Here is a 57,671-nt window from a genome sequence, read left to right as displayed (position 1 = left end):
TAAAGTATCAAAACGTTAAGGATTGTTCATGGCAGATGAAGAAAAAGATAAAGAATTAGAATTAGACAATTCTGGCAAAAAGAAAAAACTAATCATTATTGGTGCCGTAGTCGCGTTATTAGCCATAGGTGGTGGGGCCTTTTTATTTTTAGGCGGAGAACCTGAAGTTAGCCAAGCAGAGTTAGATGCAGCCTTAAATTCCGGCAGTGAAGCTTCAGCGGATGGTGCTGCTTCTGCGCCGTCTGGAGCAAGTATAGGTACAGCGTTATATGTACCAATGCCAAGACCTTTTAGGTTTAATGTTCCGGGATCAGCGCGAGATAGATTTGTCGAAATTAGAGTTCAATTGTTAGTTCGTGGCGCAGATAATGAAGAAGCTGCGAAAAAGCATGTGCCACTGATAGAAAGTACGTTGCTTGCTGTTTTTTCACAATCAAACGCTGATGATCTAGCTACCAGTGCAGGTAAAACATCATTAAAGCAAAAGTCTTTAGCAGAAGTTCATAAGATTATGACTGACGTTGAAGGAAGTAACATCGTTGAGAAAGTATTGTTTACTGGCTTTGTTATGCAATAGCAAACCAGCAGCCAATACGCATTTATAACGTTGAACATTTAATCATTTAAACGAGTTAATAAAGAGAAATCGAGTGAGTGACTTATTATCGCAAGACGAAATTGACGCGCTACTGCATGGCGTTGATGAAGTTGAAGAGGAAGAAATAGTAGAGGACTTTGCTGAAGAGCAAGGTACCAGTGACTATGACTTTTCTTCACAAGATCGTATTGTGCGTGGTCGTATGCCTACGCTTGAAATGGTTAATGAACGTTTTGCTCGTCATATGCGAATTAGCTTGTTTAACATGATGCGCAGAACGGCAGAAGTATCTATCAATGGTATTCAAATGATCAAATTCGGTGAGTATGTTCACACCTTATTTGTACCTACAAGTTTGAATATGGTGCGATTTAGACCATTAAAAGGTACGGGGCTTATTACTATGGAAGCCCGTTTAGTGTTTATTTTAGTGGATAACTTTTTTGGTGGGGATGGTCGTTATCACGCTAAAATTGAAGGCCGTGAATTTACTCCTACTGAACGTCGTATTATTCAAATGTTATTAAAACTCATTTTTGAGGATTATAAAGAAGCATGGTCGCCGGTAATGGATGTGTCTTTTGAATACCTTGATTCTGAAGTTAACCCTTCGATGGCGAATATTGTCAGTCCAACAGAAGTTGTCGTGATCAGTTCTTTTCATATTGAACTCGATGGTGGTGGCGGAGATTTCCATGTTGCCTTGCCATATTCTATGTTAGAGCCTATTCGTGAATTGCTTGATGCTGGTGTACAAAGTGATAAAGAAGACACAGATATGCGTTGGTCTAAGGCGCTACGTGATGAAATTTTAGATGTACCGGTTGAGTTGTCGACAAAATTCTTAGAAGTCGATATTCCGTTAACGAAAGTCATGAGCTTAGAAGCTGGTGATATTATCCCCATAGAAATGCCGGAACATATCACGGTATTAATTGAAGACTTGCCGAGCTTTAGAGCGAAACTTGGTCGAAGTCGTGACCATGTGGCATTACAAATTCAAGAAAAAATTAAACGTCCTGAGTCTGTTAAAAACGAACTTACTATCTTAACGAAAGGTGGTAAACGATTAGACAGTGACGCAGAGTTACATCTTTTAGAAGATGATTTAGAGTATTAGAGAGGCAAAAGCATGAGTGATGAAGAAAACGAAGATCTAAGCATGTGGGATGAAGCGATGGATGAACAGGCTGATGCTGAAGCAGAAACTGTTGAACTTGACGAACTTCAAGATGAAGATGTTCCTATTACAGGCGATGAAAAACGTAAATTAGATGCGATACTCGATATTCCTGTCACTATCTCAATGGAAGTGGGCCGAAGTCATATTAGTATTCGTAATTTATTACAATTAAACCAAGGTTCTGTGGTTGAGCTTGACAGAGTCGCGGGTGAAGCATTAGATGTAATGGTTAACGGCACGTTAATCGCCCATGGCGAAGTGGTTGTTGTGAACGATAAGTTTGGTATTCGATTAACTGACGTGATCAGTCAAATTGAACGCATTAAAAAGCTTAAGTAAACGTGTTAAATTCAGCTAATAGCATCAATAATTATGAAGGGGCTGGCGATTAAACGTACTCAATTTAAAATAACCTTGTTTACTCTTTTGGCCGCTTCTATGAATGTTTTTGCGCAAGAAGAAACGGTTGAGGTTGGTAAACACGCGAACCCTAATTTGGATGCTATGAGTATGGTGCTTTCTTTACTTATGGTATTAGCGTTAATTGTCATAAGTGCGTGGGTATTGAAAAAGTTTAATCTCGCGAATAAATCGGTATCAGGCATGCAAGTGATCTCAAGTTTGCCTTTAGGACATAAAGAAAAGTTAGTCGTTGTTCAAATTGCAGAAGAACAATTATTGTTAGGCGTTAGTAGCCAGCAAATTAATTTAATAAAAACGTTAGATAAACCGTTGGCAATCAACACTCCGATTACTTCTGATTTAAGTCAAACATTGAATCGGTTTATGGCCAAAAAAGCAGGTAGTCAAACAACAGAACAACCTTCCCAGCAAAAAAATACTGCCAATAAACAAACAGAAAATAATACTTCATCGAGTGTCTAGTAACTAGGGCTAATCATCACTATGTTAAATAAAGTATTCCCAAAAAGCGTTAACAGCAAAAATTTTACGCCAATTCATTTGGTTTACTTTATTGTCATTGTAAGCTTTTTATTTTTGTCTTCAGCGCATGCTGCGGATGATTTATCCATGTCAGCTTTAAAGCTCACTACAAACCCTGATGGCTCACAAGAATACTCAGTTACCTTACAAATATTGATCTTTATGACCGCGTTGGGCTTTATACCTGCAGCGGTCATTATGATGACTTCGTTCACTCGAATTGTCGTGGTAATGTCCATATTACGACAAGCGTTCGGCTTGCAACAAACGCCGTCAAACCAAGTGATTATTGGCCTTACTTTGTTCATGACACTTTTTATTATGACACCGGTATATAATAAAATTAATGAAACCGCCATTCAGCCGTATTTGGCGGATCAAATGACGTCTGTTCAAGCAATCGACTCAGCTAAAGTACCACTGCGGGCTTTTATGCTAGAGCAAACCCGGTTAAAAGATTTAGATACTTTGGCGCAAATGGCAGGTATTACTAGTGTGGATAAACCAACAGATTTACCCATGACAGTGATCATTCCTGCCTTTGTCATCAGTGAATTAAAGACGGCATTTCAAATTGGCTTTATGTTATTTATTCCTTTTTTGATTATTGATCTGGTGGTCGCGAGTATTTTGATGGCGATGGGGATGATGATGTTATCCCCAATGATAGTTTCTTTGCCGTTTAAATTGATGCTATTTGTGTTAATTGACGGTTGGAACCTCGTGATTGGCACAATTGCAACCAGTTACGGTATGGGAGTCACGTAATGAGCCCAGAGGTCTTTGTTGATATTCTACGGGATGCACTTTTCTTAGTCATAGTATTAGTTAGTGCCGTGATAGTGCCGAGTTTAATTGTTGGTTTAATTGTTGCCGTCTTTCAAGCTGCCACTTCAATTAACGAGCAAACCTTAAGTTTTTTACCTCGTTTAATCGTTACCTTATTAGCCTTAATACTAGGAGGACATTGGTTAGTTCAAAAGTTGATGGATTATGCCATACGATTAATCTCGAGCATTCCTAGTGTTGTAAGTTGAGAAGTGAACTTAGCTGATGGAATTTTCAGAAGCCGTTATCAACCAATATCTCGCTGATTTTTTACTGCCGTTATCGCGTGTTTCAGCATTAATTATGTCGATGATGGGCTTTGGTGCGAAAGCAATCCCTCGTAATATCAAAATTTATCTGTCGATTGCGATCACTGTCGCTATTATGCCAGCTATTCCGCCAACCAATATTGAAGCCTTATTTTCTTTTCAGACGGTGCTCTTAGTTGCTGAACAAACCATTATTGGTGTCATGTTGGGGTTAATGACCATTATGGTGGTGAATACATTTACCATGGCTGGCCAAATTATCGCCATGCAAACTGGTTTAGGTTTTGCGTCTTTGGTCGATCCTGCCAGTGGTATGAATGTTCCCGCTGTTGGCCAATTTTTTCTGATCCTTTCAACCTTACTTTTTTGGGTGATGGATGGTCATCTTGCTTACTTGCATTTTGTTGTTGCTAGTTTTGAAACCATGCCTATTCCCATGGAAAGTTTTAACTCGATGAAGTTTAAAGAGTTGGTTGAATGGGGTGGCTGGATGTTTGCCACCGCACTTTCTTTATCTATGGCACCACTGACGGCCATGTTATTGATTAACTTTTCATTTGGTATTATGACAAGAGCCGCACCACAACTGAATATTTTTGCTATTGGTTTTCCCATCACTATGTGTTCAGGCTTATTAATCATGTGGTTGACTATGGGGAATTTTCTGACCCATTTTGAAGCTCAGTGGCAGCGAGCGCTTGATTTTAGCTGTTACCTTATTGATTGTGAGGCACCGTAATGGCTGAGTCTGATAGTGGTGAAAAAACAGAAGAACCCACCGCGAAAAAAATGGCCGATGCGAGGAAAAAAGGCCAGATAGCTCGCTCTAAAGATCTCGGTACTATGTTTGTGTTAGTTGGCAGCGCCATTTCTTTGATGCTAATGGGGGATTCGCTGGTTGAAAGCCTTTCACATGTCATGAAAAATCAATTTAGTTTGACCCGTGAAGAAATCATGGATGTCAATGCGTTATTTGGCGAAGTGAGAAAAAATGTTTCTTTAATTTTTACCCCGTTGGCGTGGATTTTTGCCATTGTAATGCTGGCGGGTTTTATTGGAAATACTATGCTAGGTGGTATTAGTTGGTCATGGGAAGCCATGTCACCAAAAGCCAGTCGAATGTCTCCCATTGCTGGTTTTAAAAGGATGTTTGGCCTAAAAGCCTATGTTGAATTATTTAAATCATTATTGAAATTTTTTGTTGTTTTTTTCTCGGCCTATTTGCTGTTAACGAGTTTATTTGAACAAATATTATCTTTAAGTATTGAGGCTATTCCATTTAATTTCGCACATGCAGTCGATTTATTACTTTGGATGTTTTTAGCGCTTGCATTGTCATTGGTTATAATCGTCATTGTTGATGCGCCATATCAAACTTGGTCTCATAATAAAGAGCTAAAAATGTCTAAACAAGAAGTGAAAGACGAACATAAAAGCTCGGAAGGTAGCCCAGAAAACAAAGGTAGGATCAAGCGTACTCAGTATGAATTGTCGCAACGTCGTATGATGGCTGAAGTCCCTAATTCTGATGTTGTGATCACTAACCCTACGCATTTTTCCGTAGCTTTAAAATATGATGCTGAACAAGGAGGGGCGCCGCAGTTAGTGGCGAAAGGTGTGGATGAAATGGCAATTCATATTCGTACCATTGCCAAAGAGCATGGCGTTGAAATTATAGCATCGCCAGCACTTGCTCGTTCCTTGTATTATACCGCTGAGGTGAATGAGGACATTCCTGAAGAATTGTTTGGCGCAGTTGCTCAAGTACTTGCTTTTATTTTTCAATTAAATGCGCATAAAAGAGGCAAAGCGAATAGACCCATTCCGCTTGCTAAAAACCTACCGATCCCAGACGATTTCAAATATTAATTTCTTACTACGATAAGCTTTTAACTCTTCCCGTTACTTTTGGTATAACTATTGCTCTGCCAAGGTATGTGTCAAAAATTTATCATGTAATTAAATGCAACTAGTCGCTCATTTAAATCAAATAAAACAAAAAAAGTTTAGCTTTCTGTCAGGGCTGGGAACACCGTTGTTAGTCATGGCGACCTTAGGTATGGTGATTTTACCTATGCCGGCTTTTTTACTCGATATTCTTTTTTCTTTTAATATCGCGTTATCTTTAGTGGTGTTATTAATCACGGTTTACACGCTTAAACCTTTAGAGTTTGGCTCATTTCCAGCGGTATTATTGATCGCGACTATCTTACGACTGGCTTTAAATGTTGCTAGTACCCGTGTTGTTTTATTAGAAGGGCATGAAGGTCCCGATGCCGCAGGTAAAGTTATCGAGGCGTTTGGCTCAGTGGTTATCGGTGGTAACTACGCGGTTGGTTTAGTGGTGTTTATTATCCTGATCATTATCAACTTTGTTGTTGTGACAAAAGGGGCTGGCAGAATTGCAGAAGTAACAGCCCGTTTTACGTTAGATGCAATGCCTGGCAAACAAATGGCGATTGATGCTGACTTAAACGCAGGATTTATTAATGCGGATCAAGCGCGAGAGCGTCGTATTGAAATCACCAATGAAGCGGACTTTTATGGCTCGATGGATGGTGCAAGTAAATTTGTTAAAGGGGATGCAATAGCTGGCATTTTAATTCTTTTTATCAATATTGTTGGTGGGTTAGTCATTGGCATGATCCAACATGATTTGAATTTTGATAGTGCGGTGGAAATTTATACGTTACTGACCATAGGTGATGGCTTAGTCGCCCAAATTCCGGGATTATTGTTGTCTGTTGGTACTGCGATTGTTGTGACTCGACAAAATACGAGTGAAGACATGGGCTCGCAAGTGAGTGGACAACTAGGTCAAGAAAAGTCTTTATATATAGCAGCTAGTGTGATGTTTATCATGGGAATAGTGCCTGGTATGCCACATGTTGCCTTTTTGTTGTTTGCAGTTCTGATTGCCGGCGGTGCTTTTTTCAGTAGTAAATTTAAAGCAGCAAAAGCTATAGATCTGGAAAAACAAAAAGAAGCGGCTCAAATAGAAACGAAGCAACAAGAAGCGGAAGTAAAAGACTTAGGTTGGGATGATGTTAACCATGTTGATATTGTTGGCTTGGAAATCGGATATCGCTTAATCCCATTAGTAGATAAATCACAAGGTGGTGAGTTGCTTAATCGCATCAAAGGGGTGAGGAAAAAACTGTCTCAAGAATTTGGTTTCCTCGTTCCCGCGGTGCATATTCGTGATAATTTAGATTTAGATCCTAACACCTATCAAATCTCCTTAATGGGCGTCACTGTTGGGGAAGCGGAAATAAGACATGATCATGATTTAGCGATTAATCCTGGTCAGGTTTATGGAAAATTAGAGGGAATTGCGACGAAAGATCCCGCCTTTGGTTTAGACGCAGTGTGGATCACGCAATCACAACGTGAACAAGCACAAGCGCTAGGTTATACCGTGGTTGATTCTGCAACTGTCTTAGCGACACATTTAAGTCAAATCCTCACTAATAATGCTTCACAATTATTAGGGCATGAAGAAGTACAAAATATTTTAGATATTTTAGGGAAAAATTACCCTAAATTAGTCGAAGGATTAATTCCGGATATCTTAAGTTTAGGCACTATAGTTAAAGTGTTACAAAACTTAATGAATGAAGGTGTTGCAATTCGTGATATGAGAAGCATTATTCAAACCCTTGTTGAATACGGAGGTAAGAGTCAAGATCCAGAAGTATTAACCGCTGCCGTGCGAATTACTTTACGTAAATTTATCGTTCAAGAGTTGGTGGGTCCTGATGTTGAAGTGCCTGTCATAACTTTGTCACCAGAGTTGGAACAAATGTTGCACCAGTCAATGCAAATGGCAGGTGATGATGGCGCCGGTATTGAACCAGGCTTAGCTGAACGATTACAAACCTCTTTAACTGACGGAGCACAACAACAAGAATTGGCAGGAAATACCCCAATATTGTTGACCTCAGGAATTTTAAGAACGGTCTTAGCTAAGTTTGTTAAATATACTATTCCTAGTTTAAGAGTTATCTCTTATCAGGAAATACCAGATGACAAGCAAATCAAGATTGTTAGTTCGATTGGCCAGTAATCACCTGTAAAGCAAAAGTATTGGTAAATGACTATAGCCGTTAAGTATTCGGTAAGGGGTTTTTCGTGAAAATTAGACGTTTTGTAGCAAAAGATATGAGAACGGCATTAGAACAAATCAAACACGAATTAGGTGTTGATGCCGTCATTATGTCAAATAAAAAAATTCCTGAAGGTGTCGAATTAATGGCGGCAGTTGATTACAGTCAGCAAACCCCAGCACCTACAAGCGAAAAGGCTAACAATCAAGAAAGTACTTCTGCTCAGGCATCCATGGAATCAAGAGATGTTGAAAATGACGTGGTGTCACTGTCGTCTAGTAAAAATTTAAAACAGCCTATGCCTAACGAACAAAACTCTGCAGGGGGTGTTGATAGTTTATCGGCATTGCTTCAACGTAAAGTACAACGTGAACAAGCTAGTCAACAAGCAAAGACTCAATCTAACCTCGCGCAACAAGACATAGAACAACAGCTAAAAAGTTTCACTGATAGATTGGAACAAGGTTCGCTTTATACATCAAATAATTCAGAAAAACAGACCACTAGCGAACCTGTAAACAATCAACATAATTTTAGCCAAAATGAACATCAGGCTAATGAACCCTTAGAAAATCATCAAGCGTCAGGGATCAGTCCAGCAAGTAAAAATAATCGTGTAGATATTGGCGCGTCGGAAGAAGTTGAAAAGATGCGTAAAGAAATGGCGTCTATCAGAGAATTACTTGAGCACCAAGTATCAGGGTTAATGTGGCAAGATATGGCGAAAAAAGATCCTTGCAAAGCCTTGATGGTCAACCGTTTATTAAATATTGGCATTAATGATCAAGTTGCGGATCAAATCTCAAGCGCAATTCCTGTTCACAATAATGAAGAACAAGCTTGGGAGACGGCGAAAGAATTATTAGCTCAACAATTAAACACCACTAACAATGATATTATTCATCGTGGTGGCGTGGTTTCATTAGTGGGACCTACCGGGGTGGGTAAAACCACCACTATCGCTAAATTAGCGGCAAGATTTGCTCAAATTCATGGCGCGGACAAAGTGGCTATGATCTCAACAGACAGTTATCGAATTGCCGGTTTTGAACAACTTTCTACTTACGGACGTATTATTGGTTGCCAAGTAAAGCTAGCTAAAGATGCAAAAGCGTTAGATACTCTATTAGAGCAATATGCTGATAAAAAACTAGTTTTAATTGATACTGCAGGAATGGGGCAACGAGATATGCGTCTTTCTGAACATTTAACCGCATTAATGGCAAATTCTCGTGTTAGAATTCGTAATTATTTAGTGCTGGCTGCGAATACGCAACAGCGTGTAATGCAAGAAAATGTGGAACGATTTAAAAAAGTACCATTAGCGGGTGCTATTTATACTAAACTTGATGAAAGTCTAAGTATTGGCGAAATCATTGCAACTTCTATTCAAAATGGATTAGCAATAGGTTATCTTACTGATGGACAAAGAGTTCCTGAAGATATTAAAGTTGCAAATGCTGAAAAGTTAGTTACGCTTGCAGATAGATTAGCAACAAAAGTAAATTGCCAAAATTCATGGCGGCCAATGCCAACAAGTCATGCAGTGAGTATGTAAACAATATCGACGCAGATATTGAGCAAAATAGAGAAAAAATTAATGATAGATCAGGCGAGTGGCTTACGAAAAATGCAAGAAAATCATCAAATAAAAGTCATAGCAGTTTCTGGTGGTAAAGGTGGGGTAGGCAAAACCAATGTTTCATTAAATACGTCAATTGCCATGGCGCAATTGGGGAAAAGGGTTTTAGTCTTAGATGCTGATTTAGGCCTCGCCAATGTCGATGTAATGCTAGGTTTAAGAGTTCAACGTAATCTCTCACATGTATTATCAGGTGAATGTGAGCTTGATGATATTATTTTAAAAGGCCCTGCTGGAATCAATATTATTCCTGCTACCTCGGGCACTCAATCTATGGTGGATTTAACCCCGTCAGAACACGCTGGTTTAATTCGTGCTTTTAGTGATATGCGAACGCAATTTGACGTGTTAGTTGTTGATACCGCAGCAGGTATATCAGATATGGTGCTAAGTTTTACTCGTGCCGCACAAGATGTATTATTGGTGGTGTGTGATGAACCAACGTCAATCACTGACTGTTACGCATTAATGAAACTACTTAGTCGTGATCACGATGTCTTTAAATTTAAAGTTGTGGCAAATATGGTGAGAAGTCCAAAAGAAGGCCAACAACTTTTTGCTAAACTTTCCAAGGTATCTGACCGATTTTTAGATGTCGCTTTGGATTTAGTTGGCGTAATCCCTTTCGATGAAAATATTAGAAAATCAGTAAGAAAGCAGCAAGCAATTGTTGAGGCGTTTCCAGACTCACCTGCCGCTAAAGCCTTTAAAGCATTAGCGAGTAAAATTACTAAATGGCCAATTCCCCATCATCCATCTGGCCATCTTGAATTTTTCATTGAGCAGTTATTAGAAAACTAGTCAAAAGAGTAGACTACTTTGGTAAAAGCTAATACTTATAATGTTCACATTGATAAAAGCGCATTGCTTGAACAGCATACCGTTTTAGTCAAACGTATTGCCTATCACTTATTGGCAAGACTCCCCTCTAGTGTCATCGTTGATGACCTTATTCAGTCAGGCATGATTGGCTTACTTGAAGCGGCAAATAATTTCGATTCTAGCAAAGGCGCAAGCTTTGAAACTTTCGCTGGTATACGGATCCGCGGTGCCATGTTAGATGAAATACGCCGCGGTGACTGGACTCCTCGTTCGGTTCATAAAAATAGCCGAATGGTGAGTGAAGCGATAAAAGCATTAGAAGCACAACTTGGTCGTGATGTAACAGATATTGAAGTTGCTGAAAAACTTGATATTTCGCTCAATGAGTACCATCATATTCTTAGTGAGGTAAGTTCGGGTAAAATAATAGGAATTGATGACCTCGGCGTGAGTGAAGATGTCATTCAATCATTTGAAGATAAAAACAATCATGACCCCTATGAGGACATAGAACAAATTATCTTTAAAAAAGCGCTTTCTGAATGCATTACTACTTTACCCGAGAGAGAAGCTTTAGTACTGTCACTATACTATGATGAAGAATTGAATTTACGCGAAATTGGCCAAGTTCTCGATGTGAGTGAATCAAGAGTTAGTCAAATTCATAGTCAAGCATTACATAGATTAAAAGCTCGTATGCAATCTTGGCAAAGTTAAGTACAATATATACCAGTAGTTTTTTAGATTTAAAAATTTTGAATGATCTCCCTGGAGGGTGCCTTGGATAAAAATATGAAAGTGCTTGTTGTTGATGATTTTTCAACAATGAGACGTATAGTTAAAAATTTATTGCGTGATTTAGGGTTCACTAACATTCAAGAAGCTGATGATGGTAGTACTGCATTACCTATGCTTAAAGAAGGTGAATTTGATTTTGTAGTAACTGATTGGAACATGCCTGGAATGCAAGGTATAGACCTTCTCAAAGCGATTCGCGCTGATGAAAAGTTACTTCATATACCTGTATTGATGGTAACCGCTGAAGCGAAAAAAGAGCAGATTGTTATGGCAGCCCAAGCGGGTGTTAATGGCTATATTGTTAAACCATTTACCGCAGCAACGTTAAAAACTAAGCTTGATAAAATTTTTGAACGCTTAGGATAATTGGCACTCTCTGTCAGGTAAGGATGTTGCATGAGTAAAGATAATGGTGTGCATGTTTCTTTGGAACAAGCGAAAATGCTTGTTGAATACATAGAAACAGGGCAGCAAGATAAAGCGGACGACTTAATCGCTGAAATTCAGAATCCTATCAACACTGAATTATTTGCTGAAATAGGCAAGTTAACGCGACAACTTCATGATTCTCTTATGAATTTTCAAGTTGATTCTCGCTTGAACGATCTTGCTAATGCTGATATTCCAGATGCTAAAGAGCGACTAAATTACGTTATTACTCGCACAGAAGAAGCGGCTAATAAAACGATGGATGCCGTAGAATCAATCTTTCCGGTCGTTGATAATATTCAAGCGCAAGTTAAAGCAGTGAACCCGCTCTGGGATAAATTAATGAACAATGATTTATCGGTGACCGAGTTTAAAGTGCTATGTAAAGACATAGATGCGTTATTGAAAACGACAGACCGCGATACTGCACATATGCATGCATTGATGACCGATGTATTAATGGCGCAAGATTTCCAAGATCTTACCGGACAAGTGATTCGTAAGGTTATCGACTTAGTAAGAGAAGTTGAAGATAGTTTAATTAATATGTTAACAGCCTTTGGTATTTCTTCTGGTGAGGCTGATGAATCAGCTAAACCTAAAGTAGGTGAGAACCTAGTTGAAGGTCCAATTGTTAATGCAAAAGAAAGAGATGACGTGGTCGCTGACCAAGATGACGTTGATGATCTTTTATCTAGTTTAGGTTTTTAATAGGAGTTGCTGGATGTCTTATGAAGCGGATGAAGAAATTCTTCAGGATTTTTTAATCGAAGCTGGTGAAATACTTGAAAGTTTATCTGAGCAACTTGTAGAACTAGAAAATGATCCTGACAATGCTGATTTACTCAATGCGATTTTTAGGGGATTTCATACCGTTAAAGGTGGCGCGGGATTTTTAGCCTTAACTGAACTTGTCGATGTTTGTCATGGTGCTGAAAATATTTTCGATTTGCTTCGAAATGGTCAACGTTCAGTTTCTTCGGATTTAATGGATGTTATTTTACAAGCATTAGATACGATTAATGAGATGTTTGCTTTGGTGCAAGCAAGAGAAGAATTAGTTGCCGCAGATGCTGAATTACTTGCAGAATTGCATCGATTAAGTACACCTGAAGGTGCAGAGCCAGAAGCTGCAAGTGAGCCAGAACCTGTGGCAGAAGTTGAAACACCAGCAGTTGCCGACTCTTCCTCAAATGATGAAATGAGCGAAGATGAATTTGAACGTCTTTTAGATGAATTACATGGCGGCTCTCCGACTGCTTCTGCTGCAAAACCTACACCAGTTTCAAGCGATAGTAATGAAATTTCAGACGATGAGTTTGAAAATTTACTTGATGAATTACATGGCCAAGGCGCATTTTCTCCTGATATTGAGAGTAAAAACACGCCGGCAAAGTCTTCTAATGAAATTGATGATGATGAGTTTGAAAGCTTACTTGATGAATTGCATGGTCAAGGTAAAGCTCCGCAAAATACGACAAAACCATCTGCCCCTAAGCCAGTTGAAAAACCTGTAGCAGCAAAACCAACCCCAGCAGCAAAACCAGCTCCGGCAGCTAAACCAGCTCCGGCAAAAGCGCCAGCTAAAAAAGCCGCAGATAAAAAAGCTGCTCCAGCTGCACCACAGGGCGAAACAACGGTTCGTGTTGATACTCAACGTCTAGACCAAATTATGAATATGGTAGGTGAACTGGTGTTAGTGAGAAATCGCTTAACTAGTTTAGGAATGACCAAAGAAGACGAAGACTTAACTAAAGCGGTTTCAAATTTAGATGCTGTTACTACAGACCTTCAAGGGGCTGTAATGAAAACTCGTATGCAACCGATTAAAAAGGTCTTTGGACGTTTTCCGCGCGTTGTACGTGATTTAGCGAGAAGTTTAAATAAAGAAATTAAATTAATTCTCGAAGGTGAAGAAACCGATTTAGATAAAAACTTAGTGGAGGCTTTAGCGGATCCATTAGTGCATTTAGTTAGAAACTCTGTTGATCATGGTATTGAAGAGCCCGATCGAAGAGAAGCTACTGGTAAACCTCGAGAAGGGACAGTTGTGTTATCAGCATCGCAGGAAGGTGATCATATCTTATTAACCATAAGAGATGACGGTGCCGGCATGAATGCTGAGAAATTAAAAGAAATTGCTATTGAAAGGGGCGTTTTAGATGCCGATGCTGCCAATAGAATGTCAGACTCAGATGCGTTTAATCTAATTTTTGCCCCTGGCTTTTCAACGAAAACAGAAATTTCAGAAGTTTCTGGTCGTGGCGTTGGTATGGATGTGGTTAAAACAAAAATCACCCAATTAAACGGTACTGTAAATATTGACTCTGAAATGGGTGTAGGTACGGTTTTAGAGATTAAAGTTCCATTAACGTTAGCGATTTTACCTACTTTGATGGTGGTTGTTGGCGAGCAAACTTTTGCTTTACCGCTCGCTGGAGTGAATGAAATATTCCATTTAGATTTAACCAATACTAATTTAGTTGATGGTCAATTAACCATTATTGTTCGAGAAAAAGCTATTCCATTGTTTTATTTAGATCAATGGTTAGTGAAAGGCTGTGATGATAAACCTAAAGATAAAGGGCATGTTGTTATTGTTCAGTTAGGCGCACAACAAATCGGTTTTGTTGTTGATAGCTTAATTGGTCAAGAAGAAGTTGTGATTAAACCTTTAGATAGACTTTTACATGGCACTCCTGGCATGGCTGGTGCAACAATTACAAGTGATGGTGGTATTGCGCTTATTATTGATGTGCCTAGTATGCTGAAGTATTACGCAAAAAAATCCATCGTAAATAAAAAATTGCGTTCATAATTGCTGATAAAGCAAGTTTAAAGAGATGATAAATGGCCTATAAGGTTTTGGTTGTTGACGACTCAAGTTTTTTCCGTCGTAGAGTCAGTGATATCCTTAATAGTGATAGAAACTTAACGGTAATAGATGTTGCTGTAAATGGTGTCGAAGCAGTAAAAAAAGCAAAAGAATTAAAACCTGATGTCATCACTATGGACATCGAAATGCCGCTGCTTAATGGTATTGAAGCTGTTAAGCAGATTATGGCGAATTCACCCACGTCTATTTTAATGTTTTCTTCATTAACTCACCAAGGGGCAAAAGCAACGCTAGAAGCTTTAGATGCAGGGGCATTAGATTTTTTACCTAAAAAATTTAATGAGATAGCAAAAACGTCAGGCGATGCTGGTAGTGTATTAAAGCAACGAGTATTAGAGTTAGCCAATAAAAAAGTTGGTAGGATTACGCGAACTAGTTTTAATAAAGAATCGTCCGCGTTAAAAACGTCTAGAAGCACTCAAAGTGTGAAAGAAAAGGTACCACTTGATGCTAACAAAACGACACCAAGGTCAACTAGTTTCAATAAAGCGTCAGGAAATACCTATAAACTCTTAGCCATAGGAACTTCAACCGGCGGGCCAGTTGCCTTACAAAAAATATTAACTCAATTACCGAGTGATTTCCCACTACCTATTATTATGGTACAGCATATGCCGGCAGCGTTTACTAAAGCGTTTGCAACTCGGCTGAATTCCTTATGTAAAATAACCGTCAAAGAAGCGGAAGATGGTGATTCACTTAAACCCGGTTGTGCATATTTAGCGCCCGGCGGTAAACAAATGGTGTTAGAAGGGAAGGAAAGTAACCCTAGAATTAAAATTTTAGATGATGATTCTGCACGAATAGCATTTAAACCAAGTGTTGATATAACTTTTGGTTCTACTTCAAAAATATTTTCTAATAATGTTTTAGCTATAATATTAACAGGGATGGGATCTGACGGACGTGATGGCTCAAGAATGTTAAAAAGCAAAGGGTCCGTGATATGGTCTCAAAATGAGGAAACATGTGTCGTTTATGGTATGCCGCAAGCTGTGGCCAATGCTGGAATTTCATCGCTTGAATTACCCTTACTTGATTTTTCTAAAGCTATCTTGAAAGAGATTAATTATAAATAGCTTTCATTTTTTGATTAATTTAATAACACAATAGGTGAACTTTTGGTTGTTTGGACAATAGCAAATCAAAAAGGTGGTGTAGGTAAGACTACTTCAACTATCTCGTTAGGTGGATTATTAGCCGAACGTGGCAAAAGAGTTTTATTAGTGGATACTGACCCCCATGCATCTCTTAGTTATTATTTTGGTATAGAATCAGAAGATCTTGAGCTAAGTGTTTATGATCTATTCGTTCAAGTTTCTACCAAAGAACAAATCATGCAAACACTTTGTCCTACCGCCTATAAAAATATTGATATTTTGCCCGCGACAATGGGCTTAGCTACATTAGATAGATCTTTAGGTGCTAAAGGAGGCATGGGGCTAGTTCTTAAAAAAGCCATCCAAAAGCTTTCAGATGAATACGATTATGTCTTAATGGATTGTCCACCCGTTCTTGGCGTATTAATGGTAAATGCGCTAGTTGCATCTGATAGGATCATTGTTCCGGTGCAAACAGAATTTCTTGCGCTAAAAGGCTTAGATAGAATGATGAAAACAATGGAAATAATGCAAGGTGAACAACAAAAGCCTTTTATTTATACCATCATTCCGACCATGTTTGATAAACGAACTAAAGCTTCTTTATTAGCATACAAAAAATTACAAGACTTATACGGTGATGCTGTTTGGAATGGCGTTGTGCCGATTGACACCAATTTTAGAAATGCTAGTAATATTCAACGTGTGCCATCTGACTATTCTCCTTCTAGTCGAGGGGTTTTAGCTTATAAAAAACTGCTAGACTATTTAATTAAACTTCATAAGAAAAAGAGCTAATTATTTATGAAAAAGTCTTTAGCTGCGAGCCAAAAATTAATGCAAAACTATCTGTCAGAGTTAATGACAGAAGAAGAGAACAGTCCAAATTTGGAAGCTGAAGCACTATCTAAAACTGCTGAGAAAGAAAAGCTCGATAAATTATTACAACAAGCAAGTGTTGCTAACAACATTGAAAAATCAACGCTTGAAGCGGTCACCTCTGCTAAATCAGCAAATAAAATAATGGAACCTGCTAAGGTTAAAGTTGAAAGTAAAACACCGCCTGAAGTTGAAGTCATTCCTGAAGTTGAGATCGAAACAGAGCCGCAAATTCAAACGAAAAAAAGCTTAGCTGAGTTTAAAATTGACGCCGATAAAAATTATCGAAAGGGTAGTTTTCAAGCCATGTTTTTTGAAGTGGCAGGCTTAACCGTTGCTGTACCTCTGATTGAATTAGGTGGTATTCATAACGTAGATAAAATTAATAGTTTAGTCGGTAAACCTGAGTGGTTTACAGGCGTGATGCTTCATCGAGAAGAAAAAATCAATGTTGTTGATACTGCCGTTTGGGTCATGCCAGAAAAATGTAACCAAACGCTAAAAGATTCGCTAAACTATCAATATATCATCATGTTAAATAATAGTCCTTGGGGATTGATGGCTGAAAATTTAATTGATACGGTTACTTTAGAGCACGAAGATGTGAAATGGTTAGAAGATTCTCAGAAAAGGCCTTGGTTAGCAGGATTAGTCAAAGAGCGAATGTGCGCTTTATTAGATGTTGATGCATTAATCCATATGCTTGAAGAAGGTGCGAATGTAAATCAGTCAACACATTAATATTTATAGAATTAATATTAAAAACTTGAACGATAGACTATATTAATAATATTCTAGTGGAAAAGTGAATAACTTTAAGAGGCAAGCGGTATGTCTGAAGAAAGACGCAGTGCAAATGATAATGTTGATACCAATGATGAAGTTCTACAATGGGTAACATTTAAATTAGATAGTGAAACATATGGTATTAATGTTATGCAAGTTCAAGAAGTCTTGCGTTATACCGAAATAGCACCCGTTCCAGGTGCACCTTTGTATGTTTTAGGGATTATTAATTTACGTGGTAATGTTGTCACCGTAATTGATACTCGTTCTAGATTTGGTCTCGAATCATCAGAAGTCACTGATAATACTCGCATCGTTATTATTGAAGCTGAAAAGCAAGTAATAGGCATTTTAGTGGATAGTGTCGCCGAAGTTGTTTACTTAAGAGCTTCTGAAATCGATATTGCGCCAAATGTTGGTAATGATGAAAGTGCTAAATTCATTCAAGGTGTCTCAAATAGAGATGGTGAATTACTTATTTTAGTCGACTTGAATAAATTACTTTCTGATGATGAATGGGATGAATTGAAACAATTCTAACTGATCAGGCACTAAACGGTATTGAGTGCCTTTTGAAATGAGTATGGAAAAGAAACGACTGCTATGGATGTATTGATGGTTTATAGTCTTGCTGCTTTAGCACTAGTGTTATTTTTATTTGTACTCATTTTCTTTCAAAACAAAAAAAATCAAATTCGTTTCAGTGCGTTAGAAGTACAAATTGAAAGTTACGAGTTTATAATTAATGAATTAAAACTTGCTAATCAACAACAACAAAGTGAGTTAACGGCGAAAGAAAATTCCCTGCAAGCCTGGCAGTTAGAGCACCGACAAATTAGTCAACAACTTGAACATCGAATAAAAGTTTTGCAAGAAAAACTCACACAAACCCATGAAACTATAGAACAAATTCAACAGCAGCAACCCGAAGATAAGTTGTATAGTCGCGCCCAAAAAATGGTGAAGTTAGGGGCAGATGTTGAAGAACTCGTTCGAGAATGTGATCTACCTCATGCGGAAGCAGAAATACTTATCGCTATGCATAAACAGAAAAACACCTAATTTTACAATTTTTATTAATATTTCCATCATTTTTAAACATCAAAAAGTACCGTGTAGCGGTCTTGCATGTTAAACTCCTCAGCAATTTACAGACGTACAATATTGAACCAAGGAAAGATTGTTTTGTCTTTTGCTTTTATAAAAAACTTTTCTACAAATAGTAAACTTTTAGCGAGTGTATTTTTATTCGTTCTTGCTGGTTGCTCGTCAACACCCAAAGTTGAACAAAATGCGAATGCACCGTTAGATCCGTTAGAGTCTATTAATCGACCTTTTTGGGATTTTACTTGGAATTATGCCGATAAATATGTCTTAAAACCCACGTCGCAAGCCTATGTTGAATATGTTAATGAAGATGTGCGTACAGGCTTATTTAATATGGCGATGAATTTGAATGAGCCATCGTCAATTATTAATCATTTATTGCAAGGTAAGTTTTCAGCGGCGGCTAAAAATACTGGCCGGTTTGTTTTAAACTCGACCATAGGCTTATTCGGGATCTTTGATCCTGCCAGTGATTTTGGTTGGACACGAGAGCAAGAAGAATTTGGTGAAGTGCTCGGCGTTTATGGAGTAGGTGATGGGCCTTATCTAGTTGTACCTGCAATGGGTCCAACGTCTGTTAGAGAAGAAGTTGGCGACTATGTTGATCGATATTATTGGCCTCTTGCGATTATAGATTTTTGGCCAAATTTATTAAGAGTTGGCGTGATCGGATTAGAGAAACGAGCCGCACTTGCTGATCAGGAGCAATTAATCAACGATTCAGTAGACTCTTATGAATTTGTTAAAAACGCATACTTTCAAAATATTAACTATAAAGTGTATGATGGTAACCCTCCAATCGAGGTAGATGAAAGTGAAGCAGATTTAGAAGCTTTTATGGATGAATTTGAAGAAATTGATTAACAACTAATTAATTTTGAAGATAAAAATAATTAAACCCTTGTTTGAATTAAGTAACTTTTGGCGTGATAAATGATTAAAGTAAGTAAAATTTTCAGTATGTTTATAGCTCTTTTTTTGAGTGTGATGTTTGTTGGTGAATTATCTGCGGCGCAAATGCCAAGTAATATTACTCCACAGCAACTTGCGCAATTTAAAAAGTTATCGCCTGCCCAACAAAAATCGTTGGCACAAAGCATGGGAATCAATTTTTCTGCGCTTCAAAGTCAAATGTCGACTAGCCAAAGTAACACCACTGAAAATGCAGAAACACTACAACAGTATTACCCAAGAGGCACTCAGTTCGATGAATTTGGTAATCCAATTTTCGATAACCAACCTACAACAGATACCGAGGAAGAAGAAAAAGGCCCTCAACCTTTTGGCTATGATGTTTTTGCTAACGCACCTTTAACCTTTGCACCCAACATTGATATCGCAGTGCCAGAGTCTTATTTAATTGGTCCTGGAGATGTTTTAACCGTTCAAATTTTTGGTAAAGAAAATAATCAGTACGACGTAGAAGTTACACGAGAAGGACAAATTATTCTGCCAGAGCTCGGAGCATTTTCAGTGATTGGCATGTCCTTTTTAGAGGTCAAAAAATATTTAGCAAATCAAATTAGCAGTAAAATTTTAGGTGTAGAAGCCATTATAACGTTAAGTGACTTGCGTTCTATTAGAGTATTTGTTTTGGGCGAAGCTTTTAAACCTGGTCCTTATGTGATGAATTCATTATCAAGTATTACCCATGCTTTATTTGCCGCTGGTGGTATCAATGATATTGGCTCATTACGAAATATCCAATTAAAAAGAGCCGGTAAATTAATTACAACGTTAGATTTATACGACTTATTAATTAAAGGTGATTCTTCTAACGATGTAATGCTCAAATCTGGTGATGTCGTCTTTATCAATCCTGTTGGCGATAAAATAACCGTTGATGGTGAAGTTACTCGTCCTGCAATTTATGAACTTTCCAAGCAAGATACATTTGCATCGGCATTATCTATGGCTGGTGGGTTATTACCTTCAGCTTACCCAGCATCTACGATTGTAGAACGTTTCAATGACGAAAATCTTAGGATTGTTCAAAGTGTTGATTTAACAGATAAAGAATCATTAAAACATTCGGTTAAATCAGGTGATGTTATCCGTGTGATGAAAACTTCTGATTTATATGAGGATGCCGTAACCATTATTGGTGCTGTCGCTCGTCCAGGTCGTTACCAGTGGAAAGAACATCAAAAAGTGACGGATCTAATCCCTGATATTCATGCGTATTTAGAAGATGATGCAGATCTAACTTATAGTTTAATTATTCGTGAAAAAGACATTGGAAGAAATATTGAAGTACTGCAATTTAGTTTATTCGATGCTTTAAGCGACACTTCTTCAACAGATAATTTAACATTACAACCACGTGATAAAATTGTTGTTTTCTCAAATATTGAAACTATTGCTTCAAATATTGATTCGCTAGATGATTTTGCCCTAACAAAAACTGAACTGTTTGATCTTGAAAAAGAAAATGCAGAAAAAAAATATGAATCTCGAAAGTTTTGGGATCATTACGGCGATGAAGATTCCAGTACAGCAATAAAAGAGATTAATGAAGTTGATCAGGCAAAAGAAACGCTAAAACAAACATACCAGTCAATTGAAGAGCTTGCGGGTGAAACAAATAAAGAACTTGAAATTCGAGAGCTAGGTTTTTTCTCTCGTAAACGATTATTAGCGCCAATTATAGAACAACTTAAACGACAAGCCGCTTCTGGACAACCTATTCAAATGGTTGAAGTTGATGGCGCGGTAAAATATCCGGGTCTGTATCCTTTACCGAAAAATGGCAGAGTCAACGATTTAATTAAAGCTTCTGGTGGCTTACTAGAGTCAGCCTATTTAATGAAGTCTGAAATTACACGAAACGTTATCGTAAATGAGAAAGCCGATAAAACGTCGATTAATTTTAAATTATCAGCCGCTTTAAATGGTAGTGAGCAAGATAACCATTTATTGGAAAGTAAAGATCGTATCAATGTACACCATATTCCTTCTTGGCAAGAAAACCATAATGTAGAGCTAAAAGGCGAGTTTAAATTCCCAGGAAAATACACCATTAAACGCGGTGAAACATTGGGGCAATTAATCGAACGCGTTGGTGGCTTTACTGAGTTTGCTTATATTGAAGCGTCGTTATTTACACGTGAAAAATTAAAGCAACTTGAATTGAAAAATCTGGTTAAAGTGTCTGAAAGTTTAAGAATGGAGATAGCTTCTAAAAACTTATCACAACGTGAAGGCTCTGCTAATTTTGATTATAAACAAACCAGTCAGTTACTTGCGGATCTAACTAACATAAAACCGATTGGTCGCTTAGTTATTGATATACCAAAAATCACTGCAAATACTGACGTTGATGTTATCTTGGAAGATGGCGATGTGCTTTATATTCCATCGAAACAAAACTCCATCAATGTTGTTGGTCAGGTACAAGTGGCTTCTTCACATATCTATCAGGAAGGCTTAACCGCATATGATTATGTGGATTTAAGTGGGGGTAGTAAAAAACAAGCAGATAATGATCGAATTTATGTTATTAAAGCCAATGGTGCGGTTGAAATACCAAATAACAGTAACTGGTTTGAATCAACCGATGAAAGCTTAAAACCGGGCGATACAGTGGTAGTACCTTTAGACTCATATTTTATGGAAGATTTATCTTTATGGCAGGCAGCTACACAAATCGTTTATCAGGCAGCGGTTGCTGTAGCGGCAATTTCAGGTTTATAAAAATAATTAAATTGAATACCAGTAAATATCACTCTTCAATAATGGCATTTACTGGTAAAAAGCAAATTTATTTACATTTATGTTAATTTTACGAGTAATATTTTTGTCAAAGCCTAGATTAGCGGCTAATTGAATACTATAATTAGCGCGCTTTTTATTTGTAACATTTAAATATAAAAAATTAGCTAAAAAAGGAATTTTAAGGCTAATAAACAGGGTTATCTAATGCTATTTACTATAAGTGCACTTTTAGTCGCTTTTGTTGTTTCTATTTCTACTATTAAAATTTTATTACCGCTAGCGCCGCAGATTGGCTTAGTTGATTTACCTAATGCAAGAAAAAAGCATGATGGTGCAATTCCTTTAATCGGCGGGATCTCGATTTATACTGGGGTACTAATTGCCTCGACTCTTTTTATTGATCAAAGTAAATTACTTAATTTATATTTTATTTCATCAGCCCTGTTAGTGTTTATCGGCACGATGGATGATATTTACGACTTAAAAGTTGCACCTAGGATGATATTCCAAGGCATAGTTGCCACAATCATGGTGTTTGGCGCAGGTATCTATATTCATGATTTTGGTAACCTTTTTGCGACTGGGCCCGTTGAGTTAGGAAATTTCGGCATGATATTTACTATGCTAGCCTGTGTAGCTGCTATCAATGCTTTTAATATGATAGATGGGATAGATGGTTTAGCAGGCTCCATGAGTATTGTGACTATCTCTTCAGTGGCAATACTTACCGTATTAAATGATAACTCAGCCGATATTTTGCTACCGCTTATTTTAGTCGTAGCTATCATTCCTTATTTATTTTATAACGTTAGTACTCGTAATCCTCGAGGTAAAAAAATATTTATGGGAGATGCCGGTAGCATGTTTATGGGACTCACCGTTATTTGGCTATTAGCGCTTAGTACCCAAACTACTGAGTTATCAGAAGCTGCTTTTAGACCAGTTACTGCCTTATGGATCATTGCTATTCCTCTGATGGATATGTTCGCTATTATGATCCGTCGTATTCGTAAAGGAGATTCACCCTTTAAAGCTGATAATGGGCATCTTCATCATATTTGCATGCGTTTAGGTTTATCATCTCGCCAATCATTATGGGCAATTAGTGCTTTAGCGATTTCTTTTGCATTAGTAGGTATTCTTGGTGAAATTTTTATGGTGGCTGAGTGGATTTTATTATCGCTTTATCTAGTTGCCTTTATTACATATTCATATGCGATTCAACACGCTTGGAAATTTATTCGAGCGTTAAAATAACCTCTTTTAATTAATGCATTTGATTAGTTCAGGTAATAATATTCTTCAATAAAATCTCTAATATAAATTCTATATTACATGTCATTAATATTTAGGTAATATAGAATTTTGTTTCAAAACATTAGCTAATACTTTTAATATTCGACAGCTGAATATAGTACTGATAAACTTTTACAAATTTCCGGAATTGAATAAATATGAAAAAACATCAAGGCTTTACAATGATTGAATTACTTATAGTCATTGTCATTCTAGGGTTACTTGCATCTCTTGTTGCACCAAAGTTTTTCAGTCAGTTAGGCACTGCAGAGAGAGGTATTGCGTCCGCTCAAATGAATGCGTTTGAAACTGCACTTGATACCTACCGTTTAGATATGGGCAGTTATCCTTCTTCATTAGAAGAGTTGAGAAAAAGTGATAAGCCGCGCTGGGATGGCCCATATTTACCAAAGGCTATACCTCTTGATCCTTGGGGAAATCCTTATGTGTACTCTGTACCTGGTGAAGATGGTAACCCATATAAAATAATGTCGTATGGCGCTGATGGTCAACCTGGCGGTGCGGATGGTAATGCAGATATAGTGCACAAATAATGCAAAAAATGCAGTTAGCTGAACTTCTTGTTCAAGACTTTATGGTTTCACGTGTTGATTTAACGCGCGCAGAAAATTATCAAAAAAAATACGGCGGTCGTTTAGAGCAAATTCTCGTTAATATGGGCAGTTTGCCTGATGATCAAGTGCCATTACTTTATAGTAAATATTTACAACTTCCCTTAGTTAATATCAATGAATGGTTAGATGCTTCGACACCATCAATAACAGAGAAAGAGCTTCACTTTTTAATTGAAAATGATTGGATACCCTTAGCAAAAAATGATGACAGCTGGACGTTTGCTTGCCGTTTCCCGTTAGAGTTAACAGTCAATGAATGGCTCAATCAAAGTAACATTGATGCGACACTACTTTTAGCTTCAGAAAGTGATATTCAAGTACTATCGTCAAAGTATGACATTCTTAACCAGCAAGAAGATAACCATGAAATATTGGGTGATGAAGAAGCTAAGCTAAGAGAGCTTGCAACTGAAGCTCCGACGGTTAACTTATTAAATTCGCTTATCTCTAGAGCATTACGACAAGGTGCTTCAGATATGCATCTTGAACCATTTAATGGTCGTTATCGCGCGCGTTTTCGTGTTGATGGTGTATTACATGAAGCAGAACTGTTAGCGCCTCGTATGCAATTGCCTATCGTCACACGTTTGAAAATTCTATCAGGTATGGATATCGCAGAAAAGCGGCGACCTCAAGATGGTAAAATAGAAATGAAAATAGCCAATCAAGAATTGGATATTCGTGTTTCCGCATTACCATTAAATGATGGCGAATCCATGGTGTTACGTTTCTTACGTAAAGATAACGTCCGGTATGATATGTCTGTTTTAGGTTTATCTACCGATATTGAAACTTTGATACGTGAAGATATCAAAACGACGGCTGGGGTTGTATTATTAACTGGCCCCACTGGATCAGGTAAAACTACAACGCTTTATACTTTTTTAAATGCGCTCAATAATGATGATGTCAAAATAATTACCCTTGAAGACCCTGTAGAATACCAGCTAGAAGGTATTAATCAGGTGCAAGTGAATAGTGACATTGGCTTTGATTTTGCGGCCGGTCTACGCTCAATTGTTCGTCAAGATCCTGACATTATTATGCTTGGTGAAATTCGAGATAAAGAAACTGCACAAATTGCACTCCAATCAGCACTTACTGGTCATTTAGTCTTTTCTACTGTTCATACTAATGATGCAGCAAGTGCATACACCCGATTATTAGATCTTGGTGTTGAAGAATTTTTGCTTAATGCTGCGTTAGTATCAATTGTCGCACAACGACTAGCTAGAAAAGTATGTGAAAATTGTAGTGAAACTCACCCTGAAGCTGCTCAATTAATTGAAAAATATAATCTAGACTCAATTGCAGCTAAATTTAATATTAAAACTATTAGTTTGATGCAAGGAAAAGGTTGTGAGCATTGTGCAAATACTGGTTATAAGGGCAGAATGGCTGTTACAGAGTATTTGCGTTGTGATGATGAAATAAAATCAATGCCAAAAGATTCTAACTTTATTCCTAAAGCTAAAAAGCATAACGAAAAATTACAACGTAGAACTTTGTTGGAAGACGGCTTTTATAAAGCAATACTAGGGTTTACAACGATTGAAGAAGTTGTTCGAGTTGCAGGTTAATTATGACAACATTTTCCTATAAAGCTTATGACCAGTCAGGGGCAAAAGTTGATGGACAAATAGAAGCATCTAATAAAACTGTGGCTTTAGCTGAACTTAAAAAACAGCAGTTATTACCAACAGAAGTTAAAGTACTTAATGACGAAAAAAAATCAGTGCTTAAATTTGGCAATAAAGTGTCACTGGCTGATTTAGAGTTTTTAACGTCGGAGTTGAGTTTATTACTTGAATCAGGTGTGCGTATCGATAGAGGTATCGATATTATTCGTAAAACTAAGGCAAAACCGGCACTAGCTAAATTATTAGCAAATATTAGTAGTAACCTGAAAAAAGGTAAGAGCCTATCTGAATCGGTGAAAGAGCATGATGACATATTCGATCCTTTATATTGTAACCTCATCGAATTAGGGGAAGCGTCAGGAAATTTGAGCGAAATTTTTGCTGGTCTTGCTGAAGACCTGAAGTTTAAACGAGATTTACAACGTAAAATTATTAGCTCGCTTGCTTATCCAACCGTTATTTTCTTTGTTTGCATTTTGAGTGTGTTTTTTATTTTTAATTTTATCATTCCTAAAATGTCGGCAATGTTTACTGATGTAAAAGAACTACCATGGTATACACAAGTAATGTTGTCTACCAGTGAATGGATGGTTAATTATCAAGGTTTTTTAGTTATTGGTGTTATTGCATCTGGATTTTTACTCGTTTTAGCTACTAAGCAGGCAGGCTTTATCAAATGGTGGCAGGAATTTAGTTTGAAACTTCCTGTTGTCAAAAAAGCCATTATTACTGTTGAACGCATTCGTTTTAATAGTGGCCTAGCGATGATGGTAAAAGCGGGGGTACAAATTGACCGTGCTATTGGTTTATCTGCAGGTAATATCAAAAACAAAGTACTTCAACGTGAAATGGAAATCGCTAAAAATAAAGTCAAAGGCGGTAGCGCTTTAACGCCAGCACTTAAACAAACGTCACTCTACCCTGATTTTTTTGTTTCACTGTTAGAAGTGGGTGAAGAGTCAGGTAATTTAGAGCGTGTATTTAACGAAATAGCGAATCGTTCTCGGCAAGAATTTGAAAGCTGGACCGAACGTATGACTACTTTACTAGAGCCATTAATGATCCTTTTTATGGGCGGATTTGTTGGTGGTGTAGTTGTGGTAATGTTAATGAGCATGGTGTCTATTAACGAACTCGGGATATAACTCTTTTATGTTAGGCCATACTCAAACAAATAGAGGTTTTACGTTAATTGAGTTAATGATTGTTATGTCAATTGTGGCGTTATTAATGGGTATGGTAGGACCGTTAGCAATTAATAGTTTAGAAAAAGCACAAGCTAAACAAGAAATGCTAAGTTTAAAAAACTGGTTTCGTAAAATCTCTGCACGAGCTTTTCATACTGGGCAAGCGCATATTGTTGAGCTGACCGGCAAAAAAGTTACTTTGTTCGTTGAAGGAATTGATAACCCAATTGAAACAACTTCATTCGAGTCATTATTTTTTCAACCCCAGAAACTTTATTACAATAAAAAAGGATTTATTAGTGAAAACAAAGTTACTGGTACATACCGAGGTAAGCCTCTGATGCTAGAATTGGCAACATGGGTTAACGGTGAACAATTAAGCAACGAAAATTTATAGAGCATAAATTACGTGATGATAGATAAATACATTGTTCAACGCTCGTCAATAAAATGTCCGATAGGGCAAAGTTACCCAATAAAAAAATTTAGTAAGAATGGTTTTACTTTGATTGAAGTATTAGTTGCTGCGGTTATTTTATTTGCTTCAATCGCCACGGTTTCTATGGTATACCGTGGGGCTTTTCTCAGCAGTGAAAAAGCGGAACAACATGTAACCCTATCAGGTATGATGCCGATTATATTAGCTAATATAAAGAAAGATATTCGCTCATTAGGTGACTCTCAAGAAAATGAGCTAGCCAAACAAGGACAAGTCTGGGAGGTGAGTTACCAATGGAAAGCGCAACAGGTAGACTTTAAGTCGGCACCGACAAAACTCGATGTTGATACAGGTGATTACGTAACTCCGCCTTTAAAATATAAGTTGTGGTTAGTTGAGCTAGCGGTACAATATCGATCTACCAATCAACAGTTTCAGTTTCATGAGTTGAGTTGGACGAATGATTAAAAGAGCTAACCATAAAGCGATAAAAGGATTTACTTTAATTGAATTGATGATAGCTATTTCAATTTTATCATTACTTTTACTGACGGGTAGCTATACCTACAGTTTAATGTCATCGCGGTGGAGTAAAGAATTGGGTAACTTCGCTATAGCTGAAAAAAATGCCAAGCATATAGAGTTAACACAGCGTTTACTTGAAGGTATCCAAAGTTTTATTGTAGTTAACCCTCAGAAAAAACCTTTCTTCTTCTTTATAGGGCACAACACGAGCTTACTTGCAGTTTCTCAAAGCGGTTTTTTTGCTAATGAAGTGAGTGAAATATTCCGACTATCGGCAGTAGAAAAATCATCGGGGTTATTTGATCTTGTTTACCAATCGAAATCAACGCAAAACCTATTATTAAAAGGTACTGAACAAATCATAGAGTTTGATCAGTCATTGGTGTTGTTTTCCGACCTCACACAAATATCATTTGAATATTTTGGTTGGCGAAATATTGACGAAAAAACGAATGACGAACAAAATAACTTCGCACCATTTTGGCAACAAAGTTATTCAGGAATAGATAAGCAATACATGCCTGAAAAATTGACATTAACCTTAGTAAAAAATAACAAAATTCTTGTTATGCCAATAATGTTGCAAACTAATGTGCAGAGTTGGCTATCCCCTTATATTAACAGTGATACTTAATGATGAATAAATTCAGTTATTATAAAGGTATCGCTCTGATCCAAGTGTTACTAATTACCGCAATATTGTCGGTATTGGCCTTATATTTAACACAAACAGCTAAAACACAATTAAAGCAAGCGCAATGGGCTAATGATAAAACTCAAGCATTAGTGGGTGTGAATAATGCTGAATCATTGTTAATGTTTCACTTGTTAACAAATAAGCGGAAGATGGAGGCAATAAATACGACTAATCCATATAATGGTGATTTTTCACATCCCACTTTTGCAGGAATTAATTATTATAATACGCCTTTCTATCTAGCTGATGTTGAAATAGCTATTCAAGATCAAAGTGGCTTAATACAGCTTCATTACCCTAAAGTGGAGATATTAAAGCAACTGCTGGCAACAAAGGTCGATGCACCACTTGTGATAGAAGGTATTGTTGATAGCTTGTTAGATTGGCAAGATATTGATAGTATCCAGCGTCCAAATGGTAATGAAACTTCAGTCAACGGATATGTTATTCGTAATGGGGCGATGCCTTCGGTCACTGATATCCTTAATATTAATAATATTGAAAAGAGCATAAAACAATTAATCATTAAAAATAGTACAATATATCAAGCTGGGGCGTTTAGTCCTTATAACACAACACCTGATATATTAAGTGCACTCGTTGGAGAGGCAACCATGCAAGAAGTTGTGTCACTGCGTGGAACTAATCAGATGACATTAGCACGCTTTAAAGAGCTTACAGGGATTGTAGAAACAGATAACCAATATTTTTATGTCTCGAATTATTTAAAGATTGAATTTACAGCAAAAATTGGTGAATCTAATATATCTAAACAGTTATTTTTACATTTAAATCCGTATGCCGAAGGGCAAGATAAACCATTTAACATCTTTATTAGCCGTGGTTAACGAGTGAACACTAATCAATCAACAACGAGTAAATCTATAATCATACCAACAGCATTGAAAACGTTGCTATGTCGCTTTGCCTATTATTTTGATGGAAACTTAAATAGGTTTTGTTTAGGGCAAAATAACGAATTAACGTTTGAAAAATCTGACGTAACAAATTCAACACTACCCTTGGTAATTGTCGCTCGAAGTCATTATCAAGAACTCGCTAAAACCTACCCCATTGAAAACAAAACTGAATTAAAAAAGCTATTAGCATTAGAACTAACTGAAAATGAGTTGTCATTTTCAAAAATCGCTGATAGTAAAGAGGGGCAGACCAGCGCTAATATTTGGCATTTTCATCAATCCGTACCTAAGGCATTTATCACCCTACCAGAATCACTATTATTATCGTTAATTAACCAACCCGGTCAAATTGCGCAAGTTGAAGGTAATCAGACATTATTTGTTGGACAAAATAACGGTGTTGTTCATTCAGCTATTGCAAATAGTATGATCAACTCAGTGCCTCGTTTTGCAATGTCTACAGGTGTGGTAAACAACGATGAACTAAACGTGTTTACCGCTAGTAACTTAGCCATGGCATTGGCAAGTGGTATTAAAGCATCGTCTTTTTCACTGTTTTCGTCGTTTGTTAAACTAAAGAGTACCTTTGATAAAGAAATTTTTTTAAAACAGGCTGTGGTGCCTTTTGCTGTAATATTTTCAAGCTATTTAATACTCAGTAGTAGCTACTTATTAGGTAAACAATATTGGCTTGAACAACAGTTAACGAGTCAATCATCAGAGGTTAATGCGGTATTGGCTGAACAACAACTATTTGATAATAACCAACAACGTTTCGAGCAGTTAACGGCGTTTTATCAAGATAAAAAAAATTCGGCACAATTATGGTTGGTACTTGCCGAATTATTTGAGCATGCTAATTTTTCTAATTTTCGCATAGATAATCAGCGTTTTGTACTGCGGGGCTCTACAGAACAAGCAACCGATTTACTTGCTCGTGTGAGTAACATTGCCAAAGTAAAAGACGCAAAATTTGATTACCCTACACGTAATAGCCGTGGTAAAGATGTGTTTGTTATTAGCTTTATTATTGAAGGAGAAAGCTGATGACCGAATTAAAACAACATACAGGCCTATTAATACTGCTGGCATTGCTTTTTGCATTAAAATTTATCGTGGTGCCTATTTTTGATTGGCAAGACAATCAGTTATTGAATATCGTCAATCAAGAAAAAAAACTAGCTAAAGTCTCGCACGTATTAGCTAAAGAAGGGCTATTTGACGATAAAAATAAGGTTCTCGCAGAAAAGTTGCAATCGGCAGAACGATTAGTGTTTGCCTACCAACCCGAAGCTGAGTTTAAATTAAACAGGCAACAGCAAATAGAGCAATTGCTAGATAAACATAATATAAGCTCGTTAAATATAGGTTGGCAAACAGCCACACCATTAAGCGAATTCAATATGATAAAATACCAATTGCAAGTCTCGTTTAATGGTAGTTTTATTAATATTGTTAAAATGTTCACTGAATTAGAAAGCAGCGAACCTTGGTTACAAATAGACGATTTTAATATATCTACGCGAAGTAATCAGCTTGGTATCCCTGGAAGTAGTAAGAATGCGCGTTTAAAAATCAATGTCTATATGAACATGGCAGGCACTAATGATTAAAAATAAAATACCATTCATTGTGCTAGTGTTAACCAGTCTGTGGATTATTAGTGATATTAGTAGCCGATTAATGGTTACAACAGAGCTAGTGAATAAAGATAACAACAATACCATTATTACAGATTTAACATTACCAATGGTGACTTCACAAACGAGAGATGCCATAGAGCTAAAATATTTACAATGGCAAAAAGAACCAGAGAGTGATGTTGAAACCAGCACACCCAATAAAATGACACTTGAACAGCAGGCGTTACAAAATGGTGAGTTGTCATCTGTCTATGCGGGTACTAATAATCTTGTACTAAAGGCAATTGTGATACCAACAGCTGAAAATAATGAAACATCGTTACCTATTGCTCTGATTCAAGTTGAAGATTTAACCAGTGGTGTAAAAAAAATTGAAGAATTTTCAACAAATAGCGAAGTCTACGGTTACCAATTAACCATTGTGAATAATACCCAGATTTTATTATCAAACGCTGCAGTTGATCCAACGCAGAAGATTCAATTGACGCTGTATAAAAATGTAGCGAAAAATTAAAATGTAAAACCTAACGAATAAGTAAATAAATGAAAAAATTAAATGTTTTTTGTATAAGTTGTTTAACCGTACTGATACTTAGTGCCTGTACAAGTGCACCAAAACAACCTATGGCGATAAAAGAGTCATATTTAAAAAATACCACAACTGCACTAGAGGTAAGTAATGCTGAATTGTTAGCCAATAACAGAACAGCACAGGAACCTGTATCGCCAGAGTTTCGCTTTGTCGCGCCTATGAAACTCGGTACTAAACAAGCTACAACGGCGACGGATATATTAAAACGATTTAGTGAAAGTGCTGAGTTAACCATTGCCGCTGATTCTTTAGCGCTAACTGATTATTTGCATTATGTGTTTGGTGAGCAACTAAAAGTGAGTTATATAGTAGCTGATGAGCTTAAAAATGATAATCAATCAGTGACGTTAAATTTACAGACGCCAATCTCAGCACGCAAGCTTTTTACCTTAACCGAAGAATTACTTATTGAACGAAACTATACCTTGCGCGTTGATGATAATATTTTTTATATTCACAAAAATAGCGGAACAGCGGGCAAAGGTGATTTTGCATATGGTTACGGGAAAAACCCTAATGATGTGCCACAAACGTCATTAGAGATAATACAAATGGTGCCGTTTGAATATGGAATGCAAATATCATTAGCTAATACATTACGACAATTGTTAGGGGTTACAGCTATTCCTGATCAGCAACGAAACAGCTTAACTATTCGCGGTAAACGTAAAGAAGTGGTAAAAGCATTAGAGCTTGTTCAGATAATGGATCAGCCTGCATTGCAAAATAGACAAATTGGTATTTATCAAGGTGTGTTTTTACCTACCAAAGATTTAATAAGTAAAATAACTGAATTATTGGGGCAAGAAGGCTTATCGGTAGGTAGTTCACCAAAACTTGCTTTATCGGTGGTAGAATTAGATAAACAAGGTAAATTGATCTTTTTTGCCAATAATCAGCAAGTGATTGAGCGCGCGGTATATTGGTTGAAACAAATCGATAAGCCAATATTGAGTGCCGACAAACAATATTTTATCTATCAACCTCAATACTCTAGAGCTGTCGATATGGGGGAAAGTTTAGAAGCATTGATCGGTGGTGGTTTTAATGAAGTGTCTAACTCTACTTCTGCAAGTAACCAAAATACGACAAATGAAAGACGTCGTGTTAGAAGTGCTAGCTCGGCAGATATAAAAATGGTAGTAGATGAGCGAGCTAACTCTATTATATTTTTCACTTCAGGAGAGGAATATCAACAATTATTGCCTTTGATAAATCGCTTAGATGTACTGCCAAAACAAGTCGTATTAGAAGTTATGATTGCAGAAGTTGTCTTATCTGATGAGTTTAAGTCAGGTGTCGAATTTAGTTTAAGTAATTTAGGCGCGGCGAAAGTAGGTGGTTTTAATTTAACCTCAGGTACATCAGGGTTAAGTTATGTACTGTCTGGCACTCGGGGTCAAGTATCTTTAGAGCTATTTCAATCCAACTCAAATGTAAATGTGTTGTCGAGGCCATCCCTTCTAGTCAGAGATGGTGTAACTGCTTCTATTAATGTGGGTGACTCTATTCCAACGGTTGGTGAAACTATTTTCGATGCTAACGGCACGAGTAGAACCAGCGTTGTATATAGAGATACGGGGATTTCTCTTAGCGTTACTCCAACAGTAAACGCAAGAGGTGTCATTATTATGGAGATTGATCAACAGACAACTGGACAGGCCGATGGTGGTGTTTCTGTCGCAGGCTCACCAGTTATCTCTGAGCGTAACATTCAAACTGAAGTCATCGCTGAGAGTGGACAAACCATTGTGCTAGGAGGGCTGATTAAAGAGAATAAAACTAAATCAGACTCAAGTGTGCCATTTTTCTCCAGTATTCCTCTGGTCGGTAAGTTGTTTGATTCACAAAAAGATTCTACAACTAAAACAGAGCTTGTAGTGCTTGTTACACCAAGGATTATAGAGTCAGTAAACGAGTGGGAAGACATCAAAACACAATTTATGCAATCGTTTAAATCTTTGCAGCTTGAAAATTAATTTTAATTAATAATATTTGAATTATGTCGCTATCATGTAAGATAGCTTACCTATTTTTAATAAATCTCAAAAAAAGCGCATTTAAGTGAAGTTTTTTAAGGTATTACGCTTGAAATGTATTAAAATGTGGGGTACGGTTTGCATAAGTGAGTATTATGTACTTTGATGTTCGAATAATGTACAAGTGATTGTTTTGAGCATGTTTAGTTTGTTATTTATGATTATTATTAGTGAAAATATTTGACAAGCTAAATTGACTGCGTAAACTTACTGGCGTTAGAAGTCGCTTTAGGCGACGGCCTAAGTGTTATTATTTTTAACGTAAATAAAAATTTGAGAAAATAAAAATGATTTTATTAACTCAGTTTCATGAAACAAAGGAAAACAAAAAATGTTTAAAAAAACTCTTTTAGCATTAAGTATCGCTGGTATTGCTGGCTTTGCTAATGCAGGTACTGTTGTAACATCTGTAACTGAAGTGGCTAATGGCGCAGCTGTTGCCTGTAATGGTGATGCGGTAGTTGATGATACAGCGTCAAATGTTGACGGTGTATATGAAGCCACAGGTACAACTAATACTACTCCTGCTGTTGGTGCAACATGTGTAATAGCTGAAACTTTAGTTACAACTCCAACTTCAAGTAGTATTGAAGCAGCTCAAAATGTAGCCGTTCCTGCTAATGCATCTTTAGTTGCTGGTATTGGTGGTTATGAAGCCGGTGATACAATCACAATTAATATTTCTGGTGCACAGATTGATACTGCAACTTCTTTATCTCCTACTCTTACTGATGCGTCTGGTGTATTAACCATTAATGTATTAGATATAACTGCTACAGCGGTTCGTTTTACCGTTACTGCAGGTACTAGTGCTGGTTATGTTATTTTAAATCTTACTGGTATCAACTTAGATGCAACTGGCTTATCGGCGTCTACTGAAGTTACTTACGATGCGTTTGCAACAAATACTTCAGGAACTGACTTTGATGTGTCATCAGGTGTTGTTGTTGCTGACTTAGTGCCACAGTATTCTGCTACAGTAGTAGATTCAATGGATGGTATTATCGATGTTTCTGCTGACAGAAAATCTTTAGCATTAAATGCTGATGATGCGCATACTGGTGAAGTTCTTAACCAAGATACTTTAGCTATTGCAGTTAGTTTAGATGCTACAGGTACAATAATCACACCAGCTACTGTTGAATATGTATTTTCTGGTGATTTCTCATGGTTAGAAACTGCTGCTAATACATCAGATGATGGTAAAGCTGCTACAGCTGCAGAAGTACAAACGTACTTAGGCGGTGGATTCTACACTGGTACTGGTGATGATACTCTAACAAGCACTACTTTAAATGCAGATATGGATACATTAACAGTAATTACTGCTGCTGTTTCTGGTGATGTTGATACTGCTGGTGAGTTTTTATTCCCTGTACAAGGTAACGTTACAGGCGCAGCAGTGTTAAATGAAACTCCTTACTCAGTTTCTATTACTGCTAAAGATGCAACAGCTGCTCCTAATACAATTAGCATGTCAACGGGTTCTAAATCTGCAGGTGAATGGAACTTAAATGGTTCTGTTGTAACAGTACCTTACATGCCATTTGATGATAACACTGCTGTTATTATGCGTCATACTAACACTGGTGTACAAACAGGTGATATTTCTGTTCGCTACATGTTAGAAGGTGTATCTACTGCATGGTCTGAATCAATTGTTGTTGGTTCTTCTTCACGTGGTGTGATGAATATTCGTGATGCTGTTATTAATGCAATTAAAGCTGACGCTGGTGTAACTTCTGGTAAGGTTGCGATTGAAATTACAACTAACGTTCCTGCTGCTGACGTAACAGTATACGCTGCTTACAAAGTGAAAGATGAGCAAGACCGTGGTTTTGTTGGTACTTTCGGTCAACACGGTTCAGCTAACTAATCATTGATTAATAAGCTGTCTATAAAGACTGAATAAAAAAAGCGAGCTTAGGCTCGCTTTTTTATTTTTACCATTACGTTCCTAAACATGATTGTTTTCTTATTGAAATACCATACAAATGAAAGTAGCCATCTTCGTTGACCAATTCCCAGTGCGTTCTCAAACATTCGTTTTGAATCAAATTATTGGATTAATTGATTTAGGGTGCGATATAACAATTATCTCTTTACATAAAGGCGACGGTACACTTTTAGCAGACATCGCTCAATATAACCTTGATGAAAAAACACATTACCTGTTAGATGAACCTAAAACTAAATATAAGCAATTTTTTTATAGAATAGGGTGTTTGTGTAAATGCATAATAACTCCGTCACGTTTTCCGGTGATTTTCGCATCGCTTGATAAAAACTATGGTCGACAAGGAAAAAGTTTGTTACTTGCTGCAATTGCGGCTAAGTTGCCAAACGTACTAAATTTTGATGTAGCAGTATGTCATTTTGGCTATAACGGTATACTCGCGAATAAGTTAAAAAGGCTGGGGTTAATACAGAGCAAAATAGCCACTATATTCCATGGCCATGAAATTTCTGACACTAAATCCTTATCACGCTACTCAAACGACTACCACAAACTTTTTAAAGAAACGGAGTTATTGCTACCTATTAGCGAATTATGGAAAGATAAGCTGGTTAAACTGGGTTGCCCATTAAATAAAATTTACGTCCAGAGAATGGGGATCAACTTAGAAAAGTTTTCGTACAAAGGAAATATTGACCGAAAACGACTAACACATGAAACACACGAAAGTTGTTCACCAGCACTATTAAAAATTTATACCGTTGCACGTTTTACCGATAAAAAGGGTCTAAAATATGCGATACAGAGCTTAACGCATTTACCTAAAGGGATTAAAGTACACTACGATTTAGCAGGTTATGGAGAACTAGAAACGGAGCTAAAACTGCTGGTGAGACAGTTAGGCTTAGCAGATGTTGTTCATTTTGTTGGCGCTTGCTCTTCAACGCAAGTTGCGGACTTTATGCGAAAGGCTGATGTGTATCTTCAGCCAAGCATTACTGCGTCTGATGGTGATATGGAAGGAGTTCCTGTTACATTAATGGAAGCAATGGCTATTGGTGTCCCGGTTGTGTCAACATTCCACAGTGGTATACCTGAACTTATTGAAAATGAAGTACATGGCTTGTTGGTTCCAGAGAAAGATCCCCAGGCGATAGCGGAAAAATTAACCTTAATCTACAACAATAAAGAGAATGTAGTCGAACAGCTGGTTAGAAACGCGAGAGACAGGGTTGAATTTATGGCTGACAATCACACACTTAATCAAAATTTACGTGATATTCTTTACCAGTTATCATGTTAAAATTGTTAATAATTCATTTATAGCTGTGAATGTTCAACTCGAACTATATTCACTCGTCTGAGCTTTATTTTATGCATAACTCTGAACCATGGCTTGCGCCGAACGATACCGATTTACCTGACTTTATAATTGCTGGTGCAATGAAGTCAGGCACGACAACTCTTCATGCTATATTAAACCAGCACCCAGATGTTTATATGCCAGAAAAAGAACTTCATTTTTTTGATATGGACAACTTAATTCAGCATCCTGAATTTAATACTTTTGATAAACAGTTCTGGCATTGTCAAAATTTAAATAATGAACCTGAAGTATATTGGCAATGGTATAAGCAGCAATTTTCAGGAGCGAGTAATAATCAGTTGATAGGCGAAGACTCTACCACCTATATTAATTCAGAATTAGCCCTACAACGTTTAAGTAAACAAAATAAAAAAATCAAACTTATTATCATGCTAAGGCAACCAACGGCCCGCACTTATTCTCATTATTGGCATATGGTTAAAGCTGGCCGAGCTATGTTTAGTTTTGAAGACATGTTGCAATACCAACCTCAACTTTTATTGGAACGAAGCGCCTATGTAAAGCAATTAAAGGTATTGTTTAGTTATTTTGCCGAAGAGCAAGTAAAAGTAGTTTTGTTTGAAGACTTTTTAACGAATAAAGTAAAAGTACTTGATGAAATTTGTCAGTTTTTGAATATAGATGTAGAAAAGTTACCTAAAAGTGCTTTGGAGTTACATCAAAATAAAGCAAGAATTCCGAAGTACATCAAATTACATTTATTAAAAACGCGGTTATTTCGAAGTAATAATGACAATAACTACATTAATTACTTTAGTTCTACGGAGAAGGAAGATAATAATAAACAAGTTTACTCGCCTCACTTTTTCGGTAGGCTAGCAAATAAGGTGTATAGTACTATTAATCCGTTAATTGAAAAGCAACCCGCGCGGATACATCCTAGTACTAAAGTGTTTCTTGATGGTTATTTTTTGGAAGAAATGAAAGAAATAAATGAGTTACTTAAACAAGATATCTTAGCTAAATGGTTTTAGCGCTTATTAATCCTATTGCTTGGTGTAAATTTCCTAAATGCTTTTTTGGGTTAGATAATGACAGATAATACGCTTTCACTACGATATTTATTTGGTAAAGGTAGTGTTTTATTAGTACTAAAACTTTTCTCAGCGTTTATTGGGTTTTGTTTTCATGTATACATCGCCAGAAAACTCTCACTGACAGAGTTTGGTTTACTTAATTTAGCTCTGACTTGTATTTTATTTATTGTCGCTATCGCAAAGCAAGGTTTAGAGCCGGCTATTGTTAAAGGTTTTGCTCAGGTAGGTTTAAGACAAATTGCTCCGCTATATCAACATATTATTGTTTATACCCTCATAAATTTAGTAATGGTATGTGTTATATTTTGGGGCTTTGCAAATGTTATTTTTACTTCGTTATTAGCGACGCCTCAACTAATAGATATGTTGCCATTAATCATTGTGCTAACTGCGTTTCAAACATGGTTAGGAGTAAACAGTAGTGTTTTGAAAGGCCAACAATATCCACTTTTAAGTTTACTTTTTACAGGCATTGTTACTTATTGCATAGCGCTGGGGATTTGTTTGCATATTGAGTCTTTATCAGCATTTACTGTGCTAACCATTTTGGCTTATTCAACATTGATAGCGGTTATAATTAGTTTCATTTTAATAAAAATAAAATTAAGGGTTGGCACTGCTTTTTTTAAGTTTTCCTCATTGGAGTCGTCTGGTTTTGTTAATGTTTTATCTGTGAGTAGGGTATTATTTGTAAGTTCAATTGCATCGTTAATTGCTCAACAGCTAGGAGTATTGGTTTTGGCTAAATATGCTAGTTTAGACGATGTTGGTTTGTATAGTGTTGCGTTAAAAATATCATTATTATTATCTTATCCTTTGGTGGTTATCAATATGATCACTGCACCTCGATATGCAAAATTATATGGTGATAACCAGTTAAAAGAGTTTAAAGTACTAGCCAAGTTAACTACCAAGCTACTTATTTTACTTGCTTCACTCATGCTCTTATTTGTGGCTTTTTTTGCGGAAAATTTAGTTGTGCTATTTGGGGAGAAATACTATGAAGCAGCACCGTTTTTAATAGTTTTGGCCGTTGGGCAGTGGTTTAATTTATCGACAGGATCAGTTGTTTCTATGTTAGTGATGACGGGGCATGAAATAATACATCGTAGAAATATGATTTTTATTGCGTTGTTTACTTCTGTTGCTTTATTTTTATTTGTACCTATTTATGGTGTAATAGCGTCGGCATGGGTAACATCAATATCGATGATTTCGCTTAATTTAGTAAGTTTATATTTTGTTAATAAACACATATATAAATTACGCTAGCTTTTTTCATTTAGTTTATTCATTAGGACACAAGTAGGGTGTTGAGTATCTTGAAAAGGTATATTAAACGGCAGCTAAAAAAATGTCAGCGTTATGCTGATCCTAACACTATTTTTATTTACCAAATGGGAAAAGTTGGTTCAACAACTTTAGAAAATGCTATTGCTGGTAGCTTACATATTCATGCTTTTTACTCGAAAAATAGTACTTGTGTTATTCGGCAAAAAGGACTTAATAAGTTTGGGTTTAGAGCTATTTTTTATACTTTAGAGCGAGAAATATCGGACTTCATTCACCGTATAATTTTCAAACGCAGAGCTCATACAAAAATTATTACTTTGGTTCGTGAGCCTATAGCGCGAAACCAGTCGATGTTTTTTCATGATATAGACGCTTATTTGTTTTCCGTTCACACGAATTGTTTAAATACCAGAAGAACTCCTTTGCCTACTCGTAGCCAACCTAAACTACTTTTAGAAAAAGTGTTTAATGAAGAATTTGATCATTTTTATCCGTTAAATTGGTTTGATAAAGAGTTTAAACCAATGACAGGCGTTGATATTTATTCAAAGGCATTTAATAAGGAATTAGGTTATAGCTTAATCGATAATAAAGGGGTATCTGTACTTTGCATTAGTATCGATAAACTTGATGATTTAACTTCAGTTATAGAAGAATTTATTGGACATAAACTAGTCCTTCTTAAGGACAATAATAGCGAAAATAAGTGGTATTCTGAGCTTTATAAGCAGTTTAGACAGCATTATCAATTGCCTTCTAATATCGAAAAAACTATTAAAATAAGTAAATTTTATCAACATTTTTTTTAACTTCTCCACTATCTATTCAAAATTAAAGGTAAAAGATGCCGAAAAAAGTAAAGATTAAAGGTGAAAATCTCAAAGCGATAGCGATAGTTAGAGAACTGCTTGATGAATTATTGCTCGCAGGTACAATCATTAGTGATCAGTTAAGCTTTATTGTAGATCATGGACATTTGTCAATCCGTTGTGAAAAAAGCAATGTTGCTAAAGAAACCTTATTATCGATTCCATTAAAGTGTATGCCATTGTTAGCGGATTTTGACTTTTCTGTTACGGATGAAATTCAAATAATCGCCCAACCAAAGCAGACTGTTTTAAATAAACAGGGACTTAGGTTTATGCAATTGATGATTGATTTATATAATGAAACTGAAAAGTTAAAATATTGGTCAGGTGTTTTTCCTATTATTGCTTTGAAAGATCATCCTAAACTAATTTCAGTCTTATTAAATGCTAAGGCATTAAATAAAAAAGCCAATAACTTTAAAAATTTATATAACAATCAACAATGGGATGAACTGTTATTAGTGAGTTTTTTTGGTTCTAGAGAGTTTATCTACAAGGCTGATAAATTAAGTCAATCGGGTATTAATACAAGCAATAAATCTGAAAAAGGTCTTTTGAATGTTATTGATTTCCTAAATCACCAAACAGGAGCTAATGGCTATTCATTTAATGCTGATAACTCTTTAATAATCAATAGCTCTGCTGAAATAACTACAGGGGAAGTATATGTTGAATATAATTACTTAGATCCTTTAATGGCTTACCTTTTTTACGGTTTTGTCGATTTGTCTTCATCTTGGATTTTTAGTGTAATGTTAGAGCTATTTACTCTCCAAGGTAACTCATTATTGGTAATGAATAATCCTGTTTTAAACAAAGCCAATCTCACCCAAGAGCTTGAGTCTCTAAACAAGTATATTCCCGGAGATATTCAAACAAACGGCGTTAATATTGCTGTTTCTCATATTGTAATTCCTAACAACGAAAATCATGCAGCACTTCGAAAAGTAATTCGTTATATACTTTTGACGACCGATAAAGTAGGGAGATACAAGGATGCTAGTTACCTTCAACAAGAAATATTACACATCGAAAAACAATTAATTGAAAAAAATTATGGTTATTGGAAGACACTTGAAGGTGAAACTGAATTAGCGTTATTGAAAACTAGCAATAATGAAATAGTTCGAGCAGCTCTAACTCAGTTAAATAATTTAACTAAGATTAACTTACAGTACATTAAAAATTATGTTGAACACAAATAAAAGCATTTAGTTCTGAAGATTAGACACCACGGAACGGTGTAAAAGACTCATGCCAGCAGTTAAAACTAGATCAACAAAATTCAGTATGAATTGACTTCGGTTTGTTTTAAGACGAAGAAATCGGTCATGGTAACACTGAGAATAATTTTGCGTTTGAGTTTAGTATGAGGAGCTTAAAGCACTAACTGTAACCGCATATGAAACGAAACTAATTTCCTAGAGGTTTCTTAGTTAGATAAACTAACTCAATAATACCTTACTGCTCAATATTCGAAAGTTTAAACAAGAAGCAAGAGATATGTGGGATAAAATATATAACAACATAACTGCTCACGTTGAATGACAGTCATTGTGATAAATATAGGGTATGTTAGTCATTTATATAGAAATACAGTGCAAGACAGTTTGACTGTATTTCTAATCGCTTGGTTTTATTAACTGTTACGTCTTTGAAGTAATACAATAAATACCGATAGCAGTCCCCCAAGTATCGTACCTAAAATTACAATAAGAGCACGATTAGGTTTCGCTCTTTCCTCAGGTACTTGTGGTGGGTCGATAGTTTTTAAAACATATTCTGGCTTAACACTAATTAACATCATGTTTTTTGTTTGCTCTTCAATTAATTGATAGAAGACAGATTCCATCGCTTTGACTTGTATGCCATTTAATTGATTGTTCAAATAATTAATTGAAGCTTGAGCTTCTTCAAAATCTTGCTTACTCATAAAAGAGTTCAAATCAGCTATTAACCATTCAAGCCATTGTTGGGCTAGTTTAGGGGAGTAGTACTCAATATCTATGATGATAGTTGCCGCTTTTTTATCATAGTCAATATATAGCAAGTCAGAAAACTCTTTATAAGCTTCCCATAGGGAAGGTTTAGGCTTTTTCGGCGCTTTAACATCTCTGATCCATTTATCATTAGCTTGATCATAAATGTTGTCATCAAGTATTAATGTATCAGTAGTGTCATCCCAATCCGTGGCAGCCATAATAGGCACTAGTAAATTATGATTGGCAATGAAATTCTCTAAGAAAGAACGTGATTTAATGATTTCTAATGCTAAGTTTGTTTTATCACCACCGCCTGAGCCTAGGTTGATTCCAGCCATACTGGCTAGACCTCCGAATTGGCCTGCTAATGCCGCAAGTCCCCCGGCCCCACCATCACTTGAGACGGGAGTTAGAATAACTGAAGCTTTATATATATTAGGTTTTGACAAGGCAAAAAATACAGCTGCGACTGAAAAGAGTAGGGTCACACTAATAATTGTTATTTTTCTTTTCCAGAGGGTACGCCATAACTCACTGAAATTTACTTCTTCATCTTGCATTATACTTTCTTCTTGTTTTGTCACTTAATTTACGCCATTTATGAGTGAATTCTTAGGTGTAAAAATTACAAAGTTATTCTTACACAAATTTAATTAAAAACAACAGATCTTGATAGAGTTAAAATAAGAGTAGTATCTCATTTTAAATAACTTTTATTTTTAACTTTTACGAAATGTTAGCATCGCAATATGTTCATATAAGTAGGAAATTAAAAATTTAGGATAATCTTTAATGACGCGCTGACGAACATGTTTATGCATTACCATTCTTTGTAACCATCTCAACCCAGATTTTTTTATGAGTGGGTGGTAGTAATCTGTTTTAATTGACGTTTGAGTTAAAAATCCTCCGCAAGTAAACATTAACTTAACGTTTGGACAGTTATCTTTAGCATCAATAATAAATTGGTCTTGAATGGGGGTTCCCATTCCTACGATTAATATATCTGCATTTGATTTTTCAATCAGTTTAAATGCTTCATTCTTATCTTGTTGATTATCGAAATACCCAGAACGAACATAAGTAATATCTAAAGCTGGATAAGAAGATTCAATATTTTCTTTAGCTTTTAGTATTTCGGAAGCTGTACCTCCAACCAAAGCTATTTTAGCTGAAGCTTTTTGCGCGTACTCAAATACTTCGCCAGCTATGGAAGAGTAATCAAAGCTAACTCTAGCGACTTTTGATTTTGGATGGAAAATATTGTGGAGTCTTTGTAACAAGCTACCGTCTGAATAAAAATAATCAATACCATCAATAATTTCTGGTGATTTTAATAATACGCTATATGAAAATGGATTAACAAAAGAAACTAATGTTTGCTTTTCGTCTTCAATAGAAGACAAAATTAAAGAAAAATCTACGCTGGTAGATATTTTATCATCTAACTTCTTCATGATGTTATGTTTCAATTCACTTCCTTAACTTCAAGTCTTTCAATATTAATCTTCTGTTGTCTTTTCTTTATTGCGTGCAAGTTGATTACATAACCTATAAAAAGATAATGCAACGGGAGTGTTTTAAACCTATCACTCATAGCCGAAGAAAAACCAAAAGCGACAGGGATAGACAAAACCAAAAGTAAAGTTGCATACGAAAAAATGGATTCAAAGCTCCCTTTTTCATGCGTTTTTGCTGACGATCTTAAAATGTTAACCATCCAAAATAACAATACAAAATATAATATTATGCCAATAGCCCCCCATTTTGCTAATTGATATCCATAAAGGCTTTCAATAACACTAATACGCTTTTTAAGCTCGATTCGATTAGAGCCACAGCCAAAAGGGAAGCATTTTTCAAAGTATTCTACAGCAAGTTCCATTTCAACGACACGGTGATTGGTTGAAGAGTCTTTTTCTTCGCCACCAAACATACTCTCTATATAATCAAGCTTTAGCATATTCGACTTCTCAAATGTCAGAGAGATACTTGTAACCAGCGTAATAGATGCAACAATTACTATAATTAGCGTTGCATTAACCGCTTTACTTTTTTTACCTCTACCGAGCAAATAGCTTAGGCCAAGCATTATAATAACTGTGCCAATTCCTCCTCTTGATAAAGTTAAAATTAAGGCAAGAAAAACAACGCCAACAAAAAGCCAATCTTTAAATTTAAATTCATTTTTAGCATCTATCAATTTAAAGTATTGATAATAAATAAAAAATGATAGATAGAATGCGAAATCTGATGGATAACCATAGGTACCAGACCACCTAAAAAAGTGGAAAACAACAATGTCATCACTCATGCGCCCTTTATATAAATCAGCAATACCCCACAATGCAGGAAAATATACAAAAGCTGAAAACACTATTTGTAATACACAAGCGATAATAAAAAACTTCATTAGCGCTTTTAGTTGTTCACCTGATAAGGGGTATAAAAGTGGGATTGATAAATAGACTAAATAAACGATAGGGCGAGTGAAATCAGTAACATCCATCCAACTTAAATGGGTGGTAAAAACTAGGGTCGTAAAAATATAATACGATACAGTAACTAATACATAGCCTAGAAGAAAATATACCATTTTTGCATCAGGCTTAGCTGGTTTTTTTATTAAGACTAAGGTAATAACAAATAGAAAAACACTAATGTGAAGCAATTTTTGCGCAGTACCAACCCCTCCTGGTAACCACGAAAGAGCAGGGAAAAGTAATAGGAAGGTCCAAAAAGTATAATGTACTGATAAGTTATTTACTTTCAAAAGAAATATACCTTAACAGCAATAAAAGTCGCCAATGTATTATATTCATTTAGAGAAAGTGTAGCTATTTCGATTTAAATTTGTGAGTTCTATCAATGTGTTCAACCTGATTGTAAAATGAACAAAAAACAACATAAATGGATTTTGGCGAACATTTTATATTGAACAGTTTAAAATCACAAAGTTAATTAATTTATTTTATTGTTGTTTTCTCTTCGCACATCAAGAGAGCAATTCATAATTTCAATTGCACTATATAAATTAATGTAGTGGTTCGAACTTGTATGTTTACTTCATTAGGTGGTGTAGCTTAACCCCCTTTATATTTTACAGTGACTACCTGTATCAATAAATTTCATTATTTGTTAACATCGCGCCCCAAATGGTGCCGACCATTTCATAGTTAAATTTTTCCAGTTATATTCTGAACTTTGGTGAACTTTTTGAAAAACACACGTTTCAATCTGATAAAGAAACTCATAACGACTATTCTTCTTCCTCTATTTGGTTTGCTTTATCTTTTGGGGAAATGTTTCCCTAGGAATAGTAAAATTTGGGTTTTTGGTTCGGCCTATGGCTTTGAGGGAAATTCAAAATATTTATATTGTTATACCGTCGAACATACGCCAGATATTCGAGCAATATGGATAGCTGGAAGCCGTGAAGATAGTCGTAATATTTGTTCAAAAGGTGCAGAAGCTTATTATCGCTGGAGTATACAAGGAATATGGCTGGCATTTCGAAGTAAATATTGGTTTTTTAATGTCTGTTCTTCTGATGTAAACTATGTTGCTTCTGGAGGAGCGTGGTTGGTAAATCTCTGGCATGGGGTTCCACTAAAAAAAATTCACTACGATGTTGAATCGTTCTCCAATGCAAACCGCTATAAGAAGCTATCATATATTATACGAAAAGTATTTTTATATACTCCAGATGATGAAGTATATGAAAACTTAGTTTCTACCTCTAAACATGTCAGCGACATGTCGTTTAGTAGCGCATTGCGCGTTCCAGCAGAGCAATGTTTAAACTTTGGTTACCCTAGATTAGATCCTTTGTTTTGGGATCAAGAATACAGTGCAAAATGGCAAATGCGTTGGTCATCTATCGATGAACAAAAATTCATTAAAAAAGTTAAAACGTACGATAAAGCATTTATCTTTATGCCAACATGGCGTGACCATGCTCCACACTTTATAAAAGAACAACATTGGGATTTTATTGGTTTGGATAAAAAACTAGCGAAAAAAAACACCATTTTGATTCTCAAGCTTCACCCATTAACACCGCTGTCTTTGGTTAAAAGTGTTCAGGATTGTAGCAATATTGAATTACTCGATTCAGGTAAAGATGTTTATTGCATACTCCCTCATACTCATGGGTTAATTACAGACTATTCTTCAATTATGTTTGATTATGCTCTACTGGATAGGCCAATTTGTTATTTCGCTCACGATTTAGATGACTATTTGGATAAAAGCAGGGAGTTTTATATGCCCTTTGATGAAGTAGTGTATGGACCCGTTGTGACTACGATGGAACAAGTAGAACGGTTTCTCTTAAATCATGAAAGTATCACAGATTCAAACGAAGCCAGAGAACGTATTAAAGATTTATACTTCGATTATAAAGATCATGATTCAAGTAAGCGAATTGTGGCGCATTTCACGCAATAGTTAGTAGGGAAAGTAGGCTAATAACTTAAATTTTTATGAAACCAATGAGACATTAGATAATGGAAAATAAGAACGTCGCTATAGTGATACCCAATCTTGGCCAAGGCGGAGTGGAGCGGTATGCAGTACAACTTGCAAAAGGAATGCAACAAAATGGCAGTAATTGCACAATAATTACATTTGAAGATGTGCCTGTAGCCCAGCAACTTTCTGGCGCTATAAAGGTTAGACATGTATGTTTTGCGACGACTGGACGTTTTCAATTTGTTAAGTCAGCTCTAAAGCTCAGGCGATATCTTCAGCAAAACCACTTCGATTTAATTATATCGGGAAAAGAGCAAGGAAATATTTTCACTCATTTGGCACAACTATTTAAAAAGCCCTATAACTCTTGGTTTGTGACAAGGCATGTACCACTAGAACCCGGTCAATCCAAAGGTGACGTACGTTGGTATACGAAAAAGCTATATAAGTATTTGTATTACAAGGCAAATGCTTTCATTGGTGTAACAGATGAAATAGCAGCACAATTAAAAATCACAGTACCAAAATCGAAAAAACATTGTGTAAAAGCAATAAAAAACCCGATTATCGACGCTGATATTTTCAATTTTAGCGAGCGTACTCCAAATAAACTCAGTTGCTGGCCTTCAAATAAAAGAGTTGTACTAGGGGCTGGAAGACTTGCGGAGCAAAAAGGGTTCGACTTGCTTATTACGGCGTTTGAGAAAGTAGCTACTGCTTTACCTGATGTAGACCTTGTCCTTCTTGGAGAAGGCGAAGATCAGGAATCTTTGGAAGAACTAAGTCGTTCTTTAGGAATCAGACATCGGGTACATTTTTTTGGTTATACTGACAACCCTTGGTATTTTATGCGCCAAAGCTCACTTTTTGTTTTGTCTTCAAGATGGGAAGGGCTGTCTATAGTTTTACCCGAAGCTATAGCACTAGGGCGACCTGTCGTCGCATTTGATTGTCCAACAGGACCGAGAATGTTACTTGGCGATGACTCACCCGCTTTGGTTGCGTTCCCTGATACCCAAGCTCTAGCAAATACTATGCTTTTACAATTAAATTCGCCTTTCTGTCCACTTGTTGATTTAAGTGAATTTCATACGAGCCAGTCAGCAAGAAATTATCTTAGCCTTCTATAAGACAGATCGAGTAAAGCGGTTAATGTTTGATTGATTATATTTGAAAAGACCGGAAAAATTGAATTATCAGGATTGATATCTATTACTGTAACATTCAATGGCTTATTACCCACTTTTAAAATCAGATATAAAACTTGTTTGTTCAATGAATTGGATTGAACAAAAATCTATTTTAATGATAAAATTCGCGAGTTTTACCGGTGGTGCCTAATGTGGGCAGTGACATCTGCGAATTTAGGAAAAATATAGGTCTTATAAGAGCATCACGATGTATTTTAGGCTTTTAAATTGGTGCTATTGTTTCGGTTTTAATCGCCCAGTGAAACATTATTGTATCAACCGTACTAAAGAGTAATTAATTATGAGTAAAACGGTTATTACCTATGGAACCTTTGATTTATTCCATATTGGTCATCTTCGATTATTACAAAGATTGAGAGCGTTAGGAGATAGGCTTATTGTCGGTGTTTCAACTGACGAATTTAATGCGCTGAAAAATAAACAGTCTAGCATTTGTTTTGAGGATAGAATTGAAATTATATCTGGGCTTAAATGTGTGGATTTGGTTATTCCAGAAAATGACTGGCAACAAAAAGAGCGGGATATTGAACAGTATTCTGCAGACATTTTGGGCATGGGCGAAGATTGGCTTGGAAAATTTGATCATTTATCCTCACATTGTGAGGTGGTTTATTTACCCAGAACAACTGGGATATCGAGTACTAAAATTAAACAGAATTTATCTATTCTTGGCTCGGAGCATAGAGAAGAGTTTAAAAAAGCATTAGATGTGATTTCTAATCTGGTTGATAACCTCTCTTAATTAAATGAATGATTATGAGTGAAAGGCTAAGCAGCACGTCGGCAAATAACGATCAAGAAGATCAGAAGCGGGTATTTAAAAATGCTAGCGCTTTATTTGTTATTCAAATCGCTAATATGGTGCTGCCGTTTATTTTATTACCATATCTCACCCATGTACTCGGCGCACAATATTATGGATTAGTTGCTTTTGGTCTAGGGATCGCGCAATTAGGGTTTGTTATTACCGATTATGGATTTTCTTTATACGCTCCTGTAGTCCTCAGTAAAATTAGAGGGGATGTTTCAAAGATTAACAAAGTGGTTGGCGCTATCTATTGTTGTAGGATCTTGCTGCTTTTATTAGTGTCCGCCACTATATATCTTTATGCGTTGAATACCCAACAATATGCTGAACATAAGGAATTATTACTACTAAGTATTTTAATTTTAGCGGGCACAACCTTACAGCCTATTTGGTTCTTTCATGGTATTGAGAAAATGGGATATATAACGTTTTTCTCTTTACTTTCGCGTTTAAGTTTTTTGTTACTGGTAGTGTTTTTTGTTGCAACGAAAGAAGATTACTTTTACGTAGCTCTATTTAACGGTATCACTCATTGTGCTGCAGCTTTATTAGGATTGGTTTTAATTTATAAATTGGGGTATCGCGCAACTTGGCCTGGTTGGCAGAGCATATTGGAAACCTTTAAGGCGTCAATGGAGTTTTTTTGGTCGCGCGCTGCAGTTAGTACATATACAGCGGCTGGGACCGTTTTCTTGGGGCTTTGGGGAACGAGTGTCCAAGTTGCCTATTATTCTGCGGCTGAACAACTGTACAAAGGAGCGCAAGCTTTTTTTGCTCCATTATCTCAGGCTCTCTATCCTAACATGCTTAAAAATAGAAACTTTTCCTTGTTATTTAAAGTCATGAAATGGGCGGTTTTATGTTGTCTTACCGGTGTATTGATAGGCTCTGTTATAGGTGAGCAGGTACTTGAGCTCTTATTCGGTGAGGAATTTGTCAATGCAAATTCAGTATTACTAATTTTTCTAATCACCTTAATGTTTACTACTCCTTCTACTATGCTTGGTTACCCTTTGTTGGGAGCTTTAGGAAAGGTAAGTTTGGCAAATAGAAGTGTATTTTTAGGTGGTGCATTACAATTGTGTTTACTGAGTTTTTGCTATTTGCTCGGTTATACTACGGCATTTTCTGTCGCTCTATGCGTCTTGTTGGTAGAGTTACTGGTGTTTTTTCTTCGGGCTTATTGGGGGAATAGATATCTACGTGCCAATGCAAACTCGTTGATTGAGAAAGTTTAAATGTTTTAAACGAATGTAGTTTTAAAGAAAAGTCTGGGAAGTCCACTAAACTTGATGAGCACCTAGTAAGTGTTATTTATAATGCTTTTGGTGTAGTTGTTGAATCAATCTAAAGTTAGAAGATAAAAAGTAGCGCAACTTACTATAAAAATGCCCCGAGCCAATTTGTTTAATCAATTCCTTCATTGATAATACTTCTCTACAACGTCTGATCCGCATAAACTTTTGATTTTTTAGGTTTGCATCGCTCATCAAGTGTTGATGTTTATCAAAATACTGTAAATAGCCTTTTACGCTGTTAGTATTCGCTATCATTCGCTGTGAAGAACCGGTGTCATTAACAATATATGTAGGAGTAGCTATGCGAAAGGCCGTGCCGTACTTAATCATCAAACGGGTCCAAAGGTCATAATCTTGGCAAGCTACAAATTGTTCGTCAAAACCACCAATACTGAGCACTCGCTCTTTTTTTACTAAAACTTGCGAGGTTGCTTCATTGTAACTTAGTTGCTGTGCAAGGGTTATTTGTCCTTCTTTGGCATCAATTATTCGCTTTTTTTTACCATAATCCCAATACATACTTGAGCAAACAAATGCATAGTTATCATCATAAGCCGATACTAGGCTAGCAATTCTATTTGGCAGAAATACATCATCATCATCAAGTCCGGTAACAAACTCACCATTAGCCTTTTTGATAGCTATGTTCCTTGAGATACAAGCCCCTTTACTGACGTTATTTTTAAAAATGAAAATGTTGTTATGTTTACTACTTAGTTGAGTTAGAAATTCGAAGGTATTATCGGTAGAGCCATCATCAACAACAAGTATTTCTATATTTGGGTAAGTTTGTTGGAAAATTGAGTCAATAGCATTAGCAAGTAGTGCTTGACGATTTTTTGTCGGAATGTAGACACTGACTAAAGGTAACGATAAACCACTATTTTTAGCTAATTCTGTTGGATTCATCTCTTTCCCATTGTTTAGTTTTACCCAGCATAAATTGAAGTTTTGCTCTGATTTTGACAACTAATTTTATAAGAATAAAAGTAGGCATACAAAACCAAGGTGGCTTGTTATATCCTTTTGGAGCGTAGATAGCGGGTTTTTTAATCTTTAGATTATTTAGTTGAACATTGCCACGTTCAACTCGGGTTAGTACTTGCAATAAATTACTGAGGTTTTTAGCGCAGGTAAATACTAAAGCACACTGTTGAGATACTGCCACTTCAGATGGCAAAAACTGCCGCCTTATATATTCGTCATCGGCAATAATTTCAGGTAAAGGAGTTATTTGTTTTATGCCTGTTTCACTCAAAGCGATGACATTGGACAGTCTATGGTTGATATTGTAAAAAGAAAGGCTTGCGACACGATAATACTGCCTCACTAAAAAATCACTCTTATTGAAAGAGAATTTGATCTTTGGGGATATGGCCTTTAAATGGCTATCTTTTAACTCTGTTACGAGTGTATTAATGTCTTTGCCACTAATTTCAATATCAGCGTCCATCAATACTTTAATAGATGATTTGCTGTTACTCACACCTAAATTCAGTGCGTTCGTTTTAGACGCTTTGTCCGTTTCAAACACTAAAAAATTGATGTTTTTTTGTTGCAGGGATAATTCATTTTCTTTAAGGAATGATATTGTTCTAGTATGGGTATTGTCTTGGCAAGCATTGCAAACAACGACTAATTCAATGGTATGTAATGTATTATCTTCAAGTAAGCTTGAAAGTGTTTTTACGATCAACACTTCTTCATTGTATGCAGGGATGATAATGCTAAATTTATATTGTTCCATAATGTGCTAATTTAATAAAAACACGTATTCGTTGGTGTATTAAGCCTCATTTATTACTTCAAGTATTTTCTCATAACCACAAAAGTTATTTTTTTTATATGGAGTAAATTGAGTATTAATTGATTTTACCACAAACTCCTCAAGCCTTTGTAAATCAGTGCAGACACAAGCATAATTATTTTTTATTACAAAATCAGCTAAATCTTGTTGGTGGTTATCTATTCGGTCAAAATTAGGCACAATCAAGGTCGGTTTTTCCATTTCTAATAAATGAAATACAGATCCTGCACCGGCATGAGTAATAACCAAGTCAGCTTTAATTACTTCATCTTCTACTTGAGTCGAGTATTTGAAATACTTATGGTTGTCAGGAAGGTATGTCCCTTCAGAAATCTGATTGACAATTTGATACTTTGTTGGTGATAACTGCTCGTTTACTGCCTTAAATAAAGCATTGTAATGAGTATGTCCGACGGTCACAAAAATATTCATAATCTACCGAAGAAGCGACTTTTAGGATAATGTTTTTTTAGTGATTCATGTTGAATAAAAAATAAATTAGCAACATGATACATAACTTTTCCTGCAAGAGACGGCGTAAAAACACGAGACCAAGACTCGAAGTAGATAACTTTAATGTTAAACAATCGACAAATTATTCCTGGAACAACAGCCACTCCAGGACCTGTTGAAATCATAGACACTACACGGTATTTGAGCATTATGCGAATGGTTTGGCTTAGCGACCAAAAGATGTACAGAAAAAAAGTTATAATATTTTTAATGTGAGAAAATTTATCACGTGCTTCTATACAATAAAACTGGCGAATAAAGTTATTATCTTTTGATTTAACGTCAGTTAAAGCAATAAACGGTATACTTTTTAGTTCTTCAGGTGCGCCATTAATAAAGCGTGTCATCTGTGCAGCATGACCTCCCTTTCCATATACCATAAGTATTACTTCGGGACGATTTTTTAACATTTAAGGATTAATGCTCCTATCCATTTATCATTATGTAATTAAAATTATCAAAGCTAGAGAGATCTTAAAATACATTAAACTACATTCTAAATAGAATTGTCTAATGCTTGAAGGAATCGCATTCTACCTTAAAGAAAATTAACTGGAAACATTTATCGCTGAAATAATTATGAACATTTGGCGATAAGTTTATTGCTGACGTTAAAATATAGCTACCTCCTTTACTGTTTAAATACTAGTTTAAGTTGAATCTCATTAAAGCTAACGTAAACAAGTGAATGTATGACAAAATTTTCTTTGCATTATGGTGAACTGAGGCTCTTGTTAGAAATAACCTTCTTAATTTAACAAAGAAGAATTAAAGTTTATGTCGTTAACAACAAACCAGTACCTAATTCTTTCATTTTTTGTTAGAATCGCGACAATTTTTTAATTAAGAGTTGATCTGTAGAATGAATGTTATCGAAGCTACTATTCCTGCGCCGGGCAAAAAATTTGCAATCGTTGTGTCTCGCTTTAATCATTATATCGTTGATAGCCTACAAAATGGCGCTGTTGATGTGTTAAAACGTTTTGGTCAAGTGGCCGATGAAGATATTACAATAATCAAAGTACCAGGTGCTTATGAATTACCTTTAGTGGCTAAGAAAGCAGCGAAAAGTGGTAAGTTTGATGCAATTATCGCTATTGGTGCGGTGATTCGTGGTGGTACGCCACATTTCGACTTTGTTGCTGGTGAATGTAATAAAGGCTTAGCTCAGGTTTGTTTAGATTCTGAAATCCCAGTATCTTTCGGGGTGATCACAACCGATTCAATTGAGCAAGCAATCGAAAGAGCTGGTACTAAAGCAGGTAACAAAGGTGGTGAAGCTGCTCTTGGTGCTTTGGAAATGGTTAACGTACTTTCTCAGCTATAATTTAGCTAGTAATTTATTTGGAGAGTGTTGTGAAACCATCACCTAGAAGAAAAGCCCGTGAATTAGCGGTACAAGCCGTATATTCATGGCAAATGAGTGAAAATTCAGTTACTGATGTTGAAGCTCATTTTTTAACAGAAAACGCAAAGCGACGTTTTGAAATTGAATTCTTTCAAAAATTATTTCGTGGTGTTACTTCACAAGTAAGTTCAATTGATTCAGCTATTGAGCCACACCTTGACCGCCCTTTATGTGATGTTGATCATATTGAAAAGGCAATTTTACGGGTTGCTATTTTTGAACTAAGTGATTGTTTAGACGTTCCTTATCGGGTCGTTATTAACGAAGCTATCGAATTAGCGAAACTTTTTGCTGCTGATGATAGTCATAAGTTTATTAATGGTGTGCTTGATAAAGCAGTTAAATTAATTCGTCCAGAAGCATAATTTAACCAATAGCTACTTGAATTATTAGGCGCCATGATTATGTGCGCCTTTTGTATTTTTATGCGCGCAACATTCTGTTTTATATTACTTCACTAGTCATATAAAACATGTCTGATATTAGCCTTTTTGATATGTGATAAATTGTTATGAAAGAATTTGAACTGATTAAGAAATATTTTACTGAACAAGCAGTAAATCGTAAAGATGTCGTGCTTGGTATTGGTGATGACTGTGCGTTGTTAACGCCTGCTGAACGACAAAATATTGCCGTAACAACAGACACTTTAGTTGCAGGAGTACATTTTCCCCATGAAACTGAACCCCGTGCTATAGGTCATAAGGCTATCGCGGTGAATTTATCCGATCTTGCAGCTATGGGAGCTGAGCCATCATGGATATCAGTTGCGATTACCTTACCTGAAATTGATGAAACATGGGTTGGTGAGTTTTGTGCCGGCGTATTTGAACTGTGTGAATATTATAATGTTCAGTTAGTGGGGGGCGATACTACCCAAGGACCATTAAGTATCACAGTTACTGCACAAGGGTTAATACCGTTTGATAAACATATTAGTCGAAGTGGCGCTAAAGCTGGCGATTGGTTATATGTAACGGGTGAAATTGGTGATGCAGCTTTAGCTATTAAGCATTATTACGGTAAAATTGAGCTTTCAAAAGAAACATTAACCGCGACATATCAAAGGTTAAATTACCCTAAGCCTCGGGTATTAGCAGGACAAGCGCTCCGTGAGTATGCTTCTGCTGCGATAGATTTATCCGATGGTGTGCTCTCTGATCTTGAACACATTCGTAAAGCCTCTAATGTTGGGGTAAATATTGTGCTCGAAGATTTACCTCTTTCAAATGAGCTTATCGACACATTAGGGCATGAAGCGGCAATCGAATTAGCGTTACAAGGTGGCGACGATTACGAATTGTTATTTACTGTTTCTGCCGATAATAAAGTGGGCATGGAAACGGCTTTGGCTAATGTAGGCGTAAAGGTTACTTGTATTGGTCAGTTAAATGCTACCAGTAAAGTTACCACCACGCTTAATAGTGAAGTGACTCAAATAAACGCCATTGGATTTGAGCATTTTTCAGCGAAAGATAATTCCCATGAGCGCTAATAAATTCAACTTATCTGATCCTATTCAGTTTCTCGCATTAGGTTTTGGTAGTGGACTTGCGCCGAAAGCGCCCGGTACATTCGGTACAATTGCAGCGATCCCTTTATTATTGTTATGCGCTTCTTTGACCGTAACTCAGTATGCGATGTTAGTTGTCGTGATGTCGTTAATTGGCATTTATTTATGCGGTTATGCTGCAAAAGCGGCTGGTGTACATGATCATCCTGCTATCGTATGGGACGAAATTGTCGGTTTATTTATCACAATGTTTATGCTCCCATTGACGTGGCAAACAATTTTTGTTGGATTTGTTTTATTTCGACTCTTTGACATTGTTAAACCTTGGCCGATTTCTTGGCTCGATAAACATTGTCATGGTGGTTTTGGCATTATGATCGATGATATTGTTGCGGGATTTGCTGCATTAGCATGTATGCACTTAATTTTTTAGTGATTGATTATATTCTTTCCTAATAGGCTCACTTACTTCGGTTGATAAATCATCTGTGCAAGCCAACCCAAGCCAGTTTAAGATAAAAGCCCAAATAGCGATATTTGGGCTTTCGTTTAATTACATGCTGATTAGCTAATCAAACCATTATTAATGCAAGATTCTCGCTTTAATAGTACCTTCAATGGCTTTTAATGCTCGTAAAGCGGTTGCGCTATCCGCAGTTTCAATATCAATAACCACATAGCCAATTTCATCATCGGTTTGTAGATACTGAGCAGCAATATTCACGTTATGCTCGGCAAATGCTTGGTTAATTTTAGTCAAAATGCCCGGCTGATTGCGATGAATGTGTAGTAAACGGCTGGTGCCTGTATGACCTGGTAAAGACACTTGCGGAAAATTCACTGCAGACAATGTTGAGCCATTATCTGAATATTTCGCTAATTTACTGGCGACTTCTAAGCCTATATTTTCTTGAGCTTCTTTCGTGCTACCGCCAATGTGAGGCGTTAAAATCACATTATCAAACTCACGTAATGGTGAAACAAATTCTTCATCGTTGCCTTTCGGTTCCACTGGGAAAACATCAATAGCGGCACCTGCAACTTTTTTGGCCTTCAATGCTTGCGATAATGCGTCAATATCAACAACGGTACCACGTGAGGCATTGATAAAGATAACACCATCTTTCATAGCGTTAAATTCAGCAACCGCCATCATATTTTGAGTTTGAGGGGTTTCTGGTACATGCAAGCTAACAACATCAGATTCAGCAAGTAAGGCATTAAGTGATGAAGCTTGGCTTGCATTACCTAAAGGTAATTTAGTTTCAATGTCATAAAAGCGTACTTTCATGCCAATGGTTTCAGCAAGTATGCCTAATTGCATACCGATATGGCCATAACCAATAATACCTAAAGTTTTTCCTCTGGCTTCCACCGATCCTACCGCAGACTTATTCCACACTCCACGATGCGCTTGTGCACTTTTCTCAGGTATACCACGTAATAAAAGCAATAATTCACCGATGACTAATTCAGCAACTGAACGAGTATTTGAGAAAGGCGCATTAAATACTGGTATTCCTAACTTTTGAGCGGCTTTGGTATCAACTTGGTTTGTGCCAATACAATAACAACCAATCGCCACGAGTTTTTTGGCATGCTTAAGTACATTTTCATTCAACATAGTACGTGAGCGAATACCAATAAAATGTACAGAGGAAATTTTTTCGATCAATTCTTCTTCAGCTAAAGACGTTTTCAAATATTCAATGTTGCTATATCCTTGAGATTTAAGCTCTTCAATAGCGCTTTGATGAACACCTTCTAATAATAAGATCTTAATTTTTTCTTTTGCTAATGATTTATTACTCATGATCGATAATCACTCTTGGTAAAGTTACTAAAACTATTAAAATGTTAATGTAAGGATAAGCTCTCAAACCGCTTACAAAAATCAAATAGATGGCTAGATGCCTAAATCTGATATTAAACTAACATATAGTGCATAAACTCTAAAGTGTTATTTTACTATTTTTGCCCCTTCAGGGGTTCCAAGTATTAAAACATCGGCACCGCGAGCGGCAAACAAACCATTGGTAACAACACCTACCAAGGCATTGATGTCATTTTCCAAGCGTATTGGATCGATTATGTCTAAGTTATGCACATCGAGAATGACGTTTCCGTTATCTGTGATCACGCCTTGACGATAAACTGGATCACCACCAAGTTTTACTAATTCTCGGGCAACATAACTCCTTGCCATAGGGATCACTTCAACAGGTAATGGAAATTTGCCCAAAACTTCAACTTGCTTAGATTGATCGCAAATGCAGATAAAAGATTTTGCCACCGCGGCAACAATTTTTTCGCGGGTAAGTGCAGCGCCGCCACCTTTGATCATATGCATGTGCTTGGTAATTTCATCGGCACCGTCAATGTAAACATCAATAACATCAA

The 57,671-nt window shown here is 36.4% G+C and carries 57 protein-coding genes (1 of these 57 cut by a window edge); 48 read left to right on the top strand and 9 right to left on the bottom strand.

Annotation, left to right across the window (positions count from 1 at the left end; all coding sequences use genetic code 11):
• The first annotated feature begins 28 nt into the window (after window positions 1-28).
• The 40 genes from fliL (at window position 29) to RM573_RS04295 (ending at window position 41,463) form a co-directional block, all read left to right on the top strand.
• Window positions 29-577, top strand: coding sequence for a flagellar basal body-associated protein FliL (fliL, locus tag RM573_RS04490; RefSeq protein ID WP_311577917.1), 549 nt, complete (start codon window positions 29-31; stop codon window positions 575-577).
• A 73-nt stretch (window positions 578-650) separates the two neighbouring features.
• Window positions 651-1,718 carry a flagellar motor switch protein FliM gene (gene fliM / locus RM573_RS04485; RefSeq protein WP_311577915.1) on the top strand — a complete coding sequence of 356 codons (1,068 nt, stop codon included), beginning with the start codon at window positions 651-653 and terminating at the stop codon, window positions 1,716-1,718.
• A 12-nt stretch (window positions 1,719-1,730) separates the two neighbouring features.
• The gene (fliN, locus tag RM573_RS04480; RefSeq protein ID WP_311577912.1) at window positions 1,731-2,120 is read left to right on the top strand and encodes a flagellar motor switch protein FliN; all 390 of its coding nucleotides are present in this window, start codon (window positions 1,731-1,733) and stop codon (window positions 2,118-2,120) included.
• 99 nt (window positions 2,121-2,219) lie between these two features.
• Entirely contained in the window at window positions 2,220-2,666 is a 447-nt protein-coding gene (fliO, locus tag RM573_RS04475) for a flagellar biosynthetic protein FliO (protein ID WP_311577910.1), read from the top strand.
• 147 nt (window positions 2,667-2,813) lie between these two features.
• On the top strand, window positions 2,814-3,494 hold the full coding sequence (fliP, locus tag RM573_RS04470) for a flagellar type III secretion system pore protein FliP (protein ID WP_311578900.1): 681 nt from the start codon (window positions 2,814-2,816) through the stop codon (window positions 3,492-3,494).
• Entirely contained in the window at window positions 3,494-3,763 is a 270-nt protein-coding gene (fliQ, locus tag RM573_RS04465) for a flagellar biosynthesis protein FliQ (RefSeq protein ID WP_311577908.1), read from the top strand. Before fliP ends, fliQ begins: the two co-directional genes overlap by 1 nt.
• Window positions 3,764-3,779: 16 nt before the next feature.
• Complete coding sequence (fliR, locus tag RM573_RS04460; protein ID WP_311577906.1) at window positions 3,780-4,562, top strand: flagellar biosynthetic protein FliR; 783 nt, start codon at window positions 3,780-3,782, stop codon at window positions 4,560-4,562.
• Window positions 4,562-5,692 carry a flagellar biosynthesis protein FlhB gene (flhB, locus tag RM573_RS04455; RefSeq protein WP_311577904.1) on the top strand — a complete coding sequence of 377 codons (1,131 nt, stop codon included), beginning with the start codon at window positions 4,562-4,564 and terminating at the stop codon, window positions 5,690-5,692. The genes fliR and flhB overlap by 1 nt, the downstream gene beginning before the upstream one ends.
• A 94-nt stretch (window positions 5,693-5,786) precedes the next feature.
• Window positions 5,787-7,889, top strand: a complete 2,103-nt coding sequence (flhA, locus tag RM573_RS04450) for a flagellar biosynthesis protein FlhA (RefSeq protein ID WP_311577901.1) — start codon at window positions 5,787-5,789, stop codon at window positions 7,887-7,889.
• Window positions 7,890-7,954: 65 nt separating this feature from the next.
• A complete protein-coding gene (flhF, locus tag RM573_RS04445; protein ID WP_311577899.1) occupies window positions 7,955-9,487 on the top strand; it encodes a flagellar biosynthesis GTPase FlhF in 1,533 nt (510 codons plus the stop codon).
• A gap of 42 nt (window positions 9,488-9,529) precedes the next feature.
• On the top strand, window positions 9,530-10,372 hold the full coding sequence (locus RM573_RS04440; protein ID WP_311577896.1) for a MinD/ParA family protein: 843 nt from the start codon (window positions 9,530-9,532) through the stop codon (window positions 10,370-10,372).
• 18 nt (window positions 10,373-10,390) lie between these two features.
• Window positions 10,391-11,110, top strand: a complete 720-nt coding sequence (locus RM573_RS04435) for an RNA polymerase sigma factor FliA (RefSeq protein ID WP_311577893.1) — start codon at window positions 10,391-10,393, stop codon at window positions 11,108-11,110.
• A gap of 63 nt (window positions 11,111-11,173) precedes the next feature.
• Window positions 11,174-11,557: a chemotaxis response regulator CheY gene (gene cheY / locus RM573_RS04430; protein WP_303448718.1), complete on the top strand. Its 384-nt coding sequence runs from the start codon at window positions 11,174-11,176 to the stop codon at window positions 11,555-11,557.
• Window positions 11,558-11,587: 30 nt separating this feature from the next.
• Window positions 11,588-12,331: a protein phosphatase CheZ gene (locus RM573_RS04425; protein WP_311577887.1), complete on the top strand. Its 744-nt coding sequence runs from the start codon at window positions 11,588-11,590 to the stop codon at window positions 12,329-12,331.
• 13 nt (window positions 12,332-12,344) lie between these two features.
• Window positions 12,345-14,438 (top strand): chemotaxis protein CheA, encoded by a 2,094-nt coding sequence (locus RM573_RS04420; protein WP_311577884.1) that lies wholly within the window; start codon window positions 12,345-12,347, stop codon window positions 14,436-14,438.
• Window positions 14,439-14,470: 32 nt separating this feature from the next.
• A complete protein-coding gene (locus RM573_RS04415) occupies window positions 14,471-15,595 on the top strand; it encodes a protein-glutamate methylesterase/protein-glutamine glutaminase (protein ID WP_311577881.1) in 1,125 nt (374 codons plus the stop codon).
• A gap of 42 nt (window positions 15,596-15,637) precedes the next feature.
• The gene (locus RM573_RS04410) at window positions 15,638-16,414 is read left to right on the top strand and encodes a ParA family protein (RefSeq protein WP_311577878.1); all 777 of its coding nucleotides are present in this window, start codon (window positions 15,638-15,640) and stop codon (window positions 16,412-16,414) included.
• A gap of 6 nt (window positions 16,415-16,420) precedes the next feature.
• Window positions 16,421-17,236 carry a chemotaxis protein CheW gene (locus RM573_RS04405; RefSeq protein ID WP_311577874.1) on the top strand — a complete coding sequence of 272 codons (816 nt, stop codon included), beginning with the start codon at window positions 16,421-16,423 and terminating at the stop codon, window positions 17,234-17,236.
• Between the two features lie 90 nt (window positions 17,237-17,326).
• Window positions 17,327-17,821, top strand: a complete 495-nt coding sequence (locus RM573_RS04400; protein ID WP_311577871.1) for a chemotaxis protein CheW — start codon at window positions 17,327-17,329, stop codon at window positions 17,819-17,821.
• A gap of 63 nt (window positions 17,822-17,884) precedes the next feature.
• Complete coding sequence (locus tag RM573_RS04395) at window positions 17,885-18,343, top strand: DUF2802 domain-containing protein (protein ID WP_311577868.1); 459 nt, start codon at window positions 17,885-17,887, stop codon at window positions 18,341-18,343.
• Window positions 18,344-18,466: 123 nt separating this feature from the next.
• A complete protein-coding gene (locus tag RM573_RS04390; protein ID WP_311577865.1) occupies window positions 18,467-19,252 on the top strand; it encodes an MlaA family lipoprotein in 786 nt (261 codons plus the stop codon).
• A 96-nt stretch (window positions 19,253-19,348) separates the two neighbouring features.
• Window positions 19,349-22,081, top strand: a complete 2,733-nt coding sequence (locus RM573_RS04385; RefSeq protein ID WP_311577862.1) for an SLBB domain-containing protein — start codon at window positions 19,349-19,351, stop codon at window positions 22,079-22,081.
• A gap of 225 nt (window positions 22,082-22,306) precedes the next feature.
• The gene (gene wecA, locus RM573_RS04380; protein ID WP_311577859.1) at window positions 22,307-23,359 is read left to right on the top strand and encodes a UDP-N-acetylglucosamine--undecaprenyl-phosphate N-acetylglucosaminephosphotransferase; all 1,053 of its coding nucleotides are present in this window, start codon (window positions 22,307-22,309) and stop codon (window positions 23,357-23,359) included.
• Between the two features lie 197 nt (window positions 23,360-23,556).
• Window positions 23,557-23,952, top strand: coding sequence for a type II secretion system major pseudopilin GspG (gspG, locus tag RM573_RS04375; RefSeq protein ID WP_311577856.1), 396 nt, complete (start codon window positions 23,557-23,559; stop codon window positions 23,950-23,952).
• Window positions 23,953-23,960: 8 nt separating this feature from the next.
• The gene (locus tag RM573_RS04370) at window positions 23,961-25,613 is read left to right on the top strand and encodes a GspE/PulE family protein (protein ID WP_311578897.1); all 1,653 of its coding nucleotides are present in this window, start codon (window positions 23,961-23,963) and stop codon (window positions 25,611-25,613) included.
• A 2-nt stretch (window positions 25,614-25,615) separates the two neighbouring features.
• Entirely contained in the window at window positions 25,616-26,818 is a 1,203-nt protein-coding gene (locus RM573_RS04365) for a type II secretion system F family protein (protein WP_311577853.1), read from the top strand.
• Window positions 26,819-26,825: 7 nt separating this feature from the next.
• On the top strand, window positions 26,826-27,257 hold the full coding sequence (locus RM573_RS04360; RefSeq protein ID WP_311577850.1) for a pilus assembly FimT family protein: 432 nt from the start codon (window positions 26,826-26,828) through the stop codon (window positions 27,255-27,257).
• Window positions 27,258-27,272: 15 nt separating this feature from the next.
• A complete protein-coding gene (locus RM573_RS04355) occupies window positions 27,273-27,767 on the top strand; it encodes a PulJ/GspJ family protein (protein ID WP_311577847.1) in 495 nt (164 codons plus the stop codon).
• On the top strand, window positions 27,760-28,458 hold the full coding sequence (locus RM573_RS04350) for a prepilin-type N-terminal cleavage/methylation domain-containing protein (protein WP_311577844.1): 699 nt from the start codon (window positions 27,760-27,762) through the stop codon (window positions 28,456-28,458). The genes RM573_RS04355 and RM573_RS04350 overlap by 8 nt, the downstream gene beginning before the upstream one ends.
• Window positions 28,458-29,369, top strand: coding sequence for a type II secretion system protein GspK (locus RM573_RS04345; protein ID WP_311577842.1), 912 nt, complete (start codon window positions 28,458-28,460; stop codon window positions 29,367-29,369). Before RM573_RS04350 ends, RM573_RS04345 begins: the two co-directional genes overlap by 1 nt.
• A 3-nt stretch (window positions 29,370-29,372) precedes the next feature.
• Entirely contained in the window at window positions 29,373-30,488 is a 1,116-nt protein-coding gene (locus RM573_RS04340; protein WP_311577839.1) for a hypothetical protein, read from the top strand.
• A complete protein-coding gene (locus RM573_RS04335; RefSeq protein WP_311577836.1) occupies window positions 30,488-31,054 on the top strand; it encodes a GspMb/PilO family protein in 567 nt (188 codons plus the stop codon). The genes RM573_RS04340 and RM573_RS04335 overlap by 1 nt, the downstream gene beginning before the upstream one ends.
• Window positions 31,047-31,598 (top strand): hypothetical protein, encoded by a 552-nt coding sequence (locus RM573_RS04330; RefSeq protein ID WP_311577834.1) that lies wholly within the window; start codon window positions 31,047-31,049, stop codon window positions 31,596-31,598. The genes RM573_RS04335 and RM573_RS04330 overlap by 8 nt, the downstream gene beginning before the upstream one ends.
• Before the next feature lie 29 nt (window positions 31,599-31,627).
• A complete protein-coding gene (locus RM573_RS04325) occupies window positions 31,628-33,655 on the top strand; it encodes a secretin N-terminal domain-containing protein (RefSeq protein WP_311577831.1) in 2,028 nt (675 codons plus the stop codon).
• A gap of 391 nt (window positions 33,656-34,046) precedes the next feature.
• Window positions 34,047-35,591 carry a hypothetical protein gene (locus tag RM573_RS04320; protein ID WP_311577828.1) on the top strand — a complete coding sequence of 515 codons (1,545 nt, stop codon included), beginning with the start codon at window positions 34,047-34,049 and terminating at the stop codon, window positions 35,589-35,591.
• Between the two features lie 118 nt (window positions 35,592-35,709).
• Window positions 35,710-36,975, top strand: a complete 1,266-nt coding sequence (locus RM573_RS04315; RefSeq protein ID WP_311577825.1) for a glycosyltransferase — start codon at window positions 35,710-35,712, stop codon at window positions 36,973-36,975.
• 71 nt (window positions 36,976-37,046) lie between these two features.
• Entirely contained in the window at window positions 37,047-38,033 is a 987-nt protein-coding gene (locus RM573_RS04310; RefSeq protein ID WP_311577822.1) for a sulfotransferase family protein, read from the top strand.
• Between the two features lie 57 nt (window positions 38,034-38,090).
• On the top strand, window positions 38,091-39,368 hold the full coding sequence (locus RM573_RS04305; RefSeq protein ID WP_311577818.1) for an oligosaccharide flippase family protein: 1,278 nt from the start codon (window positions 38,091-38,093) through the stop codon (window positions 39,366-39,368).
• Window positions 39,369-39,418: 50 nt separating this feature from the next.
• Window positions 39,419-40,198: a putative capsular polysaccharide synthesis family protein gene (locus RM573_RS04300; protein WP_311577815.1), complete on the top strand. Its 780-nt coding sequence runs from the start codon at window positions 39,419-39,421 to the stop codon at window positions 40,196-40,198.
• A 35-nt stretch (window positions 40,199-40,233) separates the two neighbouring features.
• Complete coding sequence (locus tag RM573_RS04295) at window positions 40,234-41,463, top strand: hypothetical protein (protein WP_311577813.1); 1,230 nt, start codon at window positions 40,234-40,236, stop codon at window positions 41,461-41,463.
• 434 nt (window positions 41,464-41,897) lie between these two features.
• On the opposite strand, the gene RM573_RS04290 is transcribed toward RM573_RS04295, so the two are convergent.
• The 3 genes from RM573_RS04290 to RM573_RS04280 form a co-directional block, all read right to left on the bottom strand.
• On the bottom strand, window positions 41,898-42,800 hold the full coding sequence (locus RM573_RS04290) for a Wzz/FepE/Etk N-terminal domain-containing protein (protein ID WP_311577811.1): 903 nt from the start codon (window positions 42,798-42,800) through the stop codon (window positions 41,898-41,900).
• 159 nt (window positions 42,801-42,959) lie between these two features.
• Window positions 42,960-43,712 (bottom strand): WecB/TagA/CpsF family glycosyltransferase, encoded by a 753-nt coding sequence (locus tag RM573_RS04285; RefSeq protein ID WP_311577807.1) that lies wholly within the window; start codon window positions 43,710-43,712, stop codon window positions 42,960-42,962.
• On the bottom strand, window positions 43,709-45,013 hold the full coding sequence (locus tag RM573_RS04280; RefSeq protein WP_311577803.1) for an O-antigen ligase family protein: 1,305 nt from the start codon (window positions 45,011-45,013) through the stop codon (window positions 43,709-43,711). The genes RM573_RS04285 and RM573_RS04280 overlap by 4 nt, the downstream gene beginning before the upstream one ends.
• Window positions 45,014-45,534: 521 nt before the next feature.
• On the opposite strand from RM573_RS04280, the gene RM573_RS04275 reads away from it, so the two are divergent.
• From RM573_RS04275 to RM573_RS04260, 4 genes are all read left to right on the top strand, one after another.
• Window positions 45,535-46,689, top strand: a complete 1,155-nt coding sequence (locus RM573_RS04275; RefSeq protein WP_311577800.1) for a CDP-glycerol glycerophosphotransferase family protein — start codon at window positions 45,535-45,537, stop codon at window positions 46,687-46,689.
• Window positions 46,690-46,748: 59 nt separating this feature from the next.
• Window positions 46,749-47,843, top strand: coding sequence for a glycosyltransferase (locus tag RM573_RS04270; protein ID WP_311577795.1), 1,095 nt, complete (start codon window positions 46,749-46,751; stop codon window positions 47,841-47,843).
• 361 nt (window positions 47,844-48,204) lie between these two features.
• Entirely contained in the window at window positions 48,205-48,666 is a 462-nt protein-coding gene (locus RM573_RS04265; RefSeq protein ID WP_311577792.1) for an adenylyltransferase/cytidyltransferase family protein, read from the top strand.
• A gap of 14 nt (window positions 48,667-48,680) precedes the next feature.
• The gene (locus RM573_RS04260) at window positions 48,681-49,970 is read left to right on the top strand and encodes an oligosaccharide flippase family protein (RefSeq protein ID WP_311577789.1); all 1,290 of its coding nucleotides are present in this window, start codon (window positions 48,681-48,683) and stop codon (window positions 49,968-49,970) included.
• A 72-nt stretch (window positions 49,971-50,042) separates the two neighbouring features.
• Here the strand turns inward: RM573_RS04260 and RM573_RS04255 are convergent, their stop codons facing one another.
• Genes RM573_RS04255 through pssD form a run of 4 tightly spaced genes read right to left on the bottom strand, consistent with a single transcriptional unit; the run spans window position 50,043 to window position 52,760 of the window.
• A complete protein-coding gene (locus tag RM573_RS04255) occupies window positions 50,043-50,939 on the bottom strand; it encodes a glycosyltransferase family 2 protein (protein WP_311577786.1) in 897 nt (298 codons plus the stop codon).
• Window positions 50,917-51,777 carry a glycosyltransferase family 2 protein gene (locus tag RM573_RS04250; RefSeq protein WP_311577783.1) on the bottom strand — a complete coding sequence of 287 codons (861 nt, stop codon included), beginning with the start codon at window positions 51,775-51,777 and terminating at the stop codon, window positions 50,917-50,919. The genes RM573_RS04255 and RM573_RS04250 overlap by 23 nt, the downstream gene beginning before the upstream one ends.
• Window positions 51,778-51,816: 39 nt before the next feature.
• Window positions 51,817-52,269 carry a PssE/Cps14G family polysaccharide biosynthesis glycosyltransferase gene (pssE, locus tag RM573_RS04245; RefSeq protein ID WP_311577779.1) on the bottom strand — a complete coding sequence of 151 codons (453 nt, stop codon included), beginning with the start codon at window positions 52,267-52,269 and terminating at the stop codon, window positions 51,817-51,819.
• Window positions 52,266-52,760, bottom strand: coding sequence for a PssD/Cps14F family polysaccharide biosynthesis glycosyltransferase (gene pssD / locus RM573_RS04240; protein WP_311577776.1), 495 nt, complete (start codon window positions 52,758-52,760; stop codon window positions 52,266-52,268). The genes pssE and pssD overlap by 4 nt, the downstream gene beginning before the upstream one ends.
• Before the next feature lie 452 nt (window positions 52,761-53,212).
• Here pssD and ribH point away from each other — a divergent pair, with 452 nt between their 5' ends.
• From ribH to RM573_RS04220, 4 genes are all read left to right on the top strand, one after another.
• Window positions 53,213-53,677 carry a 6,7-dimethyl-8-ribityllumazine synthase gene (gene ribH, locus RM573_RS04235; protein WP_311577771.1) on the top strand — a complete coding sequence of 155 codons (465 nt, stop codon included), beginning with the start codon at window positions 53,213-53,215 and terminating at the stop codon, window positions 53,675-53,677.
• A gap of 29 nt (window positions 53,678-53,706) precedes the next feature.
• A complete protein-coding gene (nusB, locus tag RM573_RS04230; RefSeq protein ID WP_311577769.1) occupies window positions 53,707-54,123 on the top strand; it encodes a transcription antitermination factor NusB in 417 nt (138 codons plus the stop codon).
• Between the two features lie 146 nt (window positions 54,124-54,269).
• On the top strand, window positions 54,270-55,253 hold the full coding sequence (gene thiL, locus RM573_RS04225) for a thiamine-phosphate kinase (RefSeq protein ID WP_311577767.1): 984 nt from the start codon (window positions 54,270-54,272) through the stop codon (window positions 55,251-55,253).
• Window positions 55,243-55,704 (top strand): phosphatidylglycerophosphatase A family protein, encoded by a 462-nt coding sequence (locus RM573_RS04220; protein ID WP_311577765.1) that lies wholly within the window; start codon window positions 55,243-55,245, stop codon window positions 55,702-55,704. The genes thiL and RM573_RS04220 overlap by 11 nt, the downstream gene beginning before the upstream one ends.
• Before the next feature lie 150 nt (window positions 55,705-55,854).
• On the opposite strand, the gene serA is transcribed toward RM573_RS04220, so the two are convergent.
• On the bottom strand, window positions 55,855-57,084 hold the full coding sequence (gene serA, locus RM573_RS04215; protein ID WP_311577763.1) for a phosphoglycerate dehydrogenase: 1,230 nt from the start codon (window positions 57,082-57,084) through the stop codon (window positions 55,855-55,857).
• A 147-nt stretch (window positions 57,085-57,231) separates the two neighbouring features.
• Window positions 57,232-57,671 carry the 3' portion of a ribose-5-phosphate isomerase RpiA gene (gene rpiA, locus RM573_RS04210; protein ID WP_311577761.1) on the bottom strand. Its footprint extends 217 nt past the window's final position, so 440 of the gene's 657 nt are visible here — the last part of the coding sequence; its start codon lies beyond the right edge, outside the window; it ends in the stop codon at window positions 57,232-57,234.

The organism is Thalassotalea castellviae, from assembly GCF_031846185.1.
In the GTDB taxonomy this organism is placed as follows: domain Bacteria; phylum Pseudomonadota; class Gammaproteobacteria; order Enterobacterales; family Alteromonadaceae; genus Thalassotalea_H; species Thalassotalea_H castellviae.
Note: the sequence above shows the minus strand (reverse complement) of the source record. Positions and strands in the feature narration are given on the sequence as shown.

Bases quoted from the DNA above. Each gene is read 5' to 3' on its own strand.
- RM573_RS04295 (WP_311577813.1), top strand. From the start codon at position 40,234: ATGCCGAAAAAAGTAAAGATTAAAGGTGAAAATCTCAAAGCGATAGCG.
- RM573_RS04255 (WP_311577786.1), bottom strand. From the start codon at position 50,939: ATGAATCCAACAGAATTAGCTAAAAATAGTGGTTTATCGTTACCTTTA.
- RM573_RS04440 (WP_311577896.1), top strand. From the start codon at position 9,530: ATGATAGATCAGGCGAGTGGCTTACGAAAAATGCAAGAAAATCATCAA.
- flhA (WP_311577901.1), top strand. From the start codon at position 5,787: ATGCAACTAGTCGCTCATTTAAATCAAATAAAACAAAAAAAGTTTAGC.
- thiL (WP_311577767.1), top strand. From the start codon at position 54,270: ATGAAAGAATTTGAACTGATTAAGAAATATTTTACTGAACAAGCAGTA.
- RM573_RS04355 (WP_311577847.1), top strand. From the start codon at position 27,273: ATGATAGATAAATACATTGTTCAACGCTCGTCAATAAAATGTCCGATA.
- RM573_RS04345 (WP_311577842.1), top strand. From the start codon at position 28,458: ATGATGAATAAATTCAGTTATTATAAAGGTATCGCTCTGATCCAAGTG.
- RM573_RS04405 (WP_311577874.1), top strand. From the start codon at position 16,421: ATGAAAAAGTCTTTAGCTGCGAGCCAAAAATTAATGCAAAACTATCTG.
- RM573_RS04370 (WP_311578897.1), top strand. From the start codon at position 23,961: ATGCAGTTAGCTGAACTTCTTGTTCAAGACTTTATGGTTTCACGTGTT.
- RM573_RS04310 (WP_311577822.1), top strand. From the start codon at position 37,047: ATGCATAACTCTGAACCATGGCTTGCGCCGAACGATACCGATTTACCT.
- RM573_RS04220 (WP_311577765.1), top strand. From the start codon at position 55,243: ATGAGCGCTAATAAATTCAACTTATCTGATCCTATTCAGTTTCTCGCA.
- fliN (WP_311577912.1), top strand. From the start codon at position 1,731: ATGAGTGATGAAGAAAACGAAGATCTAAGCATGTGGGATGAAGCGATG.
- RM573_RS04320 (WP_311577828.1), top strand. From the start codon at position 34,047: ATGTTTAAAAAAACTCTTTTAGCATTAAGTATCGCTGGTATTGCTGGC.
- ribH (WP_311577771.1), top strand. From the start codon at position 53,213: ATGAATGTTATCGAAGCTACTATTCCTGCGCCGGGCAAAAAATTTGCA.
- RM573_RS04425 (WP_311577887.1), top strand. From the start codon at position 11,588: ATGAGTAAAGATAATGGTGTGCATGTTTCTTTGGAACAAGCGAAAATG.
- RM573_RS04395 (WP_311577868.1), top strand. From the start codon at position 17,885: ATGGATGTATTGATGGTTTATAGTCTTGCTGCTTTAGCACTAGTGTTA.
- RM573_RS04290 (WP_311577811.1), bottom strand. From the start codon at position 42,800: ATGCAAGATGAAGAAGTAAATTTCAGTGAGTTATGGCGTACCCTCTGG.
- RM573_RS04420 (WP_311577884.1), top strand. From the start codon at position 12,345: ATGTCTTATGAAGCGGATGAAGAAATTCTTCAGGATTTTTTAATCGAA.
- wecA (WP_311577859.1), top strand. From the start codon at position 22,307: ATGCTATTTACTATAAGTGCACTTTTAGTCGCTTTTGTTGTTTCTATT.
- fliR (WP_311577906.1), top strand. From the start codon at position 3,780: ATGGAATTTTCAGAAGCCGTTATCAACCAATATCTCGCTGATTTTTTA.
- RM573_RS04335 (WP_311577836.1), top strand. From the start codon at position 30,488: ATGACCGAATTAAAACAACATACAGGCCTATTAATACTGCTGGCATTG.
- flhB (WP_311577904.1), top strand. From the start codon at position 4,562: ATGGCTGAGTCTGATAGTGGTGAAAAAACAGAAGAACCCACCGCGAAA.
- RM573_RS04325 (WP_311577831.1), top strand. From the start codon at position 31,628: ATGAAAAAATTAAATGTTTTTTGTATAAGTTGTTTAACCGTACTGATA.
- RM573_RS04360 (WP_311577850.1), top strand. From the start codon at position 26,826: ATGTTAGGCCATACTCAAACAAATAGAGGTTTTACGTTAATTGAGTTA.
- RM573_RS04250 (WP_311577783.1), bottom strand. From the start codon at position 51,777: ATGGAACAATATAAATTTAGCATTATCATCCCTGCATACAATGAAGAA.
- RM573_RS04365 (WP_311577853.1), top strand. From the start codon at position 25,616: ATGACAACATTTTCCTATAAAGCTTATGACCAGTCAGGGGCAAAAGTT.
- gspG (WP_311577856.1), top strand. From the start codon at position 23,557: ATGAAAAAACATCAAGGCTTTACAATGATTGAATTACTTATAGTCATT.
- RM573_RS04315 (WP_311577825.1), top strand. From the start codon at position 35,710: ATGAAAGTAGCCATCTTCGTTGACCAATTCCCAGTGCGTTCTCAAACA.
- fliL (WP_311577917.1), top strand. From the start codon at position 29: ATGGCAGATGAAGAAAAAGATAAAGAATTAGAATTAGACAATTCTGGC.
- RM573_RS04400 (WP_311577871.1), top strand. From the start codon at position 17,327: ATGTCTGAAGAAAGACGCAGTGCAAATGATAATGTTGATACCAATGAT.
- pssD (WP_311577776.1), bottom strand. From the start codon at position 52,760: ATGTTAAAAAATCGTCCCGAAGTAATACTTATGGTATATGGAAAGGGA.
- RM573_RS04385 (WP_311577862.1), top strand. From the start codon at position 19,349: ATGTTTATAGCTCTTTTTTTGAGTGTGATGTTTGTTGGTGAATTATCT.
- RM573_RS04265 (WP_311577792.1), top strand. From the start codon at position 48,205: ATGAGTAAAACGGTTATTACCTATGGAACCTTTGATTTATTCCATATT.
- RM573_RS04305 (WP_311577818.1), top strand. From the start codon at position 38,091: ATGACAGATAATACGCTTTCACTACGATATTTATTTGGTAAAGGTAGT.
- fliO (WP_311577910.1), top strand. From the start codon at position 2,220: ATGAATGTTTTTGCGCAAGAAGAAACGGTTGAGGTTGGTAAACACGCG.
- pssE (WP_311577779.1), bottom strand. From the start codon at position 52,269: ATGAATATTTTTGTGACCGTCGGACATACTCATTACAATGCTTTATTT.
- RM573_RS04260 (WP_311577789.1), top strand. From the start codon at position 48,681: ATGAGTGAAAGGCTAAGCAGCACGTCGGCAAATAACGATCAAGAAGAT.
- RM573_RS04415 (WP_311577881.1), top strand. From the start codon at position 14,471: ATGGCCTATAAGGTTTTGGTTGTTGACGACTCAAGTTTTTTCCGTCGT.
- serA (WP_311577763.1), bottom strand. From the start codon at position 57,084: ATGAGTAATAAATCATTAGCAAAAGAAAAAATTAAGATCTTATTATTA.
- RM573_RS04350 (WP_311577844.1), top strand. From the start codon at position 27,760: ATGATTAAAAGAGCTAACCATAAAGCGATAAAAGGATTTACTTTAATT.
- RM573_RS04330 (WP_311577834.1), top strand. From the start codon at position 31,047: ATGATTAAAAATAAAATACCATTCATTGTGCTAGTGTTAACCAGTCTG.
- fliQ (WP_311577908.1), top strand. From the start codon at position 3,494: ATGAGCCCAGAGGTCTTTGTTGATATTCTACGGGATGCACTTTTCTTA.
- RM573_RS04270 (WP_311577795.1), top strand. From the start codon at position 46,749: ATGGAAAATAAGAACGTCGCTATAGTGATACCCAATCTTGGCCAAGGC.
- fliP (WP_311578900.1), top strand. From the start codon at position 2,814: ATGTCAGCTTTAAAGCTCACTACAAACCCTGATGGCTCACAAGAATAC.